The organism is Janthinobacterium kumbetense (genome assembly GCF_023703445.1).
GTDB lineage: Bacteria > Pseudomonadota > Gammaproteobacteria > Burkholderiales > Burkholderiaceae_D > Janthinobacterium > Janthinobacterium kumbetense.
In genome coordinates this window covers 1-57,671 of the sequence record NZ_JAMQGR010000003.1, presented here as the reverse complement: position 1 = coordinate 57,671, position 57,671 = coordinate 1, and the positions used below count along the sequence as shown (strand labels likewise).

General features: G+C 59.8%; 45 protein-coding genes and 1 pseudogene (1 of these 46 running past the window's edge). 19 read left to right on the top strand and 27 right to left on the bottom strand.

Annotation, left to right across the window (positions count from 1 at the left end):
* On the top strand, positions 1-381 hold the final stretch of the coding sequence (locus tag NCG91_RS11215; RefSeq protein WP_251349753.1) for an allantoate amidohydrolase. Its footprint begins 1,374 nt before the window's first position; the window shows 381 of its 1,755 coding nt (coding positions 1,375-1,755); its start codon lies off the left edge, out of view; the stop codon is at positions 379-381.
* 2 nt (positions 382-383) lie between these two features.
* Here NCG91_RS11215 and NCG91_RS11210 read toward each other — a convergent pair whose 3' ends face one another.
* The 7 genes from NCG91_RS11210 to aptA all read right to left on the bottom strand — a co-directional run bounded on the left by NCG91_RS11210 (position 384) and on the right by aptA (position 10,317).
* Complete coding sequence (locus NCG91_RS11210; RefSeq protein WP_251349752.1) at positions 384-1,619, bottom strand: Zn-dependent hydrolase; 1,236 nt, start codon at positions 1,617-1,619, stop codon at positions 384-386.
* A 10-nt stretch (positions 1,620-1,629) separates the two neighbouring features.
* Entirely contained in the window at positions 1,630-3,021 is a 1,392-nt protein-coding gene (hydA, locus tag NCG91_RS11205; RefSeq protein ID WP_251349751.1) for a dihydropyrimidinase, read from the bottom strand.
* A gap of 17 nt (positions 3,022-3,038) precedes the next feature.
* A complete protein-coding gene (locus NCG91_RS11200) occupies positions 3,039-4,523 on the bottom strand; it encodes an NCS1 family nucleobase:cation symporter-1 (RefSeq protein ID WP_251349750.1) in 1,485 nt (494 codons plus the stop codon).
* A 274-nt stretch (positions 4,524-4,797) separates the two neighbouring features.
* Entirely contained in the window at positions 4,798-6,075 is a 1,278-nt protein-coding gene (gene preA, locus NCG91_RS11195) for an NAD-dependent dihydropyrimidine dehydrogenase subunit PreA (protein ID WP_251349749.1), read from the bottom strand.
* On the bottom strand, positions 6,075-7,442 hold the full coding sequence (locus tag NCG91_RS11190; protein ID WP_251349748.1) for an NAD(P)-dependent oxidoreductase: 1,368 nt from the start codon (positions 7,440-7,442) through the stop codon (positions 6,075-6,077). Before NCG91_RS11190 ends, preA begins: the two co-directional genes overlap by 1 nt.
* 47 nt (positions 7,443-7,489) lie before the next feature.
* A complete protein-coding gene (locus tag NCG91_RS11185) occupies positions 7,490-8,992 on the bottom strand; it encodes a CoA-acylating methylmalonate-semialdehyde dehydrogenase (protein WP_251349747.1) in 1,503 nt (500 codons plus the stop codon).
* 8 nt (positions 8,993-9,000) lie between these two features.
* Positions 9,001-10,317, bottom strand: coding sequence for an omega-aminotransferase AptA (gene aptA, locus NCG91_RS11180; protein ID WP_251349746.1), 1,317 nt, complete (start codon positions 10,315-10,317; stop codon positions 9,001-9,003).
* 199 nt (positions 10,318-10,516) lie between these two features.
* Between aptA and NCG91_RS11175 the strand changes: the two genes are divergently transcribed.
* The 6 genes from NCG91_RS11175 to NCG91_RS11150 all read left to right on the top strand — a co-directional run bounded on the left by NCG91_RS11175 (position 10,517) and on the right by NCG91_RS11150 (position 15,438).
* Positions 10,517-11,974 carry an aminotransferase-like domain-containing protein gene (locus NCG91_RS11175; protein WP_251349745.1) on the top strand — a complete coding sequence of 486 codons (1,458 nt, stop codon included), beginning with the start codon at positions 10,517-10,519 and terminating at the stop codon, positions 11,972-11,974.
* A gap of 10 nt (positions 11,975-11,984) precedes the next feature.
* Positions 11,985-12,662 (top strand): TetR/AcrR family transcriptional regulator, encoded by a 678-nt coding sequence (locus tag NCG91_RS11170; protein ID WP_251349744.1) that lies wholly within the window; start codon positions 11,985-11,987, stop codon positions 12,660-12,662.
* A gap of 91 nt (positions 12,663-12,753) precedes the next feature.
* Positions 12,754-13,269 (top strand): hypothetical protein, encoded by a 516-nt coding sequence (locus tag NCG91_RS11165; RefSeq protein ID WP_251349743.1) that lies wholly within the window; start codon positions 12,754-12,756, stop codon positions 13,267-13,269.
* A 141-nt stretch (positions 13,270-13,410) separates the two neighbouring features.
* On the top strand, positions 13,411-13,680 hold the full coding sequence (locus NCG91_RS11160) for a hypothetical protein (RefSeq protein ID WP_251349742.1): 270 nt from the start codon (positions 13,411-13,413) through the stop codon (positions 13,678-13,680).
* Positions 13,681-13,840: 160 nt separating this feature from the next.
* Positions 13,841-14,263, top strand: coding sequence for a VOC family protein (locus NCG91_RS11155; RefSeq protein ID WP_099665365.1), 423 nt, complete (start codon positions 13,841-13,843; stop codon positions 14,261-14,263).
* An 11-nt stretch (positions 14,264-14,274) separates the two neighbouring features.
* Complete coding sequence (locus tag NCG91_RS11150) at positions 14,275-15,438, top strand: dipeptidase (RefSeq protein ID WP_251349741.1); 1,164 nt, start codon at positions 14,275-14,277, stop codon at positions 15,436-15,438.
* Position 15,439: 1 nt separating this feature from the next.
* Here NCG91_RS11150 and NCG91_RS11145 read toward each other — a convergent pair whose 3' ends face one another.
* The 7 genes from NCG91_RS11145 to xapA all read right to left on the bottom strand — a co-directional run bounded on the left by NCG91_RS11145 (position 15,440) and on the right by xapA (position 24,055).
* Positions 15,440-16,651, bottom strand: a complete 1,212-nt coding sequence (locus NCG91_RS11145) for a nucleoside deaminase (RefSeq protein WP_251349740.1) — start codon at positions 16,649-16,651, stop codon at positions 15,440-15,442.
* 10 nt (positions 16,652-16,661) lie between these two features.
* Positions 16,662-17,069 carry a cytidine deaminase gene (locus NCG91_RS11140; protein WP_101483994.1) on the bottom strand — a complete coding sequence of 136 codons (408 nt, stop codon included), beginning with the start codon at positions 17,067-17,069 and terminating at the stop codon, positions 16,662-16,664.
* A gap of 99 nt (positions 17,070-17,168) precedes the next feature.
* Entirely contained in the window at positions 17,169-18,491 is a 1,323-nt protein-coding gene (deoA, locus tag NCG91_RS11135; RefSeq protein WP_251349739.1) for a thymidine phosphorylase, read from the bottom strand.
* A gap of 74 nt (positions 18,492-18,565) precedes the next feature.
* On the bottom strand, positions 18,566-20,947 hold the full coding sequence (locus tag NCG91_RS11130; protein ID WP_435526481.1) for an aldehyde dehydrogenase family protein: 2,382 nt from the start codon (positions 20,945-20,947) through the stop codon (positions 18,566-18,568).
* Positions 20,948-20,959: 12 nt separating this feature from the next.
* Positions 20,960-21,919, bottom strand: a complete 960-nt coding sequence (deoC, locus tag NCG91_RS11125) for a deoxyribose-phosphate aldolase (protein WP_099665370.1) — start codon at positions 21,917-21,919, stop codon at positions 20,960-20,962.
* Entirely contained in the window at positions 21,916-23,109 is a 1,194-nt protein-coding gene (locus NCG91_RS11120) for a phosphopentomutase (protein ID WP_251349738.1), read from the bottom strand. Before NCG91_RS11120 ends, deoC begins: the two co-directional genes overlap by 4 nt.
* 106 nt (positions 23,110-23,215) lie before the next feature.
* The gene (xapA, locus tag NCG91_RS11115) at positions 23,216-24,055 is read right to left on the bottom strand and encodes a xanthosine phosphorylase (protein WP_099665372.1); all 840 of its coding nucleotides are present in this window, start codon (positions 24,053-24,055) and stop codon (positions 23,216-23,218) included.
* Positions 24,056-24,435: 380 nt separating this feature from the next.
* On the opposite strand from xapA, the gene NCG91_RS11110 reads away from it, so the two are divergent.
* The 7 genes from NCG91_RS11110 (at position 24,436) to NCG91_RS11080 (ending at position 32,552) form a co-directional block, all read left to right on the top strand.
* Complete coding sequence (locus tag NCG91_RS11110; RefSeq protein WP_099665373.1) at positions 24,436-25,593, top strand: carbohydrate kinase; 1,158 nt, start codon at positions 24,436-24,438, stop codon at positions 25,591-25,593.
* A 1-nt stretch (position 25,594) separates the two neighbouring features.
* Positions 25,595-26,524 carry a pseudouridine-5'-phosphate glycosidase gene (locus NCG91_RS11105; protein ID WP_251349737.1) on the top strand — a complete coding sequence of 310 codons (930 nt, stop codon included), beginning with the start codon at positions 25,595-25,597 and terminating at the stop codon, positions 26,522-26,524.
* A gap of 87 nt (positions 26,525-26,611) precedes the next feature.
* On the top strand, positions 26,612-27,514 hold the full coding sequence (locus NCG91_RS11100; RefSeq protein ID WP_077400023.1) for a LysR family transcriptional regulator: 903 nt from the start codon (positions 26,612-26,614) through the stop codon (positions 27,512-27,514).
* Between the two features lie 379 nt (positions 27,515-27,893).
* Positions 27,894-28,889 (top strand): BMP family lipoprotein, encoded by a 996-nt coding sequence (locus NCG91_RS11095; RefSeq protein WP_071325222.1) that lies wholly within the window; start codon positions 27,894-27,896, stop codon positions 28,887-28,889.
* Between the two features lie 81 nt (positions 28,890-28,970).
* Positions 28,971-30,500 carry an ABC transporter ATP-binding protein gene (locus NCG91_RS11090; RefSeq protein ID WP_251349736.1) on the top strand — a complete coding sequence of 510 codons (1,530 nt, stop codon included), beginning with the start codon at positions 28,971-28,973 and terminating at the stop codon, positions 30,498-30,500.
* A complete protein-coding gene (locus NCG91_RS11085) occupies positions 30,497-31,576 on the top strand; it encodes an ABC transporter permease (protein ID WP_035824975.1) in 1,080 nt (359 codons plus the stop codon). The genes NCG91_RS11090 and NCG91_RS11085 overlap by 4 nt, the downstream gene beginning before the upstream one ends.
* 4 nt (positions 31,577-31,580) lie before the next feature.
* A complete protein-coding gene (locus tag NCG91_RS11080; RefSeq protein ID WP_034754516.1) occupies positions 31,581-32,552 on the top strand; it encodes an ABC transporter permease in 972 nt (323 codons plus the stop codon).
* Between the two features lie 107 nt (positions 32,553-32,659).
* On the opposite strand, the gene NCG91_RS11075 is transcribed toward NCG91_RS11080, so the two are convergent.
* Positions 32,660-34,759, bottom strand: a complete 2,100-nt coding sequence (locus tag NCG91_RS11075; protein ID WP_099665378.1) for a peptidase domain-containing ABC transporter — start codon at positions 34,757-34,759, stop codon at positions 32,660-32,662.
* 38 nt (positions 34,760-34,797) lie between these two features.
* A complete protein-coding gene (locus NCG91_RS11070; protein ID WP_251349735.1) occupies positions 34,798-36,177 on the bottom strand; it encodes an HlyD family secretion protein in 1,380 nt (459 codons plus the stop codon).
* Between the two features lie 514 nt (positions 36,178-36,691).
* Between NCG91_RS11070 and NCG91_RS11065 the strand changes: the two genes are divergently transcribed.
* The 3 genes from NCG91_RS11065 to NCG91_RS11055 all read left to right on the top strand — a co-directional run bounded on the left by NCG91_RS11065 (position 36,692) and on the right by NCG91_RS11055 (position 39,317).
* Entirely contained in the window at positions 36,692-36,934 is a 243-nt protein-coding gene (locus NCG91_RS11065) for a hypothetical protein (protein ID WP_143451385.1), read from the top strand.
* 137 nt (positions 36,935-37,071) lie between these two features.
* Positions 37,072-38,790 carry a hypothetical protein gene (locus tag NCG91_RS11060; RefSeq protein ID WP_251349734.1) on the top strand — a complete coding sequence of 573 codons (1,719 nt, stop codon included), beginning with the start codon at positions 37,072-37,074 and terminating at the stop codon, positions 38,788-38,790.
* On the top strand, positions 38,772-39,317 hold the full coding sequence (locus NCG91_RS11055; RefSeq protein WP_251349733.1) for a toxin-activating lysine-acyltransferase: 546 nt from the start codon (positions 38,772-38,774) through the stop codon (positions 39,315-39,317). The genes NCG91_RS11060 and NCG91_RS11055 overlap by 19 nt, the downstream gene beginning before the upstream one ends.
* Before the next feature lie 392 nt (positions 39,318-39,709).
* Here NCG91_RS11055 and NCG91_RS11050 read toward each other — a convergent pair.
* Positions 39,710-40,294: pseudogene (locus NCG91_RS11050) on the bottom strand (NUDIX domain-containing protein); the annotation flags it as partial.
* Positions 40,295-40,379: 85 nt separating this feature from the next.
* On the opposite strand from NCG91_RS11050, the gene NCG91_RS11045 reads away from it, so the two are divergent.
* Positions 40,380-41,144 (top strand): DeoR/GlpR family DNA-binding transcription regulator, encoded by a 765-nt coding sequence (locus NCG91_RS11045; RefSeq protein ID WP_251349732.1) that lies wholly within the window; start codon positions 40,380-40,382, stop codon positions 41,142-41,144.
* A gap of 35 nt (positions 41,145-41,179) precedes the next feature.
* On the opposite strand, the gene NCG91_RS11040 is transcribed toward NCG91_RS11045, so the two are convergent.
* The 10 genes from NCG91_RS11040 to puuE all read right to left on the bottom strand — a co-directional run bounded on the left by NCG91_RS11040 (position 41,180) and on the right by puuE (position 57,128).
* Positions 41,180-42,250 (bottom strand): S1/P1 nuclease, encoded by a 1,071-nt coding sequence (locus tag NCG91_RS11040; protein WP_251349731.1) that lies wholly within the window; start codon positions 42,248-42,250, stop codon positions 41,180-41,182.
* Between the two features lie 2 nt (positions 42,251-42,252).
* Positions 42,253-43,482: a phospholipase D-like domain-containing protein gene (locus tag NCG91_RS11035; protein ID WP_251349730.1), complete on the bottom strand. Its 1,230-nt coding sequence runs from the start codon at positions 43,480-43,482 to the stop codon at positions 42,253-42,255.
* Positions 43,483-43,499: 17 nt separating this feature from the next.
* A complete protein-coding gene (locus NCG91_RS11030) occupies positions 43,500-45,152 on the bottom strand; it encodes a bifunctional metallophosphatase/5'-nucleotidase (RefSeq protein ID WP_251349729.1) in 1,653 nt (550 codons plus the stop codon).
* A gap of 211 nt (positions 45,153-45,363) precedes the next feature.
* Positions 45,364-47,787, bottom strand: a complete 2,424-nt coding sequence (locus NCG91_RS11025; protein WP_099665385.1) for a TonB-dependent receptor — start codon at positions 47,785-47,787, stop codon at positions 45,364-45,366.
* 531 nt (positions 47,788-48,318) lie between these two features.
* Positions 48,319-49,806: an adenosine deaminase family protein gene (locus tag NCG91_RS11020; RefSeq protein WP_251349728.1), complete on the bottom strand. Its 1,488-nt coding sequence runs from the start codon at positions 49,804-49,806 to the stop codon at positions 48,319-48,321.
* 43 nt (positions 49,807-49,849) lie between these two features.
* Positions 49,850-51,166 (bottom strand): guanine deaminase, encoded by a 1,317-nt coding sequence (gene guaD / locus NCG91_RS11015; RefSeq protein ID WP_251349727.1) that lies wholly within the window; start codon positions 51,164-51,166, stop codon positions 49,850-49,852.
* A 9-nt stretch (positions 51,167-51,175) separates the two neighbouring features.
* Entirely contained in the window at positions 51,176-52,243 is a 1,068-nt protein-coding gene (gene xdhC / locus NCG91_RS11010) for a xanthine dehydrogenase accessory protein XdhC (RefSeq protein ID WP_251349726.1), read from the bottom strand.
* Between the two features lie 9 nt (positions 52,244-52,252).
* Positions 52,253-54,598, bottom strand: a complete 2,346-nt coding sequence (xdhB, locus tag NCG91_RS11005) for a xanthine dehydrogenase molybdopterin binding subunit (RefSeq protein ID WP_251349725.1) — start codon at positions 54,596-54,598, stop codon at positions 52,253-52,255.
* Positions 54,599-54,608: 10 nt separating this feature from the next.
* A complete protein-coding gene (gene xdhA / locus NCG91_RS11000; protein WP_251349724.1) occupies positions 54,609-56,075 on the bottom strand; it encodes a xanthine dehydrogenase small subunit in 1,467 nt (488 codons plus the stop codon).
* Between the two features lie 99 nt (positions 56,076-56,174).
* On the bottom strand, positions 56,175-57,128 hold the full coding sequence (gene puuE / locus NCG91_RS10995; protein WP_251349723.1) for an allantoinase PuuE: 954 nt from the start codon (positions 57,126-57,128) through the stop codon (positions 56,175-56,177).
* Positions 57,129-57,249: 121 nt separating this feature from the next.
* On the opposite strand from puuE, the gene uraH reads away from it, so the two are divergent.
* On the top strand, positions 57,250-57,603 hold the full coding sequence (uraH, locus tag NCG91_RS10990; protein WP_070303439.1) for a hydroxyisourate hydrolase: 354 nt from the start codon (positions 57,250-57,252) through the stop codon (positions 57,601-57,603).
* The last annotated feature ends 68 nt before the right edge of the window (positions 57,604-57,671 follow it).

Here is a 57,671-nt window from a genome sequence, read left to right as displayed (position 1 = left end):
ATCCGCGCGGCCGACGACGCGGTACGCCAGGCGGCCGTCGACGATATTCTCGATGGCATCGCCGCCATCTGCGCGCGGCGCCAGATCGACTACCAGCTGGAACTGCTGCTGTCGGCGCGTGCCGCGCCGTGCGCGCCGTGGCTGATGGCGCAGCTGGCGCAAGCCGTGGAATCGGTTGGCGTCGAACCATACGCGCTGCTGTCGGGCGCCGGCCACGACGCCATGGCCATGGCTGCCATCACCGACGTGGCCATGCTATTTACCCGTTGCGGCAATGGCGGCATCAGCCACAACCCGCTGGAAACCATGACGGCCGACGACGCCGACATCGCGGCGCGCGCGCTGCTGGCGTTTTTGCGCAGCTTCCAGCCCAAGCCGTAAGACTACACGGCCACGGCCCGCTCCAGCATCGCGTGCAGCAGGACATTGCAGCCCGCTTCCAGGTGCTCGGGCTTGGCGTCTTCGATTTCATTGTGGCTGATGCCATCCTTGCACGGCACAAAGATCATGCCGGCCGGCGCCAGCCGGGCCGCGTAAATGGCATCGTGGCCGGCGCCGGACACCACGTCCATCACCGAGTAGCCCAGCTTTTCAGTGGCGTTGCGCACGGCGCCCACGCAGTCGGGGTGAAATGGGCATGGCGGGTAATAGGAAACCCGCTCAAGAGAGATATCCAGTCCCGTACCGGTGCGCGTGGCGTCGATAAAGGCCGTGATTTCGCCATGCATGGTGTTGAGCAGTTCGTCGTTCACGTTACGCAGGTCGATGCTGAATTTGACTTCGCCGGGGATCACGTTGCGGCTGTTCGGGAAGACCTGCACCATGCCCACCGTGCCGCGCCCATACGGCGGGTAGCGGTTGGCAATGGCGACGACTTCCTGCATGATGGTGGTGGCTACCTGCAGCGCATCCTTGCGCAAGCCCATGGGCGTGGGGCCCGCATGCGCTTCCATGCCAGTCACCACGCAGTCGTACCACGACAGGCCCATCACGGCAGGCACCACACCTATCACCTTATCGGCGTCTTCCAGCACCGGCCCCTGCTCTATGTGCGTTTCAAAGTAGGCGCCGATCGGGTGGTCGCCCGGCACCTGGTCGCCACGATAACCGATGCGCGCCAGTTCCTCGCCCACGGTTTTGCCTTCCGTATCCTTGGCCGCATACGCGGTTTCGAGCGAAAAGGCGCCGCAAAATACGCCCGAGCCCATCATCACGGGCACGAAGCGCGAGCCTTCCTCGTTGGTCCAGAAGGCCACTTCGATAGGGGCCTGCGTCTTGATTTTCAGATCGTTCAGGGTGCGCACCACTTCCAGGCCCGCCAGCACGCCGTAATTGCCATCGAACTTGCCGCCCGTGGGCTGGGTGTCGATATGGCTGCCCGTCATTACGGGCGGCAAGGTATTGTCCGTGCCGTCGCGGCGCATGAAGACATTGCCGATCTGGTCGATGGTGATGCTCATGCCCGCTTCGCGGCCCCATCCCACCACCAGGTCGCGCCCCTGCTTGTCCAGGTCCGTCAGGGCCAGGCGCTTGACGCCACCCTTCGCTGTCGCGCCGATTTGCGCCAGTTCCATCAGGGCAGCCCACAGCCGTTCGCCATTGATACGCAATGCATCCATCGTCAACTCCTTATGCGGTGGTGGCGGAAAACGCGGGCCGCTCAACATAGCGCCCTGCCCCTTCCGCCGCCATCAGTTCACCCTGGTGGAAGACCACCTTGCCGGCGGCAATCGTGGTGCTGGGGATGCCGCGCACGGCGCGCCCTTCGAAGACATTGAAGCCTCCCTTGGCGAACTGCGTGGCGGCGGAAATGGTGCGCGTGCCCTGCGGGTCCCACAGCACGATGTCGGCGTCGCTGCCAACGGCGATGACGCCCTTGCGCGGATACATATTGAAGATCTGCGCCGCATTGGTCGACGACACCTTGACGAACTCGGACGGCGTCAGCATGCCGGAATTGACGCCCGCATCCCAGACCACGGCCATGCGTTCCTCGACGCCGCCGCAACCGTTCGGGATGCGCGTGAAGTCGTCCTTGCCCGCCGCCTTCTGCTCGGCGCAAAAGGTGCAGTGGTCCGTGGCGGTCGTGTGCAGGTTACCGCTTTGCAGGCCGTGCCACAGGGCCGCCTGATGGTGTTTGCCGCGGAACGGCGGGCTCATGACGTGGCCCGCGACGAAATCGAAATCGTCGCCCTGGTAGACGCTGTCGTCGATCACCAGGTGGCCCGCCAACGCTTCGCCATACACGCGCTGACCATTCGCGCGCGCCCGCGTGATGGCATCCAGGGACTCGGCGCACGAGACATGCACGATGTACACGGGGGTATTCAAGACATTGGCGATGGCGATGGCGCGGTTGGCCGCTTCCGCCTCCACGGCAGGCGGGCGCGACAGCGGGTGCGCCTGCGGCCCGGTAATCCCCTTCTTGAGCAGGGCTTGCTGCAATTGAAAAACCAGTTCGCCGTTTTCCGCATGCACGGTGGGCAGTGCTCCCAGTTCAAGCGAACGTGTAAAACTTTTCACCAGGGTTTCATCGTCCGCCATGATGGCGTTTTTATACGCCATGAAATGCTTGAAGCTGTTCACTCCATGTTCGCGCACCAGCACTCCCATCTCTTCATGTACCTGCTCGCTCCACCAGGTGATCGCCACGTGGAAGGTGTAGTCGCCGGCCGCCTTGGCCGACCACTCGCGCCACTGGTGATACGCCTCGATCAGTGACTGCTTCGGTGCGGGGATGACGAAATCCATGATGGTGGTGGTGCCGCCCGCCAGGCCCGCCGCCGTGCCCGTGAAAAAATCGTCGGACGTCACGGTGCCCATGAAGGGCAGATTCATGTGCGTGTGGGTGTCTATTCCACCCGGCATCACATACAGGCCGCCCGCATCGATCACCGTGGCGCCGGATGGCACGGCGAGGTTCTCGCCGACGGCGGCTATCGTGCCGCCCTCGATCAGCACGTCGGCGCGGAAGGCGCGGTCGGCGTTGACGACGGTACCGCCACGTATCAGTGTAGTCATCTTGTCTCCTTGAGTGATTACGACTGCGGCGCCTGCTGCACTTTCTCCGCCGCCTTGCCCTTCATCATGGCGCCGTAAACGACGGCGGCGATGGCCACGCCCACGAACCAGGCGTAGGTGTAGATGGTTTTAAAACCTTCGGCTACGCCGGGAAACGCCGTGGGGAAGGCAGCGTTCAAAAAGCCCGGGATGTTCGGCAGCACGGCAATGACAAAGGCGATCAGCGCTGCCATGTTCCAGCCATTGCCATACGAGTAGACACCGTCGTCGCGGTACAGCTGTTTGACGTCGAGCTGCGTCTTGCGTACAAAGTAGTAGTCGACGATGAGGATGCCGGCGATGGGGCCCAGCAGGGCCGAATAGCCGATCAGCCACGTGAAGATATAGCCCTGCGTCGATTCGAGCACCTTCCACGGCATCATGACGATGGCGATGAAGGCCGTGATGTAGCCGCCCATCTTGTACGAAATCTGTTTCGGTGCCAGCGAAGAAAAATCGTAGGCGGGGCCAACCAGGTTGGCCGCCAGGTTGACGCTGACCGTGTCGATCAGCAGGATGATCAGGGCGATCAGCACGGCGGCGCCCGTCATGCGGCTGGCCAGGTCGACGGGATCCCAGATGGCCTTGCCGTACATGACGACGGAGCCTGCCGTGACGATCACGGCCAGCATGGCCAGCAATCCCATCGGCACGGGCAGGCCGATCGACTGGCCGATCACCTGGTCGCGCTGCGTCTTGGCGAAGCGCGTGAAGTCGGGAATGTTCAAGGCCAGGGTGGCCCAGAAGCCCACCATGGCCGTCAACGATGGCCAGAAGACGCTCCAGAACTGGCCCGCCTTTTTGCCGCCGGGAATGAATTGCGATGGCTGATCCAGCAAGCTGGCTACGCCGCCGGCCTTGCTGTGCACCCAGTACAGCAGCACGAAGCAGATGAGGATTTTCAAGGGCGCCGTGTAGGTTTCCAGCTTGCGGATCGACTCCATGCCATGCAGGATGTAATAGAACTGGATGGCCCAGAAAGCCAGGAAGCACAGCAACTGGCTGCCATTGATGCCCAGGCCCGCGATCTTCTCGCCGCCCAGTTCATGACCCACCAGCACGCCCATCAGGGTGTAGATCATCTGCCCGCCGAACCAGGTCTGGATGCCATACCAGCCGCAGGCGACGATGGCGCGCATCAAGGCCGGCAGACGCGCGCCCATGGTGCCGAACGAGGCGCGCGCCAGCACCGCATACGGGATGCCGTACTTGGTGCCCGCGTGGCCGATCAGCAGCATGGGCAGGAGCACGATAGCGTTGGCGAGAAATACCGTGAGCACGGCCTGATAACCGGACATGCCGCTGTCGATCAGGCTGGCCGACAGGGTGTAGGCGGGAATGCACATCACCATGCCCACCCACAGCGCGGCGAAGTGATACCAGCGCCAAGTGCGCTGCGCCGCCGTGGTGGGCGCCAGGTCTTCATTCCAGAGTTGCGTGTTGCCTGAATAGTCGTGGTTCACAGGTATGCTCCATCGGTTAGACCGCTGGCGCGCGAAGACGCCAGGGATACGGCAAAGTGGAAACGGCTGCAACCTAGCTTACTGCAAAGATGGGCAACTGTTTACAAAATAAATGTACGCAAAAACTGTGCCTTGGATTTCCCTGGCCAGACGTCAGCCTCGCAACGACTAACAGAAGCGTAGCGAGCGGCAGCGAATTGTGGCCGAGAAGCGCAACCGTGCTGGAGCACGGTGAGCATCACAGGCCGCAAGGCGCAACGCGCAGTAGCTTATGTTAGGCCGTCACCAACGCCCGTGGATTCCTGGGGTCTTGCGTCCAGTTCATGTATGGCTTGCCCGTGACCTGCGGCACCATCGTGATGCAGCCCTGCACCGGGCAGGTGATTTCGCACAGGTTGCAGCCCACGCATTCCTCCTTGATCACCTCATACGTGCGCGTGCCGGCAGCGTCGATCAGCTGCGCAATCGACTGGTGCGAGGTGTCTTCGCAAGCCACGTAGCACTTGCCGCATTTGATGCAGTCGTCCTGATTGATCTGCGCGATGACCTGGTAATTCATGTCCAGGTATTTCCAGTCCGTCGTATTGGCCACGGCCTTGCCGGAAAAGTCGCTGATGCGCTCATATCCCTTCTCGTCCATCCAGCGCGACAAGCCATCCTTCATCTCTTCGACGATGCGGAAACCATGCAGCATGGCTGCAGTGCACACCTGCACGCAGCCGGCGCCCAGGGCAATGAATTCGGCCGCGTCGCGCCAGTTGCCGATGCCGCCGATGCCGGAAATGGGCAAGCCCCGCGTCTGCGGATCGCGGGCGATTTCCGCCACCATGTTCAGCGCGATGGGTTTCACGGCCGCTCCGCAATAGCCGCCGTGCGTGCTAGCGCCTCCCACGATGGGCAAGGCCACCATGCGGTCCAGGTCCAGCGAGGTAATCGAGTTGATGGTGTTTATCAGCGAGACGGCGTCCGCACCGCCCGCCTTGGCCGCGCGCGCCGGCATGCGCACGTCCGTGATGTTGGGTGTGAGCTTGACGATGACGGGGAGTTTGCTGTGCTTCTTGCACCAGGCGGTGACCATCTGCACGTACTCGGGCACCTGGCCCACGGCCGCACCCATGCCCCGCTCCGGCATGCCGTGCGGGCAGCCGAAATTGAGCTCGATGCCGTCCGCACCTGTCGCCTCCACCTTGGGCAGGATGTCGGCCCAGTAGTGCTCTTCGCACGGCAGCATCAGGGAGACGATCATGGCGCGGTCGGGCCAGTCCTTTTTCACCTGCGTGATTTCGCGCAGGTTGATCTCCAGCGAGCGGTCGGTAATGAGTTCGATGTTATTGAAGCCGACCACTTCGCGGTTCTTGCCGTACAGAGCGGAATAGCGCGACGAGACGTTGACGGCGGCAGGGTCTTCACCGAGCGTTTTCCACACGACGCCACCCCATCCCGCTTCGAAGGCGCGCACCACGTTGTAGGCCTTGTCGGTGGGCGGCGCGGATGCCAGCCAGAAGGGATTCGGCGCCTTGATGCCGCAAAATTCGATGCTGAGATCAGCCATTATGCAGCCTCCACTTTATTGAATAAATCGGAATGGATGGCCAGTGCGGCCAGCTTGCCATGCTGGACGGCTTGCACCGTCAAGTCCTGTCCCGGCGCCACACAGTCGCCGCCCGCGTAGATCCCCGGCAGCACCGTGCGAAAACCTGCGTCGACGGCGATCTTGTCGCCTTCGCGTTGCAACAGCGCCGCCATCGGGTCATGCAGCACGTCGGTGTCGAGGCTCTGGCCGATGGCCTTGAAGATGGCGTCGGCCGCCACGTCGAACGTTTCGCCCGTACCAGTCAAACGCGTGCCCTGCATGCGGGTTTTCTCGAAGCGCATGCCGGCCACATGGCCGCCAGCGTCAAGCAGCACCTGCTGCGGCTGGGCCCACGTCAGCATGCGCACCTGGTTGGCCTTGGCGATTTCCTGTTCATGATGCGTGGCCGTCATGGCATCGAAGCCGCGGCGGTAGACGAGGGTGACTTCCTCTGCGCCCAACCTTTGAATCTGCACGGCCATGTCGATGGCCGTATTGCCGGCGCCAATCACAATCGCGCGTTTCGGCACGGGCAACGCAGCCAGATCGTCCGCCTGACGCAGCGCGCTGATGTAATCGACGGCGGCCAGCAAGCCAGGAGCGTCCTCGCCCGTCAAGCCTAGCTTGCGGCTGGCGCCCAGGCCCAGGCCCAGGAAGACGGCGTCGTATTGCGCGTGCAAGTCGCGCAGCTGCATGTTCTCGCCCAGCACCTGGCGACATCGGATTTCGATGCCGCCGATGTCCAGCAGAAAGTCGATTTCCTTTTGCGCGAAATCGTCCGTCAGCTTGTACTTGGCGATGCCGTATTCATTCAAGCCGCCCGCCTTGCCTTCCTTTTCAAAGATCACCACGTCGTGTCCCAGCATGGCCAGGCGGTGCGCGCACGACAGGCCGCCAGGGCCCGCACCGACGATGGCAATTGTCTTGCCCGTGCTTGCCGCCCGTTTGAACGGGTGCGCCGCGAACTGCATATGATCGACGGCGTAGCGCTGCAAGAGGCCGATCTTGACGGGCTGGCCTTCCGCGTCGTGGTTGCGCACGCAGACGTCTTCGCAGAGGATTTCCGTCGGGCAGACGCGGGCGCAGCTGCCGCCCAGGATGTTCTGTTTCAGGATGCCGGCGGCGGCGCCGTTGATGTTCTTGTCGTGGATGTTGCGGATGAAGCTGGCCACGTCGATTTCCGACGGACAGATGCGGCTGCACGGCGCGTCATAGCAGTACAGGCAGCGGGCGCTTTCGATGGCCGCCTGGCGCGCGCTCAAGGGAGGCGCCAGGTCCGTGAAATGGCCCGCCAGTTCCTCGTTGGGCAGGGCGGGATGCGGCAAATAGCTCAGGGACTCGATCATCGCGTTTTCCTTCTTTGATCCTGCGGTGGATTTTCAGTGTGAAACCGTCACTTCATCTGGGGAAAAGCAAATTCCACACCAGCGCTTGCCGTATTCGGCCAGCGCTGCATCACGGCCTTGTGACGCGTGTAGAAACGCACGCCTTCGGGACCATAGGCGTGGTGGTCGCCGAACATGCTGCGCTTCCAGCCGCCAAAGCTGTTGAAGGCCATCGGCACGGGCAAGGGGATATTGACGCCCACCATGCCGACCTGGATCTGTCGCACGAATTCGCGCGCCACGCCGCCGTCGCGCGTGTAGATGGCCACGCCGTTGCCATACTCGTTGGCGTTGATCAGCTCCACCGCATGCACCACGTCTGGGCAGCGGAGCACGCACAGCACGGGGCCAAAAATCTCTTCCTTGTAGATGCTCATGTCGCGCGTGACGTGGTCAAATAAAGTGCCGCCCACAAAAAAGCCGTTCTCGCGGCCCGGCACCACATGGTTGCGCCCATCGACGACCAGGGTCGCGCCCTGCTCCACGCCCGAGGCGATCAGTTTTTCGATGCGCTGCTTGGCGGCCAGCGACACGACGGGTCCCATTTCCGCCCCCTCTGCCATGCCGTCGCGCACTTTCAGTGCGGCCGTGCGCGTTGCCAGTGCATCGATCAATTTGTCGCCCGCGTCGCCCACGGCCACGACGACGGAAATGGCCATGCAACGCTCGCCCGCCGAACCGTAGGCGGCGCCGATCAAGGCGTCGACCGTCATGTCCATGTCCGCATCGGGCATCACCACCATGTGGTTTTTCGCGCCGCCCAGCGCTTGCACGCGCTTGCCGCTGGCACTGCCGCGCGCATAGATGTATTCGGCGATCGGCGTGGAACCGACAAAGCTGATCGCCTGCACGACAGGATGATCGAGCAAGGCGTCGACCGTCACCTTGTCGCCCTGTACCACGTTGAAGACGCCGTCGGGCAAGCCCGCCTCCTTCAGCAGTTTGGCGTGCAGCAGGGATGCCGACGGATCGCGCTCCGACGGTTTCAGGACGAAGGTATTGCCGCAGGCGATGGCGACGGGGAACATCCACATCGGCACCATCACGGGAAAATTGAATGGCGTGATGCCAGCCACCACGCCCAGCGCCTGACGCATGGACCATGCATCGATGCCGCGCGAAATCTGGTCCGTGAATTCGCCTTTCAGCAGTTGCGGAATACCGACGGCAAATTCCACCATCTCGATGCCGCGCGCCACCTCGCCCTGCGCATCCGCGAAAGTCTTGCCATGTTCGCGCGTGAGCATGGCGGCAAAGTCGTCCGTGTGCTGCTGGCACAACTGCAGGTAGCGGAACAGCACGCGCGCACGCGTCAAGGGCGGCGTTGCAGACCAGGAAGGAAAGGCGGCGGCGGCCGCCTGCACGGCCGCATCCACGTCTTCCACGGTGCCCAGCGCTACCCGGGCCACGGGTACGCCCAGGGCCGGGTTGTACACGTCGCCATAGCGGCCACTATTCGTGTCGACTTTGGCGCCGTTGATGAAGTGGGTGATGGTGTCGAGATCGTTCATGGTGTTCCTTAGTCGAGATTTTTGAGTACCTTGGCCAGCTTGCCAAACAGCTCGTCGACATGCTGTTTTTCCAGCACCAGCGGCGGCGACAGGGCGATGATGTCGCCCGTCGTGCGTATCAGGACGCCGTCGGCGAAGGCCTGCTTGAAGGCGTTGAAGGCGCGCGCACCGGGTTTACCGGCGATGGGATCGAGCTCGATGCCGGCGATGAGGCCAATGCTGCGCAGGTCGATCACGTGCGGCAAGCCTTTCAAGGAATGCACGGCGTCGCTCCAATATGCCTGCAGCGCTTTCGCGTGGCCCAGGATGTCCTGCTCCTCGAACACTTGCAGGGTCGCCAGCGAGGCGGCGCAGGCGAGCGGGTGGCCGGAATACGTGTAACCGTGGAACAGTTCGATGCCGGCCGGCGCATCCATGAAGGCGTCGTGGATATACTTTTTGCTGAAGACGGCGCCCATCGGCACCATGCCGTTGGTCAGGCCCTTGGCCGTCGTCATCAGGTCCGGTTCGACGTCGAAATAGTCGGCTGCGAACGGCGTCGTCATGCGGCCAAAACCCGTGATGACTTCATCGAAAATCAAGAGGATGCCGTGCTTGGTGCACAGCTCACGCAAGCGTTTCAGATAGCCTTTCGGCGGAATCAGCACGCCCGTGGAGCCGGCCACCGGTTCGACGATGACGGCGGCAATCGTCGAGGCGTCGTGCAGAGCGACGATGCGTTCCAGTTCATCGGCCAGGTGGGTGCCGTATTCGGGTTCTCCCACCGTGTAGGCGTTCTTGTCCAGGTTATGCGTGTGCGGCAAATGGTCCACGCCGGGCAACAGCGGGCCAAAGGTCTTGCGGTTGCCGCCGATGCCGCCCACGGAAATGCCGCCGAATCCCACGCCGTGGTAACCGCGTTCGCGGCCGATCAAGCGGGTGCGTGCGCCCTCGCCGCGCGCCCGGTGATAGGCCAGCGCGATCTTCAAGGCAGTGTCGACGGCTTCGGAACCGGAGTTGGTGTAGAAGACATGGCCAAATTTATGCCCCGTGTAGTCCATCAGTTTTTCCGCCAGGTCGAAGGCGGCCGGATGGCCCATCTGGAAGGTGGGCGCGAAGTCGAGCTGGCCCACCATGTCGCGGATGGCGCCGACGATTTTTGGCTGCGCATGGCCGCAGGGCACGCACCACAGGCCGGCCGTGCCATCGAGGATGCTATTGCCATCGACGTCCTTGTAGTACATGCCTTCGGCCGACACGAGCAAGCGCGGATTGGCCTTGAAATCACGGTTGTTCGTAAACGGCATCCAGAATGCCGACATCGATTCCGGCCTTGTTTCGTTCATGACCTTCTCCTTGGGATGGGTTGGCGCGGGGCCAGGATCGTTTTTGACGAAGCGTAAAATAATTTACCAGTTGGCAAAAAGCTGATGTAATAATAGACAGGCCATCCCCAATGGCACAGATACACAAACGGCAAAGTATCCCAACCGTACAGGTCGGAAAATCAGTACAGTTTTGTGCAAGGCAGCATAAGGAGCCACCGTGAAGCACAGCGACAGCGCAGACGATGCCCCCGAACAGACCAGCGGCTGGCCCGTGCTGGACATCGACCGCCAGAAAAAGGGCGGCCTCGTCGAGCAAATCGTCATCGCCATCAGCGTCATGGTAGGCAGTCGCACCCTGCGCATCGGCACGCGCATGCCGTCCGTGCGCCAGTTCGCCCGCTGCAATGGCGTGTCGACGTTTACCGTCGTCGAATCGTATGACCGCCTGGTCAACCTGGGCTTGCTGTCGTCGCGCCGCGGCTCCGGCTATTTCGTCGCGCGCCACGATATCGCCGCCTCGCCGCAGACGGCCGTACACGCGAGTCCCACCGCCATTGACGCCCTCACGCCGGACCTGTATTCGGGCGTGTCCGACGCCCTGCCCGTGGGCGCGGGCTGGCTGCCGCCCGAAATGTATGGCGAAGCGACCGTGCTCGACGCCGTGCGCCAGGCCATGCGCATTCCCGCCAGCCGGCTGCGCGGCTATGGCCATCCGCTGGGCTTTCCTTCGCTGCGCCAGCACCTGGCGACAAGCCTGTCGGAAGAGCTGTTCCAGGTGGAGCCGGACCAGGTTTTGCTGACGCATGGCGCCACGCACGCTTTTGACCTGGTCCTGCGCAGCCTGACCAAGCCGGGTGACACGGTGCTGGTGGAAGACCCAGGCTACAGCAATCTGCAGTCGCTGATCCGCCACCACGGCTGCATCCCCGTGGGCATTGCGCGCGGCGAGGCGGGCCTGGACCTCGATGCGCTGGCCAGCGAGGCTGCGCGCACGCAGCCCAAGCTGATGTTCGTCAACACGGTGCTGCAAAATCCGCTCGGCACCTCGCTCAGCCAGGCGCAGGCGCACCGCTTGCTGGCACTGGCCGAGCAATTCGATTTCTGGCTGGTGGAAGACGATATCTACCGCGAACTGGCGGCGCGCGGCGACGCGTCGCTGGCGGCGATGGATGGCTTGCGCCGCGTGATCCGCGTGGGCAGCTTTTCCAAGACGCTGTCGCCCGTGCTGCGCGTGGGATCGATTTGCGCCTCGCCATCGCTGGTGGCCGAACTGGTACGCGTAAAAATGCTGGCGGGACTGACGACGTCGGAAATCAACGAGCGCGCCGTCTACCACGCCATCTCCGCGCGACCCTACAAGCGCATGGTGGAACGGCTGGTGGCGCAGCTCGATGCGGCCCGCGAGCGCAGCATCGATTGCCTGGCGCAGGCGGGCATGGCGCCCGTGGCGCGTCCGCGCGGCGGCATGTTCGTCAGCGCCGGCTGGCCCGATGTGCAAACACCGGAGTGGAATGGCAAGATCATCGCCGACATGGCCTTGAAGGCCGGCATCCTGCTGTCGCCAAACGAATTTTTCATGCTGCGCGCGCCCGAAACGGTGTGGTTCCGCTTCAACGTGGCCTACACCGATACCCCCGTGCTGCAAGCCTTCCTGCAATCGATCCGCCCACGCTAAAGAATCCGCCATGGCCAGCGACAAATCCCCTGCCCTTTCCGTGAAAAATGCCGGCGGCCGGCGCCTGCAAAACCGCGACCGCCTGGAAGCGGACATCCTGGAGCAAGCCGTGCGCGTGTTCGCGGAAAGCGGCTATGAGGGCGCGTCGATCGCCACCATCGCCGAGCGGGCCGGCCTGTCGAAGCAAAACCTGATGTATTACTTCCCATCCAAGCAGCTGCTGTACCAGCGCGTGCTCGACGACGTGCTCGACGACTGGCTGGCGCGCATGGAATCGCTGGCCAATGAACACGACGAGCCGCGCGACGTGCTGCGCGCGTACATCGGCGCCAAACTGCGTTTTTCGCGCGAGCAGCCGTGGGCTTCGCGCGTGTATGCGCTGGAAGTGATCAACGGCGCGCCCCTGTACGGCGCGCAGATACGCGACCGGGTCGTGCCCCTGCTGCGCAAGGATATCGCCGTCTTCGAAGCCTGGATCGCCGCCGGCAGGATCGCGCCCGTCAACGCCACGCACCTGATGTTCGCCATCTGGGCCATGACGCAATCGTATGCGGATTTTTCAGCGCAGATGGCCCTGGTGCTGGAGCGCAAGCAGCTCACGCGCAAGGATTACGAGGATGCCGAAATCCTGCTTACGCACATGGTGCAGGCGGCCATCGCCCTGCCCAGGACTGTGCCCGGCATGTGATGAAATTTCCAATGAACAATCTGACAGTGATAGCATGGCGCGCTGAAGCGTTTGCAATGGCGGCGCAATATCGACAGGACAAGGAACAGGCATGAAACAATGGTCATCGGCGCGCACGGCGTCATTGCTGGGCAAAGCTGCCTGCGCGGCGCTGCTGGCAGCGGCATCCACGGCACAGGCGCAGACAGTCGGCATGATAGACAACCAGCCGCTGAGCGAAACCTGGCTCAACGCGGGCTTTTATTCGTATCATTTCCAGCGCGACAAGAACCTGAACGACAGCAATCCGGGCCTGGGCGCCGAATACCGCTTTTCCACCGTCGCCTCGGTCACGGCCGGCCGCTTCTACAATAGCGACCGCGCCTATTCGAACTATCTGGGCGTGTACTACCAGCCCATCAAGGTGGGCCCGCTGCGCGTCGGCGCCGTCGTTGGCGGCTTCAGCGGCTATCCGAAGATGCGCGATGGCGGCTGGTTCCCGGCCCTGGTGCCTACCATCAGCTATGAATACCAGCGCGTGGGCGTCAATATCGCCATCGTGCCATCCTACAAGGATCGCCTGTATGGCGCCCTCAGTTTCCAGCTGAAACTCAAGGTGTTTGAATAACCGTTTGTCCTGATTTGTCGCCGTTCGGTCCGCCATTCCTGCCATTCGTCGCATACGCGATGCCTGGCAGCGGGGTTTTGCCTATAGTGGATTCATCGCCAGCTTGCATACGCAGCGGCACCCACACGACAGGAGAATGGCATGAAAGACCTCAATTCGGCACCGGGCAGCACTTCCTTCAGCGCTTTCTGGAACGAGCTGTGCGCTTACACGCGCCAGGGCATGGCAGCCCTGCGCGCCATGTCCTGGCCCAGGCTGCTGGCATGCTGCCTGGGCCTGGCGTTCGTGATCACCATCTTGCCGCTGGCCATCATGCTGTTTGCCCTCGTCATGCTGCTGAGATGGGCAAGCAACAGCGATGACATGGACGCGGACACGAAGGCAGCGAACTCTTCGCAGTCGCCGCAATAAAAATTTTCGTAGTAGCAAGAGTGCAATGATTATTCTATGGCACTATGGATGGGCGCGGCACTGACGGGCATCAAACCCCTCCCGATGGATGGTATTGAGACGGAACGCTACGCAAGATTAACAATCGAAGCTACTCCCCCACAGCCATAGGAGTTTTCTGATGACCTCGACTGCAAAAGCCACAACCGGCACGACCATTCCATGCCTGCGCTACCGCGACGCGCCCGCCGCCATCGAATGGCTGTGCAAGGCGCTCGGCTTTGAAAAACAATTGATTGTGCCTGACGGAAACGGCGGCGTCGCCCATGCGCAACTGAGCTTTGGCAATGGCATGGTCATGGTGGCGCCGGCCATCGACAGCGACTATGGTCGCCTGATGAAACTGCCCGGCGACGTCGGTGGCGCGAACACGCAAAACTGCTATCTGGTCGTCAGCGATGCCGATGCCGTCTACCGCAGCGCGCGCGAAGCGGGCGCCGAAATCGTGCTCGACATCAAGGATGAAGATTACGGCGGACGGGGCTTTACCTGCCGCGACCCGGAAGGCCATATCTGGAGCCTGGGCACCTACGATCCATGGTAAGACGGAGAACAATGATTATCAGTACCCTCGCCGCCGCCAGCCTTGCGCTGATCGGCGGTTTCCTGTCCGCTCCCGTCCTCGTCGACGAGCACCTCAACCGTGTCCATCCTCCATCCGGCAAGGCGCCATCGGCAGCCACTGTGGCCCTGCACCAGAGCCTGTGGATCGCCGACCTGCACGCGGACAGCCTGCTGTGGCAACGCAACCTGAACCGCGACAGCCAGCGCGGCCATGTCGACTTCCCCCGCCTGCAGCGGGCCAACGTGGCGCTGCAAGCCTTTTCCGTCGTCACCAAGACGCCGCGCAAGATGAATATCGAGCGCAATGGCAGCGACACGGACAACATCACGGCCCTAGTGGTGGCGCAAGGCTTGCCGCCTGCCACCTGGAACAGCCTGCTGGCGCGCGCCACCTACCAGGCCGACGAGCTGCGCCAGCAAGCGGCCAAGAGCCAGGGCAAGGTCAGGGTCATCGGCAGCCGCGCCCAGCTGCGCAGCTTCATCGCCGCGCGCGAGCAAGATCCCTCCCTGCTGGCCGGCTGGCTGACGCTGGAAGGCGCGCATGCGCTCGAAGGCAAGCTGGACAACCTCGATACCCTGTACCGGGCCGGCTACCGCATGGCCGCGTCCACGCACTTCTTCGATACGGAACTGTCCGGCTCCCAGCACGGCTTGAAGAAAGGCGGCTTGACGCCGCTGGGCAAGCAATGGCTGCGCGCCATGGAGCAACGCAAGATGATCGTCGACCTGGCGCACGCCTCGCCGGCCACCATCGACGACGTATTGACGATGGCGAAACGCCCCGTAATGGTGTCGCACACGGGCGTGCGCGGCACTTGCGCCAACGGGCGCAACCTGAGCGACGCACAACTGAAACGCATCGCCGCCCAGGGTGGCCTGGTGGGCATCGGTTTCTGGAATACGGCCGTCTGCGGCAAGGACGTGGCGTCCATCGCGCGCGCCATCAAGTACACGGTAAAACTGATCGGTGCCGAACACGTGGCCTATGGTTCGGACTTCGACGGCGCCGTCACCACGGCCATCGATGCGACGGGCTTGCCGCACCTGACGCAGGCCCTGCTCGACGCAGGCTTGTCGGAAGCGCAGATCCACCGCGTGGCGGGCGAAAACGTGCGCGACTTTTTACTGAAAAACCTGCCGGACGATGATGCCTAGGCTAGCCTAGCGCCTGGACCAGGGCCTGGTCCAGCACCTGGCGCGGCCGGATGCGTATCAGCTTGCGGTACAGCGGCGGCATCGACTCGCACAGCGCCAGCAGCGCGTCTTCCGCCATGGCGGGTCGCACGTACTGGAATTGCGCCGGATTATTCTCCGGCAGTGCCCCCTCCATGGTGGAGCCGTAGGCGCCCAGGGTCATGAAACTGGCGGCGCTGTCGTCCGGGCCGATGGCCAGTACGAAGGTGCCGTGCTTGGGGTGGCCCAGGTAGCTTTTGAATTCTTCCTGAAGCGCCGGCGCCGCATTCGCCATCAATTCAAAGCGCAGCTGCGCGTACTGGCGCGTGCATTCCATGAACGGCGTGCGGATGGCCGATTGCGCCACGTTTCCCGGCATGCACAGCAGCAGGTTGCCAAAGGAATCGAGCAAGGCGGCCGCGTCGCCCTGGCCGCCATCGCGCACATCCTGCTCCATGGCCGCCTGCAGGAATGGCGCCAGGCCCGCATCGGGCGCGTGCGGGTCGCAACGGTAAGTGAGGGCATCGGGATAGCGGCGGCGCAGGGCGCGCACCACGGCATGCTCGGATGGCAAGGTGGCGGGATCGCGCAAGTACACGTCGTCGCCGGCGTTCAGCAGTTGCATCACCTGCGCCGATGTCGACTCGAACACGAGCGAGCACAATGCCTGCGTCGCCTCGTGGATGCTCTTGCCGATGAAAAAAGATTTGGGCGTGGCGCCGGAAGGCAGGCGCGCATACTCGGTGGCGCCGCGCACGGCCGGATAGCAAAAGCTGCGGCCGGCCTGCACCTGCAACGGCGCCGGCAAGGCCGTAAACGTGGCGCTACCATCGTAATTGATGCCCGCCTTGACATCGGGCGCGGCCACCACCACGTTGAAACCGGCCGCCAGAATCGCCCCCGTGCACATGCAGCAGGGGTCGAGCGAGGTGACGATGGTCAGTTCCCCTGGCGGCGGCAAGGGCGTGCCCTTGGCCCGCTCGGCGAAATACCAGTCCACCAGCTGGCGTTCGCCATGCGCCGTGGGGTCGAACACCAGGCCCTGGCGCACGACGTTGTTGTGCATCGATTGCAGCACGTTGCCGGCGCCATCGAGCAGCACGCCGCCCACGCCGAAGGTGCCCTGCGTCTTGGCGGCCATGGCTTCGGCCGCGGCAATCGCCACGGCGGCCTGGATGTCGATCGTCTTGTTCAAGCGGATCCTGTTACTTCATGTCCAGGTCGGAATTGCCGAAGCCATGCGGCAGCAGCCAGCCCGCCGTCACTTCCATGACATCGTTTTTCAGGTTCGTCAGGATCACCGGCAGGTCGGCGCCACCCATCTCGAACATCACCTGGCGGCAGGCGCCACATGGCGAAATCGGTTCCGCCGTGTCGCCCGTGACGGCCAGCTTGGCGAAGTCACCCGGTTTGCAGCCATGCGCGATGGCGCTGAAAAACGCCGTGCGCTCGGCGCAGTTGCACAGGCCATAGGCGGCGTTTTCCACGTTACAGCCACGGAAGACGCGGCCATCCTTGCACAGCAGCGCCGCGCCCACCTTGAAACGCGAGTAGGGTGCGTAGGCCAGTTCACGGCCCGCATTGGCTTCGGCGATCAGTTCTTGGTTGTTCATTTTTTCTGCAATACCCTTGAATTCATAAGACCGGGGTCAGACCACCGCCGGCACATAGCTCAGCGCTATCGCAAGCGGGGGTCTGCCCCCGGTTTTCAACTACGGACGTATGGTACGGTAAATCACCGGATTGGCCGCCAGCGCCACCGCGCCGATGGCATACGCGTCCTGGATTTCCTTGACGGCTTGCTGCGCCGCCGCTTCCGTGCGCGCGTGCACCATGGCCAGCGGCTGGCCGACAGCAACCTGCTCGCCCAGGCCGACCAGGTCCGTCAGGCCGACGGCGAAATCGATGCTGTCGGTCGGACGGCGGCGGCCGCCGCCCAAGGCGACCACGGCCAGGCCGATGGCGCGGCAATCACGCACGTTGGCGTAACCGGACGACAGCGCAGGCGCCGGCACGATGAACGGCGCCTGTTCCAGGTGCTTGTCCGGATGTTCGACCAGGTCGGCCGGGCCGCCCAGTGCGGACACCATGCGCGCAAAGCGCTCGGCCGCTTCGCCCGAATCGAGGGCCGCCATCAATTTCACGCGCGCCTCTTCTTCGGTGGCGGCCAGGCCGCCCAGCACCAGCATCTCGGCGCACAGCGCCAGGGTGACTTCATGCAGGCGCGCGGGACGCGAACGGCCCGTCAGGTAATCCATGGCGCCGCGCACTTCCAGCGCATTGCCGGCGTACGGCGCCAGCGACTCGTTCATGTCCGTCAAAATCGCCGACGTCTGCATGCCCGCGCCATTGCCGACGGCGACGATGCTTTCGGCCAGTTCCACCGATTTGTCGTAGGTCGGCATGAAGGCGCCCGTGCCCACTTTGACATCCATCACCAGCGCGTCCAGCCCGGCCGACAGTTTCTTCGACAGGATGGAGCCGGTAATCATGGCCACCGATTCCACCGTGGCGGTGACGTCGCGGATGCTGTAGAAACGCTTGTCGGCCGGCGCCAGCTGCGCCGTCTGGCCGATGATGGCCACGCCCACTTCCTTGACCACCTTGCGGAACAATTCATTGTCCGGCACCGTGCAATAGCCTGGAATGGCGTCGAACTTGTCCAGCGTGCCGCCCGTGTGCCCCAGGCCGCGGCCCGAGATCATCGGCACGTAGCCGCCGCACGCGGCGACCATGGGGCCCAGCAGCAGGGAGACGACATCGCCCACGCCGCCCGTCGAATGCTTGTCGACGATGGGGCCCGGCAAGTTCAGCGAACGCCAGTCCAGCACCTGGCCGGAATCGCGCATGGCCAGGGTGAACGCCACGCGCTCGTCCATGTTCATGTCATTGAAATAGACGGCCATGCCCAGCGCCGCGATCTGGCCTTCGCTGACGCTGCCGTCAGTGATGCCGCGCACGAAAAACTGGATTTCCTCGGCGCTCAGCACGCCCTTGTCGCGTTTCTTGCGAATGATTTCCTGGGTTAACAACATGGAATAACTCCAATCATGAGATCTGGGGTCAGTCCCTGCGGATCTGACCCCAGCTTTGTAACGCTAGTGACCTATCAGACGCCGTAAGGAATCCACACGTTTTTCACTTGCGACGCATGCGCCAGCACGGCGCGGCCGCCGCTTTGCGCGGCGCTGTACCAGTCGCGGCCCTTCGCGCCGCCGACCCAGGTGCGCTTCAGGGTGCCGGCCGACAGGCGCTCGACTTCCGCGCAACCGTCGGCGGAACCGTCATGGCGCCAGACGGCGTCGATATCGGCGTGCGTGGCCAGGGTGCGGGCCAGTTCATCGGCGTTGCCGCTGATGATGTTGACGACGCCGCCAGGTAGGTCGGACGTGTCGAACACCTGGTACAGGTCCAGCGCGGAGAGCGGATGCGCTTCCGACGGCACCACCACCACGCGGTTGCCCAGCGCGATGGCCGGCGCCACCAGCGAAATGAAGCCCAGCAAAGGCGCTTCATTCGGGCAGACGATGCCGATCACGCCGACCGCTTCATTGAGCGCCACGGTGATTCCCTTGGTTGGCGGCTGGTGCGCCAGGCCGTCATACTTGTCGGCCCAGGCGGCGTAGTAGAACAGGCGTTCGATCGATGCCTGCACTTCCTTCTCAGGATTTTTACTGCCCGTCATGGCAGCGATGCGGGCGGCGAATTCGTCGGCGCGCGCAGCGAGGTTTTCGGCGATGTAGTACAGCACTTGCGCGCGGTTGTGCGCCGTGGCGCTGGTCCAGCCGGACGCTTTATGAGCAGCTTCGACGGCATTGCGGATGTCCTTGCGGCTGCCCACGCCCACTTCGGCCAGCAGGGCGCCATTCGCGCCGAATACGGGCACGCTGTAGGCGCTGTCAGGGCGTGCCTGCTTGCCGCCGATGTACATCTTGGCCGTGCGGTCGATGGCGAACGGATCGGCTGCCGCCGGCTTTGCCGCCGCCTTGGCCTTGGCTTCCACCACCGGCAAGGCCGGACGCGCATCTTCGGCCAGGGCCGTCATGTATTCCAGCATGCCTTCGCGGCCGCCCTCACGGCCGAAGCCCGATTCGCGGTAGCCGCCGAAGCCGCACGCAGCGTCGAACTGGTTGGCGCTGTTGATCCACACCACGCCGGCCTTGATGGCAGGCGCGATGTCCAGCGCCAGGCTGATCGACTCGGTCCACACGCTGGCGGCCAGGCCATACACCGTGTTGTTCGCCAGTTGCACCGCTTCAGGCGGCGTGCGGAAGCTCATCGCCACCAGCACGGGGCCGAAGATTTCAGCCTGTGCCACGGCGGCGGAAGTGGACGCGCCCGTGATCAGGGTCGGCGGGAACCACGAACCGTCCGCCGGCAATTCGCACGCGGGCTGCCATACGTCGCAGCCTTCGGCACGGGCCGAATCGACCAGCGCAGCGATGCGCTGGCGCTGCACGGGGTCGACCAGCGCGCCCACGTCCATCGATTTGTCCAGGGGCGAGCCGAGACGCAGGTTTTCCATGCGGGCGCGTACCTTGTTCAGGAAACGCTCCTGGATCGATTCCTGCACCAGCAGGCGCGAGCCGGCGCAGCACACTTGTCCCTGGTTGAACCAGATCGAGTCGACCAGGCCTTCCACGGCGCCGTCCAGGTCCGCGTCTTCGAAGACGATGAACGGCGACTTGCCGCCCAATTCGAGGGACAGCTTCTTGCCGCTGCCGGCCGTCGCCTCGCGAATCAAACGGCCCACTTCCGTGGAACCCGTAAACGCGATCTTGTCGACGCCAGGATGGTTGACGATGGCCGAGCCCACGCGACCATCGCCCGTGACGATGTTGACCACGCCGGCCGGCACGCCCGCCTGCACGCACAGTTCGGCGAACAGCATGGCGGTCAGCGAGGTGAATTCGGCCGGTTTGAAGACCACCGTGTTACCCGCGGCCAGGGCCGGGGCGATTTTCCACGACAGCATCAGCAGGGGGAAATTCCACGGCACGATCTGGCCCACCACGCCCACGGCGCGGTAGTCGGCGAATTCTTCCGACTGCAGCTGCGCCCAGCCGGCGTGATGGTAGAAATGGCGCGCGGCCAGCGGCAGGTCGATATCGCGCGTTTCGCGGATGGTCTTGCCGTTGTCCAGGGTTTCCAGCACGGCGAACAGGCGCGAATGCTTTTGCAGCAGGCGGGCCAGCGCGTACATGACTTTGGCGCGGCCGTGACCACCCATGCCTTGCCATACGGGCAGCGCGCGGCGCGCCGCTTCCACGGCGCGTTCCACGTCAGCATCCGTGGCTTGCGTCAGCTCGGCCAGTTGCGTGCCGTCGGCTGGGTTGGTCGAGGCGAACAGCTCGGCCGGCTCGCTCCAGGCATTGTCGATGAACAGACCGAATTTGCGCTGGTGGCCAGCTAGCCACGCCTGCGCTTCTTTTTGACTTTCGGGAGCAGGGCCGTAGTCCATAGTATTGAGAATCTCGTTAATTGTTGGCATGACGATTGTTCTTTAAGGTTGTGCGTGACGATGATTGGCCGAGTAGCTGCCGGTGACGTAGTGCTCGAGCTGGCGCTCGATGTCGGTCAGCAGGCTGGAAGCGCCGATGCGGAACAGGTGCGGCTGCAGCCATTCGTTGCCCAGCTCTTCCTTCATCAGGGTCAGGTATTGCAGCGCGCTCTTGGCCGAGCTGACGCCGCCGGCCGGCTTGAAGCCCACCTGGAAACCCGTCTGCTCGTGGTATTCGCGGATCGTACGCACCATCGTCAGGGCCACGGGGATGGTGGCGTTCACGCCTTCCTTGCCGGTGGAAGTCTTGATGAAATCGGCGCCGGCCATCATGCAGACCCACGATGCCTTGGCCACGTTTTCCATCGTCAGCAAGTCGCCCGTGGCAAGAATCGCCTTCACGTGCGCTTCGCCGCAAGCCTTGCGGTAGGCCAGCATTTCGTCGTACAGCACTTGCCAGTTGCCGTTCAGGACGTGCTGGCGCGTGATGACGATATCGATTTCCGAGGCGCCCGCGGCGACCGACAGTTCGATCTCGCGCAGCTTCGTTTCCATGCTCGTCAAGCCGGCGGGGAAACCCGTCGACACGGCGGCGATGGGCAAGCGGCCCTGGATGACTTTCACGGCCGGCTGGATCATCTCGTGGTACACGCACACGGCGCCGGTACTCAGTTCCGTCAGGCCCAGTGCCTCCATCAGGTCAGCGCGCAGCGGGCGCATGGCCTTCATGCACAGGCGTTCCACGCGGCCCGGCGTATCGTCGCCGCCCAGGGTGGTCAGGTCGATCATCTGGATGGCTTTCACCAGCCAGGCGGCCTGGTATTCCTTTTTCACCGTACGGCGGTTCGCCAGGCTGGCCGCGCGGCGGTCCGTCGCGGCGCGGTTGACGCGGATCTGGTTGATCCAGCCCAGATCGAGGCCAACGGCCTCGTTACGCTTGAATTCGGGGTGCATGAGTGTCATAACAAGCTGGTTCCATTAGCAAGTGGTGGTACGCCAAGGTGCTTGGCGAGGGTTTGGCCAATATCGGAGAACGTCTCGGAAATGCCCAGTGCGCGCGGGGCGACGCCGGGGCCGAAGAAGATCATCGGAATGTGTTCGCGGGTGTGGTCGGAGCCGTGCCAGGTAGGGTCGCAGCCATGGTCGGCGGTGATCACGACCAGGTCGCCTTCCTTCAGCTTGGCCATGAATTCCGGCAGGCGCGCATCCATTTCGCGCAGCGCGTCGGCATAGCCTTCAGTGTTGCGGCGGTGGCCGAAAGCCTGGTCGAAATCGACGAAGTTCACAAAAGTGAGCGACTTGTCCTGCACTTCATCGGCCGTCTTCAGCAGCGCTTCGAACAGCGCCATGTTGTCGACGCCCTTCACGACGCGCGAGATGCCCTGAGTGGCGAAAATATCGCTGATCTTGCCCAGGCCGACGACCTCGCCGCCCGCATCCTTGACGTGGTCGAGCAGGGTCTTGCTTGGCGGCGCGACGGCGTAGTCGTGGCGGTTGGAAGTGCGCGTGTAGTTGCCATTGCTGCCAGTGAACGGGCGGGCGATGACGCGGCCGATGTTGTACGGCTCGACCAGCTTGAAGGCCATTTCGCACACCTGGTACAGGCGTTCGAGGCCGAACGATTCTTCGTGCGCGGCGATCTGCATCACCGAGTCGCCCGAGGTATAGATAATCAGCTTGCCGGTGGCGACGTGCTCATCGCCATGCTTGTTGATGATGTCCGTGCCCGAGGCATGGCAGTCGCCGAGGAAGCCCGGCACTCCGGACATGGCTTTCAGCTTGTCGGTCAGGTCGGCCGGGAACGATGGCGTCGTGCGGGGGAAGTAGCCCCAGTCGAATTCGACGGGCACGCCGGCGATTTCCCAGTGGCCGCTCTGCGTGTCCTTGCCGGTGGAGCGCTCGCGCGCCGCGCCGTAGGCGCCGGTGAAACCGTCGCGCTGGTCGAAGCCCGTGGCCCATTCGCCGCTGGCCAGGTGCGCCGCGGCGCCCAGGCCCAGGCGTTCCATGTTCGGGAGTTTCAAGGTCTTGCCGCTTTTGGCGACAGTGCTGGCAATATGGCCAAAGGTATTGGCACCTGCGTCGCCATACTTGGCGGCGTCTGGCGTCGCGCCAAGGCCGAAGGAATCAAGCAGGAGGATAAATGCGCGTGACATGATAAGGCTCGCTTTGTGGATGATGCGGACAGTGTAGGCCGGATTTTCCCGGCCTGCCGCGCGGCAGCGCCGGTGGCCGGAGCGCCGCTACTGCATAAAAAAGTGCTTAGGCTTGCGGTTTTTCAGCGACTTTGGAGAGGAAAGCCAGGATCAGCTTGACCAGGTCTTTCGCGCCGATGGCCGCGTATTTCAGGGTCTGTTCGTGCGACAGGGCGAATGGCGACATGCCTTCGGCCAGGTTGGTGATGACGGACACGCCCACCACTTTCAGGTCGCAATGACGGGCCGACACCACTTCCGGCACCACCGACATGCCGACCGTGTCGGCGCCCAGGCGGGCCATCATGCGGATTTCCGCGGCCGTCTCGAAGTTCGGGCCAGGGTAGGCGACGAACACGCCTTCGTGCAGGGTGATGCCGTTCGTGGCGGCTGTGTCCTTGACCAGGTTGCGCAGGTCCGCATCGTAGGCGTTGGCCATGCTGAAGAAGCGCGGGCCGAAGCGGTCGTCGTTCGGGCCGACCATCGGCGTGCCTGGCAACAGGTTGATGTGGTCGCTGATGGCGACCAGGCTGCCGGCGTCCACTTCTGGGCGCAGGGAACCGGCGGCGTTGGTGACGAACAGCATTTCGCAGCCCAGCAGTTTCAGGGTGCGGATGGCGCTCGTCATGACGCCCATGCCATAGCCTTCATAGAAGTGGCCACGGCCCTTCATGCAGACGACGGCGACGCCCGACAGGGTGCCGACCACCAGTTCGCCGGCGTGGCCGTGCACGGTGCTGATCGGGAAGCCTGGCAATTCGTCAAAGCTGATGCTGACGGCGTCCGTCATCTGCTCGGCCAACACACCCAGGCCGGAGCCGAGGATCATCGCCACGCGCGGCTTGAAATTTGCAGGAGCGCGGGCACGGATGATTTCGGCGGCGTGGAAAGGGCTGTTGTTCGACATGGTTATCCTCTGATTGACTAATGATGATGGGTTGCTGCCTGCGCGGCCGTGCCCGGTGAAGGACTGCGGCCCAGGTATCGGCTAAGTATGGTGTTACAGGTATATCGAAATGCGTATTGCCACTATTTGCCGCCACTATGCATCAAACGGAATATGTATGGCAAATACCATTTTTCTTGCCCATTTATACAATTCAAATATAAATGGCCGACATTATAGTCCAGGCAAGCCCTGACCTGCCATGCCCCGAAAATGCATGCATACAAGCTCCATACGACCGCTTTTCGCGCACGCCTGACACGGGCTTGACATGGGCTTGACACATCAAAGACAAATGTTTACAGTAAAAGACAAATGTTTAAACCTTTAGCGAAAACCTTGTGACCGACACCAATAAAAAAGACCAGCTGTACACGCTGATCCGCAACAACCCCTTCATCTCGCAGCAAGACCTGGCGAGCGAACTGGGCTTGTCGCGCTCGGCCGTCGCCGGCCACATCGCCGGGTTGATCCGCGAGCGACGCCTGCTGGGACGCGCCTACGTGCTGCCCGACAGCCGTCCCGTGCTGTGCATAGGCGCCGCCAACCTCGACCGCAAGATGCGCACGCTGGCGACCTTGCAGATGGGCACCTCGAATCCCGTGCGCTCGGAAGAAGTGTTTGGCGGCGTCGGCCGCAACATCGCGGAAAACCTGGCCCGCCTGTCCATTCCCGTCGCCCTGCTGACGGCGCTGGGCGACGATGCGGCCGGCCACGCGCTGCAAACGCACGCGGAAGACGCGGGCATCGACATGCGCGGCAGCTTGCATTTGAGCAACACCAGCAGCGGCACCTATACGGCCGTGCTCGACGAACATGGCGAAATGCTGCTGGCGATGGCCAATATGCAACTCTACGAACAGCTGACGCCCGCCTTTTTGCACAGCCGCCAGCCGCAGCGCGCGGCCGCCGCCCTCACCGTCTGCGACCTGAACCTTGGCCACGACAGCGTGCAGGCGCTGCTGGCCGACGCGCGCCAGGACGCCGCCCATGCGACGCCGCTGGTCATCGTCGCCGTCTCGCAGCCGAAGATGGCGCACCTGCCGCAAGACCTGACGGGCTTGCATTTGCTGATACTCAACCGTGGCGAACTGGAAACGCGCGTGGCGCGGGCCTTGCCCACGGCATTCGAGGTGCGCGCCGCCTGCCGCGAAGTGCAGCGCCAGGGCGCGCGCCAGGTGATCGTCACCTGCGGCGGCGAAGGCGTGTACTTCACGGATGGTGACAGCCTGGACGCGCCTGTCGTGCATCTGGCCGCGCGCGAAGTGGACGCCGTCGACGTGACGGGCGCCGGCGACGCGTTTTCCGCCGCCGTCTGCTGGTCGCTCTACCACGACAGCAGCGATTTGAAACTGGCATGCCGGCGCGGCCTGAAACTGGCCGCCATGACCCTGGAATCGGCGGCCACCGTCTCCCCCCAGATTTCCGCCGGCGCGCTCGACAACATTGACGACGCCGACCTGGCGCCGCCCCCACCTACCCTCTTTCAACAGGACTGACATGACCCAATTACAGAATTTCCTCTTGTTCTCGCAAGAAGTGCTCGACGCGCGCGCCGCCGGCAAGGCCATCGTGGCGCTGGAATCGACCATCATTTCGCACGGCATGCCGTATCCGCAAAACGTGGAAATGGCGCGCGAAGTGGAGCAGATCATCCGTGACGGCGGCGCCGTGCCGGCCACCATCGCCATCATCGGCGGCAAGATCTGCGTGGGCTTGTCGCCCGAGCAACTGGAATTGCTGGGCACTTCGCCCGACGCCATGAAAGTCAGCCGCCGCGACCTGCCGTTCGTCCTGTCGCAGGGTAAATTGGGCGCCACCACCGTGGCCGCCACCATGATCTGCGCGGAACTGGCGGGTATTTCCGTGTTCGTCACGGGCGGCATCGGCGGCGTGCACCGCGGCGCCGAAACGAGCTTCGACATTTCCGCCGACTTGCAGGAACTGGCGCACACGTCCGTCGCCGTCGTCTGCGCAGGCGTGAAATCCATCCTCGACATCGGCCTGACCCTGGAATACCTGGAAACCCATGGCGTGCCCGTCATCAGCGTGGGCCAGGAAGGCTTCCCCGCCTTCTTCACGCGCGAAAGCGGTTTCAAGGCCGATTTCCGCCTCGATACGGCCGCCGAACAGGCTGCCTTCATCGGCACCAAGTGGCAACTGGGCTTGAAAGGCGGCGTGATCGTCAGCAACCCCGTGCCGGCCGCGCAAGCGATGCCCAAGGAAGAGATCGATGCCATCACCACGCAGGCGCTGCAGGAAGCCGATGCGGGCGGCGTGAAAGGCAAGCAAGTCACGCCATTCCTCTTGTCGCGCATCAAGCAGCTGACGGATGGCCGCAGCCTGGCGACGAATATCGCCCTGGTCAAGCACAATGCCCAGGTCGGCACGGCGCTGGCCATTGCCATGCAGGCAGTCGTGGCACGATAATAGGACTGCTGTAAAGAAAGCGCGCATGCCGGCAACCAGGCCTGCGCGCCGTTCCATCGCCTAGCACCACGCAACGCCAAGGAAAGCATGTCCATCGATCTGAAACAGTTAAAGTATTTTCTTGCCGTTGCCGAGGAGAAAAGCTTCAGCCGCGCCGCCGAGCGCCTGCATATCTCGCAGCCGCCCCTGAGCCAGCAGATCATGAAACTGGAAAGCGAACTGGGCGTACGCCTGTTTGCGCGCACCACGCGCACGTTCGAGCTGACCGTGGCGGGCAAGGCGCTGATGAACGAGGCTGCCGACCTGCTGGCCAAGATGCGCATGACCATCGACACCATCCGCCAGATCGACCGCGGCGAAGTGGGCCGCTTGCGCGTGGGCATCGTTGGCTCGGCCATGTGGGGCCCCATCCCCAGCCTGCTGGAAGAATTCCAGACCAAATTTCCCCGCGTCAGCTGGACCATCCATGAATTTGGTCCCACGGTGCAATACGAAGCCTTGCGCGCCAAGCAAATCGACGTGGGCTTCTGGCGCGAACCCAAGCTCAACGATGACGACTTGCGTCACGACAATTTACGCCAGGAACTGTGTTTCCGCGAAAACGTCTGCGTGGCCGTCAATGAACACCACCCGCTGGCAAAAAACACGTCCATCGAACTGATCGACATCGCCCACGAACCGATGCTGACCCTGAACCTCGACAAATCCGCGTTTCCCCGCTACCTAGTGCAATGCTGCATCAATGCCGGCTTCGAACCCGTGATCTTTCAGGAAGCGAGCGAACCGCAAACCCTGCTGGCCATGGTGGGCGCGGGCCTGGGCGTGACCCTGGTGCCGGAAACGACAAGCCGCATCGGCTGGCCCGGCGTGGTGTTTCTGCCGATCAAGACCAATCCGCCGTCGGCCAACCTGTATATCAGCTACACCACGCTGGACGACGCGCCCGTCGTACGGGCCTTCTTGAATATCCTGAATCCCCCCGCCGCCTGAAGCCGCAATTTATATGGCTTTCATATAAATAACTAAACAAAAACGTATTTGTCATACATATCTGGCATGATGCATAGTGATTCGGACGCCCATCGCGGCGCCGGTCCCGTGCTTGCCCTGCCCGTCAACTGACGGCGCATCCCAGCCCGCTCCGGCAGCCCCCTTCGATGTTGTACGTATAAAAGACACGGGGTCGACTGTTGCATGAGCATCACATTGTCGACATAAAAGCACACGAGGTCAGCAATGATCTTGTGCAATACAGTGCAATGTTGATAAGGAATTATCACCTCGTGCATCAAAAACAGGCTAAATCGGCCCCAAATTATATGTTTCACCTATAAAAAATATACAATATCGATCTTCCAGGAGCCAATTCATGAAACTTACACAATTTAGTTTGACGATCGCAGCCGTATTTCTGACTGCTCAAGCGTCCGCGGCTACCCCAAAACTGGGTGTCGTGTATGACGCGGGCGGCAAGTTCGACAAGTCGTTCAACCAATCCGCTTTCGAAGGCGCCTCGCGCTTCAAAAAAGACACGGGCATTTCCTTCATCGAAGTGCAAGCCTCCAGCGATACGCAAGCCGAGCAAGTCATGCGCGGCCTGGCCCGCAAGAAACTCGACATGATCGCCGCCATCGGCTTTGCGCAAACGCAAGCCGTGCAAAAGGTCGCCAAGGAATTCCCGAACGTGAAATTCGTGCTGATCGACGGCCAGGCCGCCGGCAGCAACGTCAATTCCGTCGTCTTCAAGGAAGAAGAAGGCTCCTACCTGGTGGGCGTGGCTGCGGCCATGGCCAGCAAGAGCAAGAAGGTCGGCTTCATCGGCGGCATCGATATTCCCCTGATCCGCAACTTCGCCTGCGGCTACGCGCAAGGCGTCAAGGCCGTCAATACGAAGGCGGAAATCACGCAAAACATGGTCGGCACCACGTCCGGCGCCTGGAATGACCCGGCCAAGGGCGGCGAACTGGCCCGCTCGCAATTCGAGCGCGGTGTCGATGTCGTCTTCGCCGTCGCTGGCGGCAGCGGCATGGGTACCCTGCAAATGGCCAAGGAAAAAGGCAAGCTGGCCATCGGCGTCGATTCGAACCAGAACCACCTGTATCCAGGCAGCATCCTGACCTCGATGGTCAAGCGCGTCGACAACACCGTCTACGACAGCTTCATGCAAGTCAAGAACGGCACCTGGAAGGGCGGCGTCAGCTATAAAGGCTTGAAAGAAGGCGGCGTGGATTGGGCGCTCGACGCGAACAACCGCAAGCTGATTACGCCGGAAATCGAAAAGCGCGTGTTGGGTGCGCGTAAGGACATTATCGATGGCAAGATCAAAGTGATCGATTACCGCGTCGGCAGCAGCTGCCCGGTTTAATTTTTCTCCGTATCTTTTAGCGCGCCGCCGGGGCCAGTCTCCGCGCGGCGCGTTTCCATGAAACTATCCAGTTATGAACCTATGCAGCCAGCAGTAGAATTTCGCAGCATTTCCAAGCAATTTGGACATGTGAAGGCGAACGCCGACGTCAGCTTCTCCATCGCCAAGGGCAGTATCCATGGCCTGGTGGGAGAGAATGGCGCCGGCAAATCGACCTTGATGAGCATCCTGTACGGGTATTACCGTGCCGACGGCGGAGAAATCTTGCTCGACGGAAAAGTACAGCCGATCCGCAACAGCCAGGAAGCGATCAACCTCGGCATCGGCATGGTGCACCAGCACTTCATGCTGGTCGAGAACTTCACCGTCCTCGACAATATCATGCTGGGCACGGAAGGCGGTTTTCGCCTGGCCAGCCACCGGACGGAAGCGGAAGCGAAGTTGCGCGAGATTTGCGCCCGCTACCGCCTCGACGTCGACCCGCTGGCAAAGATCGAAGACCTCTCCGTCGGCGCGCAGCAGCGCGTGGAAATCCTCAAGCAGATTTACCGCAGCGCCAATATCCTGATCCTCGACGAGCCGACAGCCGTGCTGACGGCCCAGGAAACGGCTTCGCTGTTTGAAATCTTGCGCCTGTTCAAGGAACAAGGCAAGACCATCATCTTGATCACGCACAAGCTGCAAGAGATCCTGGAAATCACCGACAACGTCACCGTCATGCGCGGCGGCACGGTGGTGGGCGCCGTGGCGACCGCCGGCACCTCGAAAGAGGAACTGGCCAACATGATGGTCGGCCGCCCCATCCAGAGCCACTTGCCGCGCGCGCCCTACAATCCGGGCGCCACGGTGCTGGAAGTTGACGGTTTGCAACTGGCTGACGACCAGCAAGTCAAATTGCTGGCCGACATAGGTTTTAATCTGCGCGCCGGCGAAATCGTCGCCATCGCGGGCGTGTCGGGCAATGGCCAGAGCGAACTGCTGGAAATCCTGTCCGGCATGCGTTTGCCGACGTCGGGCAAGCTGCGCTTCCTGGACAAGGACTTGCCGTTTGCCAAGCGTCACGATGCCGACGGCTTGCCGCTGGCCTTCCGCGAGCTTGGCATCGCCCACATTCCGGAAGACCGCTTGCGCGATGGCGTGGTGAAAAATTTTTCCGTCATGCAAAACACCATCCTCGGTTACCAGGATCGCCTGAAAAACCGCTGGGGCCTGTTCAACTTCAAGGCCATCGGCGCCCGCTGCGCGCAATTGCTGAAAACTTTCGACGTGCGCCCGGCCAATCCGGACTTGCGCATCGGCTTGTTGTCGGGCGGTAACCAGCAAAAGGTGGTGATCGCACGCGAAGTGCTGGCCAAGCCGAAACTGATGCTGGTGGGCCAGCCCACGCGCGGCGTCGACATCGGCACCATCGAAAGCATCCATACGCAATTGCTGGCCCTGCGCGACGCGGGCGTGGCGATCCTGCTGGTGTCCGTCGAACTGGAAGAAGTGCGGGCGCTGGCCGACCGCATTCTCGTCATGTGCGGCGGACGCATCACCGGCGAACTGAAAATTGAAGAATTCGATACCACCCGCATCGGTCTGTTGATGGGGGGAATGCATAAATCATGAATAACGACTTGCCACGCTGGGCGACAGCCTTTGTCATGCCCATGTTAAACCTGCTGTCGGCCTTGCTGGTCGCAGCCCTGGTGATTTATATGCTGGGCGAAGACCCGGCCGAATCGCTGTCGATCCTCGTCCACAGCGCCATCCTCAATCCGGAAGGCTTGAGCTATACCCTGTTCTACGCCAGCACCTTCATCTTCACGGGCCTGTCGGTCTCCGTGGCGATGCAGGCTGGCCTGTTCAATATCGGTTCCGAAGGCCAGATGTATATCGGCGGCCTGGGCCTCACTGTCGCCATGCTGGCCTTCGACCAGACCCTGCCCGCCTGGCTGCTGATTCCGGCCGCCATGATCGGCGCGGCCCTGTTCGGCGCGCTGTGGGGTTTCCTGCCCGGCTACCTGCAGGCGAAGCGCGGCAGCCATATCGTCGTCACCACCATCATGTTCAACTTCATCGCCGCCAGCCTGATGAACTTCGTGATCGTGAAATACCTGATCCCGCCAGGCGAGCAGAACACGGCCAGCCGCGTGTTTGCGGAAAGCGGCGAAATGCCGCGCCTGTCCACCTGGTTCCCGTCGCTGGGCGACACCCCGCTGAACATCAGCTTTATTTTGGCGATCGCCGCGCTGGTGATTTACGGCGTGATGGTCTGGCGCTCGTCGTGGGGCTTCAAACTGCGCGCCACGGGTCTCAACAAGCACGCGGCCCACTATGCGGGCGTGTCGATCAGCAAGATGATCATCATCGTCATGCTGATCTCCGGCGCGCTGGCGGGCTTGGGTTCCGTCAATTCCATCATGGGTTCGACGCATTATCTGTCGCTCAATTTCGTCGGCGGCGCCGGCTTCATCGGCATCGCCATCGCCCTGATGGGCCGCCAGCATCCGGTCGGTATCTTCCTGTCGGCCGTGCTGTTCGGCGCGCTGATACAGGGTGGTTTCGATTTGTCGCTGGAAAAACCGAATATCCCGACGGAAACTTTCATTTTCATCCAGGGCTTGATCATCCTGTTCTGCGGCGCCATGGAAAACTTCTACGCACCGGCCATTTCCGCCCTGCTCAAGCGCACCAAAGGCTAACACCATGACACTCGACGACTTTCAATTCGCCAGCATCCTGGTATCGACCGTGCGCAATGCGCCCGTCCTGATCTTTGCCGCCATGGCCGGCCTGTTTGCCGAACGCAGCGGCATGATCGACATCGGCCTGGAAGGCAAGATCCTGGCCAGCGCCTTCGCGTCCGCCGCCGTGGCCTACACGACGCAAAACCCGTATTACGGCATGGCTGCCGGCATGCTCGTCTGCGTCGCCCTAGCCCTGTTGCAAGCCTATGTCAGCATCACGCAAAAGGGCAATCAGCTGGTAGCCGGCATGGCGATCAATATCGCCATGAGCGGACTGACGTTTGTTCTGGCGCAATTCTTCTTCCAGCAAGGCGGCCGCACGCCCGACCTCGGTTCGGCGCGGCTGTTCGACGTGGTCTTGCCGGGTACGCAATACGTGGAACATATCCCCTTCATCGGCTGGGTGTACGCCCACCTGATCGGCGGCCATTCCATCCTCGTCTACGTGGCATTCCTGCTGATTCCGCTCGTGCACTGGCTGCTGTACCACACGCGTTTCGGCCTGCGCCTGCGTGCCTGCGGCGAAAATCCGCACGCGGCCGACTCGGCCGGCGTCAGCGTGGAAGCGACGCGCTACCTCGCCATGCTGGTGGCTGGCATCCTGTGCTCGTTCTCGGGCGCATACCTTGCCATCGTGCAAAGCGGCTTCTTCCTGCGCGACATGTCGGCCGGCGCCGGCTACCTGGCCCTGACGGCCATGGTGTTCGGCAACTGGCGCCCCGTCTACACCTTCCTCGGCTGCCTGATGTTCGGCTTCTTTGCCGCCATCCAGATCCAGATTGAAGGCGTGGACTTGCCCGTCGTGGGCCGCATCCCCGGCTCGCTGATCCAGATGGTGCCGTACGTGGTCACCGTGATCGTGCTGGCGGGCTTGATGGCGAAATCCATCGCGCCGAAGGCCATCGGTATCCCGTTCGTCAAATCGCGTTAATCGCCCACAACACCGGAAAGCGATCACGCTTTCCGGTGCATTTTCCATCCTGCCTCGTTCTGAGAGCTCAGGAACACAAGTGTCGTTCCATACCTGGCGTGCGGTCCTTAAACCTGGGCACCATCCTTCTCGAATAATGATTCATGAACTTGCCCTGCAACCAGGTGGACGACACGGCTCGCCATTTTGATGGTTTCCGGTCGGTGCGCCACCATGATACGTGTCAGGTTCATCTTGTTTATCGCCAGATTGACCTTGTATTCATTTGCAATGTCGAGATGACTGGTAGCTTCGTCGAGCGCCAATATTTTGGGTTGCTTATACAATGCTCTGGCCAGCAAAATACGCTGTTTCTGCCCTCCTGACAAACTGCTGCCCATATCACCGACCAGTGTTTGATATCCCATGGGCATTCTCGCTATTTCTTCATGTATGGCAGCAAGTTTCGCGCACTCTTCGACCGCAGCATACGACATGCTCGTATCAAAAAAACTGATGTTCTCCATGATGGATCCGGCAAGCAACACATCGTCTTGCATCACGGTGCCCACCAGTGTTCGATAGGCCCTCAGCCCGATCTTCTGAATTGGAATATTGTCGATCAGCACTTCACCAGATGACGGCAACAGCAGACCAGTGATGATTTTGCACATGGTTGTCTTCCCGCAGCCACTTGCTCCAACCAAGGCGACACTTTGGCCGGCCGGTATGTGCAAGTTAACGTCCTTCAAGACCCATGGTTCACCTTCTGCGTAGCGGAAACTCACATTTTTCAATGTAATGGCGGGTTGAATGCCCGTTGTATCCAGCTCGAAATCCATTTCAGGCTCCACCGGTTCGAGCACAATATCGGCCAGACGCTCTGCATGCATACCTAGCATTCTGAAGTTGACAAAGACATCGATCAAGCTGAAGACACGACTGGAAAATGTGCTGGAATAACTGACGAAGGCCATGAGCATACCCACCGTCATGCTCCCCCCCATGACGGCCATTGCGCCCAAATAAAGCAGACTCAACCCTTGTACTCCAGAAATCAAACCATTGCCAACCTTGAATACAATGCCAAGTTTTTGGGTCTTGATATCTCTATTGATAACATCAAGTTTTAAATTACGCCAATATGCGCCACGTTCGGATTCACGTCCGAATAGCTTCAACGGAGTGATTGCACGTATGGTTTCCAGAAAGTGCGTATTTTCTTTTGAAGAAAGTAGAATCCGCTCCAAAGAAGCTTCGCGCAGGGGTTGATAAAATACCCACCGCAACAGTGCGTAACATAATGCGGCGATGACAACGATCGCTGTCAAACGTGGGCTATACATGATCATGATGATCAGGGCAAACGAGGCCATCAACCCATCGATAACACTTTCAACAAAAATATTGGTCAACGTAGATTGAATCGCACTCATGCTCGAAAAACGCGACACTACATCACCGACATGCCTTTTTTCAAAATAGGAAATGGGCAGCCGTGTCAGGTGGGCGAACACTCTATTCCCCCATTGAAAACCAATGTCTATGCTCCAACGCATCAGAAACCAGCTGCGGGCCAGTCCAATCGCAGTCTGCGTCAACAGTAGTAAGGAAAAGCCAAGAACCAGAATTTGCAAAAGATCTTTATCACCAGCAACTATCACTTCGTCAATCACAAATTGGTTGAAAAGTGGCATTACAATCGCAAATAATTCAAGTGTAATTGCGAGTAAGAAAATTTGTATCAAAGCCCGACGCAAACCGGAAATTCTTCCAGTCAATGCACGAATGGATATCTTTTTCTCTTCCTGCTTTACTTCAAACGCATCGTTTGGCGTCAATTCCAGGGCTACGCCAGTGAAATTCTTCGATACCTCATCTATCGAAACAACTCTTTCCCCAATTGCAGGATCAATGATTTTTATAAGCAATTTACCGAAAAATTTTCGTTTGACACTTTTCAAAACGACAAAATGATTCAAATTCCAATGCAAAATGGCGGGACATTTCAGTTCTGCAAGCTGATCCAACTCCAAGCGCAGGGGACGCGCAGCCATGTGCATCGCTCCCGCATATCGTACGAGTTGCGCTAAGGTTGTCCCCTTCAGGCTTATCGAAAACTTTCGGCGCAACTCAGGCAAGCCGACGTGATAGCCAAAATAATTACAAATCATGGCCAGACTAGCAATGCCACATTCGCTTTTTTCAGTTTGGAGTATAGTTTTCATCAAGTCTATATTTTCGTTTGGCTGCTTCTTTATGATGATTAACCATTCAAACGTGTCAACAATGGTTCAGCGATCCACTCCCATATCTGCCGTTTGTCCTGAATAATGTCCGCTTCCAGCGCCATACCTGGTCGCAAGGACTGCCTCTTCCCATTAACCAGGATATAGGAACGTGCCAGCCTTACCTTAATGCGGTAAAGAGCTTCATTGCTGTTAGAACCTGGCAAGCTCCTTTCCGAGTTACTTAAAATTGTGCTGGCCAGGTTCACTGGTAATTCAGTTGGAGCAAACGGCGTGTTGCTGACACCTGTAATGACGCCAGTCTGAAGGCCAAATTTTTGATAAGGGTACGCTTGCAGACGCATTAATACATCCTGTCCGACGGCAACAAAACCAGTTGTCCGGCTCGGAGCATACAAGTGGACTTCAAGTCCGTCAGCATCTGTCTGTGGTTCGGTGGCATCGGGTACGAGTGTCGCAAGTGCCTGCCCACCACTCACGGTCTGTCCTGCCTGATAGGTAATCGTGGTAATTGTCCCGCTGCTGGGGGCGGTGATGAAATTTAATTTTCGATTCTCATTCTCTGCCGCCTCCTGACTAATACTGGCAACAGCACGATCCAATTGCACTAGTTGACCGGTGAGCTCTCCCGCCAGATTCGTACGCTCTGCATCCAAAGCGTAATTCCTGGCTGCCTGCTGAGCCTTTGTTCGCTGCAGACTGCTCAATCGACTTGAGTAATCAATCAACTCTACCTGCTTCTGCTGAACTTGCGCGTCGGAGACATAGCCACTACGCTGCAACGTTTCGTACTTCGCAACGCTTGACTTCGCCAACTCTTCACGTCGTCCCGCCAGCTCCAATTCCACGTTCAATTGACTAATTTCACTGGCTAAAATTCGCTGCCGTTCGTCAATTTGCTGGCCTTTTTCCTTTATTCTCGTAATAAGAACGCGTCGTTCCGCATCCAGCGTCTGCCGTCGGACCGCCAACTGTTGCGCGATCAACCCTGTGATTTCCCCATCACCCGCCTGCCGGGCTGTTGACAATTCAAACAGAGGATCGCCGATCTGTACATGCTGCCCTTCCTTCACAAAATTTTTTGTCAGAACACCTGCAGCAAGTGCGGCAATTCCAAGGCTGCCACCCTGAGGAACAATAATACCAACGACGCGATTTTTTTTTGTAAAGCTACCAAAAGAAATAAACAGAATCAGCAACAGGCCTACGATAAAAGCAATCCCCGCCACCAGCCAGCGTGAAACGGGCTGCGCCAGACTGATGGCTCCGGCCCACTGGCTGCTTCTCGATAGGTGAACTTCCGGTCGGAACAATGGAAGCGGTTGCGATTCCTCATTTTTTGCGGGTGGCACTGTGGCGTCTATCTTCGTTTCCAGAGGCATGTCATGTATGTTCATTGATACCTATACCTTGAAGTCCATTCCCGGACATAAAGCGAATTTCTGATGAGGTTAAACATGCATAAAGCCTGACGGTATTATTTCTGTTCACTCATACTGCGCAGTAAGACATGTATGTGTCTGAGATACATGACCATATTGTTATGTGATCATCAAGCTATCTCACATGGTTAATTCGACAATAAAAATTGTCGACTTTTAGTAGCTTATCCACGGCTGTTTTGGCACAGTTTTCCTCACACTATCAACGGATCAACGGAAAATAATTGTAGCCGATTTTTTCCACTTCAATTGAATTCTATTGATTTTTCTAAAAAATCAACTTACATTAGATCAGCGTCAGATGAAACAACGCCATGATGCAACGTGAAAATAATTCATATTTTTAACGTGCACCATGATTCTATCCAAATATTTCGTTTTGATATGTTTCTTAACGAATACCCTCCATATTGGAGAAAACTTTCCAGTTCATCCTGGAATGTCAATTCATCTTTGAAAGGCAGTATTCATGCGTATTTTAAATATTCAAGAATTAGAAGCCGTTGCCGGTGCCGGCTCTAGCGACGAAGGCTGGTGGGATTTGACGGAAGATGAACGCCAACGCATCCTGGCCGATGAAGCAGCAGCAGAAGCTGCACAAAATCGCCTGCCCGATTATCAAGCCGGTGCAGGTGGCGGTGCTGGAGACACTGGCGGCGGCGGCTACTCTGATGGCAGCTATTACAGGGATTTGTGGGATATGCAGTTTTAAATTATCATCATCAATCTGAGAAGTAAATATTTATAGATGCAGGAATGGAAGGAAGGGATAAATACCCTCCTTCCGTTTTACAAAACAAGCAATAAAATTAACATTATTTGATATGTAATTTTAAATTCAATATTTTCATGATAAATAATTTTTTAGAAAATATTCTACCAAAATCTTCTTTTGTTGAATTTTCCGCACAAAAACTCACCTCGGCGAAAATAGTCTGGAGCAATCCCTACGGAATATCACCACCTGACCTTGATGAACATGCTTTTTATATTCCTATTGATGGTGATCATCCCTCTGCCTCGTCTGCGAAAGACATCAAGCTATTTCTTGGCGAAAGATATGGCGGCGTAGGTGTAACTTCAAATGGGGGGGGAGCCCGATGTGGCTTGAGAAACAGCATTCAAATTAAAGGAATAGGCAAAAATCCCTTGGCGGGAAGTGCCACGTCTTTCTGGCATTCCTATGGTGGCGAATCTCTGGCCGGCGGGATCAGGGAAGCCATCTGGAGCGAGATAAGCCACAGCGCGCTACCTCACGGCGCCGTCAGGATACACGGCCTCATTGATACCGGCACCCGGGTTCCAGCCTTTTCGTCAGCGGAAGGGACTTCAGAAACAACCCGTCGAGGACTTACTATCCGTGAGGCGGCACTGAGACCCGGCCATTTTGTCCGATCACTTTACTTTTCGCGCCATGATGAGGCGAGACATGGCATGGTGTCGGATGCAGAAAGAACCCGGGCCGCAGTAGTGGCCTTGGCGCAAGCAAGTGACGCAGCCCCTTTCCTGAGCAATTCAAACCACCAGCTGAATAGCTTGCTAATCGCCATGGTTGAACGTTTTGCCGATCAACATGCGGCAGCAACGGCAAAACGCCTGTCACATGGCTTGCAATCTCCGTCCAACATGTGCATGGATGGACGTTGGATTGATTTTGGCACTGCATCAAGCGTTTCAGATTATGGGAAGATCATAGTCGCCAAACATGGGGTTCCTTTTGGCGAAGATAGTCAAATTAAAAATACCATAAATGAAATAGTTCTTTCCATCCAAAGGTATTTGCCTAACGAGAAGAAGAGATTCTTGGTTCCCCCAAACGATATTCTCTCCATTTTCTCAAAAAAGCTTTCTGATAGCATTCAGCTGGAATTTTTAAAACTAACTGGCATACCCGCATGGGATTTACTATCCATTGACAATCATCTAACAAAATCTGCTTTTTCTTGTTTTAAAAAAATAATACTCAAGGGAAATTCCGAACCGTTCAAGCTGTATCCTGCTTGCGCCGGGCAAGATGCTCTCATGCCAGAGAAAATGGGCAGTTACAGCCTGAACTCTTTAATTCGATTGATCAGCCTATGCAAAAATAAACAACAAGCTGAAATTTCTCTTTTCCCAGAATTAAATGACATCCGCCTGCTACATGAATTCATAGATTCATATTGGAATCTGCGTGATGCCTGTCTATTCAAGAAAAACCCTGCCGAAAGGAATTCCGCTCACCTTTTTATCAAGATTAATTCACTCAGGATAAATCAGGGAACCCCTGATTTATACAGGCATACACTCGACAGAACAATCGATATGCATGTTGCATCTGGCCTGGATAGCAAAGATTTCATCAATAACATCATCAATAAAAACAAAATCTCTCTATCCGACCCAATAGACGGAAATATAGACTTAAGTGCATGGATTGGCGAGGGTTCAATCTTCTCGGAGACTATGGCTCCCTTACTCGTGAAAAATGTCGATCAAGAAAATAAATTAATCAATTATTTTCAAAATCGCACATCCAATGACGATGAAAAAAATTTGATGAAAAAATTATGCGAAACAGTTTTTTGAGAGTGTATGACAGACCTGCACAGAAGATACAAGAAACAGCTGAAATTCTGGGCCACATCATTATCATCATGAAGAACAACCCTGCCTATGCTAATAGGGAAATTTCTTATTTATCAAACAACTTACTCAATGCAATATTGCAGAAAAATATAAAAATTTACTTCAATATTGAAGGATTTCCCGTTGGGTATATTGCATGGGCATACCTGGACAGTTCAACAGAACTACGCATCATGAAAACAAACAATGCCAATATCAGCGCGGAAGAGTGGAATTGTGGAAATTCATTATGGATCATGGATTTTCTGGCGCCGTCTGGAAATTTAATGTATATATTAAATGATTTACGCGATGATGTTTTCCTTGCCGAGAAAAAAATTCGTTACTTCAGAATAAGGAACGAAGAACGAATTTACAAAGAAATAACCCGAAATAGAAAAAATTACTTTTTCCTCGCACCGTCGCGTGGAATCGGATCCTGTACTTGCGGGAAGTCCGACTGCCCTGCATTCAAAAATCTTATTTAGCTAGAACTGTGCATTTCCAAAAGTTTTTCCAATGAGAAATATACGGGTATGTCCAAATGGCAGGCCATGCTGACCATCTGTTCCGCCCCCTGTGATGGCCCACCGATGCGCAGCACGGCATCGCAATGGCTCAATAAACGCGTCGCATGCGCGTGGAATAATTCCTCATACACGGCATCGCCCACCCGGGTAGAACCGGCCAGCGCCAGCATGGGCAAGGCCAGCCATTCACCGAGCACGGGCATGTGTCCCTTGGCATACAGCGGCAGGCAGACGGCTTGCATGGCGTCCACATTGCGCTGCATCAAGACGGGGTCGTCGCCCGTGCCGGACCGATACGGGCCAGCTACTAAAATCTGCAAGCCCCGTCGCATCTCTTGCGCTGGCGGCATCAAGTGCAACTGCGCATGCTGCAGCAGCATGATGGTCTTGCCGTCGCAGATGCGGCCATCGGCCACCATCTGCAGCGCTTGCGCCAGGGACAGTTCCAGCACTTCGATATCCTCGCCCTCGTGCGCCAGGCCACCGCCATCGCCGATGCGGCTGGCCGGATCGTATTCGGCCACAAAGAAATGCAGGCGCTCCGTCACGGAACCGGGGCTCATGAAAGCCTCGAACACTTTATGCACGGCGCCCACCGCATAGCCCGTTTCTTCTTCCACTTCGGCGCGGATGCGCTGTTCCGCGCTGGCCTCTTCCAGCAAGCCGGCCGCCGATTCGATGAGGAAGCCATCGTGGCCTTCGCGGTAGGTGGGAAAGCGGAACTGGCGGATCAAAATCACCGTGCGTTTGACTTTGTTGTAGAGCAAGATGGTGGCGCCATCGCCCCGGTCATAGGTTTCCCGCGTCTGCGTCTGCCACTGCCCATCACGGCGCAGATAGTCGAACGTGGTTTTCTGCAATAAATACCAGTCGTGCGACAGGGTCTGCACGCCGTGGATGCGAACCCGTTCCTGCTTGCTATTTTCTTCGCGCATAGTGTCTCCTTGTGCTTGTATATGCTTGCCTTTGCCGACTTTATCATGCAAACTCGTGCAATATCAAGAAAATACAAGAAAATACATGCTGACACATCAACGCAAACAATACCTGCTGGACTTGCTCCAACGCGAAGGGCAGATCGTCGCCAAGGCCGTCAGCGATAGCCTGGGCTTGTCGGAAGACACGATACGCCGCGACCTGCGCGAACTGGCGAAAGAGGGTTTATTGGAGCGCGTACACGGCGGCGCCCTGCCCTTGCTGCCCCGTTCGCCCGCGCTGGCGCCGTTCGCGGGGCGCGAACAGATTGCGCTGGAAGCCAAGCCCGCCATCGGCCGCGCGGCGGGCGCCATGATACAAACGGGGCAGGTGGTATTTCTCGATGGCGGCACGACGGCAGTGCAACTGGCGCGCCAGCTGCCGCGCGAATTGCACGCCACCATCGTCACGCACAGTCCATCGATTGCCGTCGAGCTGGTCAACCACCCATCGATCGAGGTGCTGATGCTGGGCGGGCGCCTGTACAAGCACTCGATCGTGGGCGTCGGCGCGGCCACCGTGGAAGCCATCGGCCGCATCCGCGCCGACCTGTATTTCATGGGTGTGTCCAGCCTGCATCCACAAGCGGGCATCACTACGGGGGATCATGACGAAGCGTGCGTGAAACGCGCGCTGAGCGAAGCGTCCAGCCGCACCATCGTGCTGGCTTCACCGGAAAAGTTCAATACGGCCTCGCCGTTTCAAATCGTCCCCTTGAGCCAGGTCAACGACATCATCGTGCACCGCGACGTGGAAGACGCCCTGGTCGCGCCCTACCGCGAGATGGGAATCAGCATCACCCTGGCATGAAAAAAGCGGCCCGCAGGCCGCTTTCGCATGACACTTTACTGCGGCCAGATCGCCTGCAGCACGGCGGCCAGATGATAGCCCGCCTCGATCAGCTGCTGCTTCGCCAGCGCCGAACTGGGCACGGGATAATTGTCCGGCACGTTCAAGTTCCACACGTTGTAGACATCGCCCTTGCGGCTGGTCTGCTGCGTGGCCGGGCCGGCCACCACGTCCGTGAAGGCAATCTTTGACGCCGCCAGCGAGGCATCGGCCCATTGATACGGCCAGGTGGCGGGATCGCCAGTATTGCCGCTGACCACGGGCGCGCTGGCGATCACGGTGCGCGCGAACTGCTGCGGCGTGCGCGTGCTCAGGCGGCGCATGGCGTAATCGACGACGGTCGTGTCCCAATATGAATGCAGGGGCTTGGTGGGCGACTTCGGATACGCGCTGGAGGGCTTGGCCGCGCCATCCTCAACCGGCAGCGGCGCGGGAATCACGGCATCGGACAGCGCCGTCATCTTCGCATCGTCGAGCAGTAAGTCATTGCCGCCGCGCGCATTAAAAATGGTGACATCGTCAATCTGCGCCTGCGTGGCGGGCACGAAAAACTGGCCATCCTTGCCGACAAACGCATTGCCCACATGCAATGGCTGGTGGATATCGCCGACCAGGTGTGTGATCAAAATCAAAGCTTCGCGCTGGCTGAAGCCGTGCGGATTGCTGGCCGCATCATCCTTGCCTTGCAACACCAGGATCGCCTGCTTGAGCGTCTGCACGATATCGTCGTCGGCCGTGCCCACGCCATGGTCGTGGTAATGCGCGTTTTGAAAAGGCACGTTCGTGTAATGGTATTCGCCATGCTTGGGATTCGCCGCGACATAGGTCAACATTTCGGGCGATTGCGGACCGCAATACGTGCCCTTCACGCAATCGGGCCAGTTGGCGATCTTTTCCAGGCTTTCGCCGGGCAACAGCAATTTCTCCAGCCACGCCTGCGCCGCGCTACCCTTGAGCAACTGATCGGCGATGGCGCCCACGGCGCGGTGGCCGTCGTTGCCCCAGGCCAGCACATTGCCGGAGGAGAAAACCGCGCCCAGCGCCAGCACCGTCAACAGTTTTTTCATGTTCACTCCTTGCCTTGCGGCGCAGCCTTGGCCGGCTTCGGATATTGCTTGTTGATATCGATGGGCTGCGCATACGCCGAGCTCCACGTCTGCTCATGCAGCGCGGCAATACGCTGCGCCATGGCGTCGTTGCGCAGCACCACTTCCAGGTTGCGCGACAGGTCGAAATAGCCGCCCGCCCAGTTGCTCGTGCCGACCCAGGCCAGCTTGCCGTCGATGCTCATGGTCTTGCTGTGGATCACGCGCGCGAACGGGATGAAACCCGTCGACGCCGTGGGTATCGTCACGATGCGGATTTCCACGTTCGGCACCAGGGCCAGGCTTTTCAGGTAAGCGATGGCAGGCGCCTCCGTGTTCCAGGCGGAAACCATCAGCTTGATTTTCACGCCGCGCTGGGCGGCCGCGCGCACGGCGTTGTCGATCACGGCGTAATACGGCCGCGTGCGGTTCGGGCCGTAGGACAGGGGCGCGTAGTCGAGCAGCTGGATGCGCACTTCGCTTTTCGCTTCCGCCAGCAAGGCGGGCAAGCCCGTTTCCGAGTCACCCACGCCGGCTGGGTTGTAGGCATTCGGGCTGGCCAGCAGGAAGGCGTTTTGCGCGTAATTGGCCGGCACGATCTTGCTGTTGAGCACCGTGGCGCGGCTGCCTTGCGACGTCAATGCCTGGGCTTGCCAATCCTGCTCAAAAATCGCTTGCACCTGGCTCACCATGGCCGGCTCCGTGATCTTCAAGCCCGTCTCATGGATGTGCTCGAACGAGCGCCAGTCGAAATTCTGGCTGCCGATGTATGCCACCTGGCCATCGACGGCCAGGTATTTCGCGTGCACGATGCCATTGCCCGTGATTTTATTGAAGTCGATGAGGCGCATATCAAGGTTGGGTATCGCCTTGATCCGGTCGATGGTGGCCGCTTCCGACAGGCCCACGCCCTTCTGGTCCAGCAGGAAACGGATTTTCACGCCGCGCTGGCCCGCGGCCGTCAGGCTCGCCAGCACTTTTTCAAAGGCCGTGCCCGGCTTGCTGACGGCATAGAACTGGGCGATGACGATTTCTTTCTTGGCTGAATCAAACAGCTCGCTCCACACGGTGACGGGCTCGCGCAGGTCGGGATTCGTCAAGCTCGTTTCCACGGGCGAGGTGTGTACCAGCTCAAAGCCGGGAATCGTGAAATCGGCGTGGGCCGTGCCCGCGAACAGACTGGAGAGAACGACAGAAACAAATAAGCGACGCATGGTTATTCCTTGTAATGTTATTTGACACGCACGATGCGGCCGGCCGCCGTGGCGCTGCCAGCCGGCTTGCCGGCGCGCGCGCGGTCGATCAGGTAATTGCTGAAGGCGTCGATGTCGCGCACGCCCGTGTCCAGGCGGCGCGTGCCGGCCGCCAGCACGGTGAAGCGGTCGCCGCCACCAGCCAGGAAACTGTTGGCGGCGACTCGGTATTGTTGATTGTCTTCAAGAGGAATGCCATTCAGCATGATGCTGCCAGGCAGCACGCGCCGGCCTTGCGGCTGCGTGCTATCCCAACGGTAGCTAAAACCTTGGGACACTTGCAGCAGATTGCCCTCGCCGGCCTCTTCGCCCGGCCATTGCTGCTCGAGCAAGGTACGGATTTGCGCGCCGGAAAGACTCACGACAATCAGGGTATTGCCAAACGGCACCACGGCCTGGTTCTGGCCCACGTTCGTCATCAGGTCGGCGCCCGCTTCCAGGTCCTTGCGGATGCCGCCATTGTTCATCAGGCCAATTTGCGCGCCGGCTGCGCGCGCGCCGAACAAGGTGCTGTCGGCCACCAGGTCGCCCAGCGCGGAAGCGCCGCCGCCCTTGGTGCTGCGGCCCACGGTGGGCACGGCGATGGCGGCCACGGGACGCGACAATTCTTGCGCGCTGCGCTGCTTGACCGATTCCAGGTAGGCAGCCACGGCCGGGTCCGGCTCATACATGCCTGGCAGCATGACCACGTTTTGCGCGCTGACATCGATCACCGCATTCTTGACGGGATCGACCTTGAGCTTGATGCGCGTCAACATGTGTCCGCCCATCTGCGCTTGCGTCACCAGGCGGCCATCGACACGGCACAGATAGCCCTGGTGCGAATGGCCGCTGATAACCAGCTGAATCGCCGGGTCGAGACGTTTCACGACATCCACCACTTCGCCCTTCAGCTGGCTGCAATCTGGCTGGTCGACGGCTTCCTTGGTCTCGCCGCCCTGGTGCAGCAGCACGACGAACACGCCCACGCCCTGCGCGCGCAGTTGCGGCAAGGTGGCGTTGATGGCATCCGCTTCATCACCGAATTGCAAACCGGAAATGCCGGCGGCCGTCACCACGGACGGCGTATCTTTCAGCACGGCGCCGATCAAGCCCACCTTGACGCCATGCGCCTCTTCGATGCGGTAGGCGGGCAGCAAGGACTTGCCCGTCTGCGTGTCGATGACATTGGCCGCCATATAGGTATAGCTGGCGCCCTTGAAATCGGGGGTGAACTTGCACGCCTTGTCGGCGCGCGACGAGTCGCAACCGCCGCGCTGCTGGCGCAGCAATTCCGCCTTGCCCTGGTCAAATTCATGGTTGCCGACGGAACTGGCCTTCATGCCCAGCATGTTCATGGCGACGATGCTCGGTTCGTCGGCCCACAGCGCCGACATGGCGGGGCTGGCGCCGACCAGGTCGCCATTGCCGACAAAAATCAGCTGCGCGTCTTCGCGCCGCCACGCCGTCAATGCGCCGGACAAGGTATCGATGCCACCGGCCTGCACCGTCTTGCGCTCGGCATCGGCGACGCTCGTGTAGCTAAATTTGCTGCGGTCGAGATTGCCGTGAAAATCGTTCAGGGCGACCAGGTTGATATCGACGGGCGCCGCAGGATGCGTGGCGCAACCGGTCATCAACAGGGCAAGCATGAGCAGACGTGGCAACCTCGATGAAGGCCGGTGGAGGGAAAGGGATGGGATCATGCGGAGACTCCTGGACGGGGCGGCGCCAATGGCAAAGACGGTGAAAGATCCTTACCCATAAAAAAAACAGGCCCGAAGGCCTGTACTCTTGCTATCTCAGCCTGGTTGATACAACTCGACGCCGCCCTAACGGGCAGCGCGGAGTTGACAGCCATGCTTAGAAGTCGACGCGCAAGGTGACCGACGCGAAGCGCGGTGCACCCATGTAGTAGGTTGGTGCGCGACCTGCGAACGTACCGGCAGCCGTAACGATATCATTGGCGCCAATACCCGTACCGGAACTTGGGTTGCGGTACTCGCGGTTCAACAAATTCGATACGTTCAGGGTCAGCTTAGGATTCTTGAACATGCCGAAAGTTGGCAACTGATATGCCGCATCCAGGTCAACCAGGGTGTACGCTGGCACTTCCTCGTCGTTCACCAGCGTAGCGTATTGCGAGGCGGTGTAACGGGCTTTTACGCGAACATACCAGGCGTTGGTTTCATAAGAGGCGCTCAAGCCGGCTTTCAGCTTAGGCGACAGGGAGAAATTCTTGCCAGCGGTTGGTGCATAACCAACAATGGTTTTGCCATTGACGGTTTTGGCGACCACGGCCAGATCATCTTCCATCTTGGTCTTCAGGTAGCCGAGCGAACCATAAACCGACCAGCCGTTGATCGGCGTGTTGCCGACTTCCAGCTCAATACCTTTGTTACGCACTTTGCCTACGTTGGTCGTCAGGCTGGTCAGTGTGTTTGGATCGATTGCGGTTGCCTGGCGATCTTTGAAGTCCGTGTAGAAAGCGGTCAGCGAGGTCGAAATATCCTTGGTTTGATGACGGTAGCCAACGTCCAGGCTCCACGACACTTCAGGCTTGACGTCCTTGACGATGGTGGCAACACCATTCGTCACAGTCACGTACGGCGGATTGTTCGGTGCCAGCACGAAGTTGTTCGGCGCACGCATGTTCTTCGCCAGGCTGGCAAAGATCTGGTCGTCGTTGGTAACACGGTAACGCGCGCCCAATTGTGGCAACACGTCCGAGTACGTCTTCGACACGTTGTACGTGGTTTGCGAATTGCTGCCTTCGCTGGCGTTATTGGTGAAATCACGCTTGATGTATGGAGCGCGCACACCGATGTTAAGGTTCAGTTTGTTGTCCATCAAAGTGATGGTATCTTGCAGGAACGCTTGGTAAGCCGTGCTGATCGTCTCCCAATCGCGGTTTTGATACAAGGTGCCGTCCGGACGGGTAATCAGGTTGTTGCGCAGCCAGATATCCGGTGCGGAGCCATCTGCATTGACCAGTTGGCCAGGTGCCGTTTGACGGTGATTCGCACGCTCGTACCAGATGCCACCCAGAATCTGGTGATCGCCCACGTTATACGTGATCGAAGTCGTGACGCCAGGACGATGAGTACGGGTCAGACTGCCGCGATAGATCGATACGGTGTCGAGGCTGTCGCCGTCGCCGTTCACATCCTTGCTGGCGGCGATCTTGCCGGTGACAGGATTGAGGAAGCCGCCGGCTTCTTTCAGCGTATTTTGCTGCACGCCGCCGGTGCCGAAACCATACCAGTAGTAAGGCACGACTTTCAGATCCAGATCTTCGGCCAGACGGAATTTACCGATCGCCGACGCGATGACGTTCTCGAATGGGTTCAAGGCCAGCTTGTAGTAAGCGGCTGGCTGGCCGGTGCCTGCCTGTGGACCGGAAGCGCTTGCCTTGCCTGGGCTGAGTGCAGCCTGGCCAGCATAAGTGGAGCTGTAATCAGCGTCGTAACCTTCGGTGGCCAGCTCTTTCAGCGTAAGCGAGCGGAAGTTGTTATTAATCGCGCGGTTATAACCGATAGAAGCGTGAATGTAATTGAAACGGTTCCAGTCGTAATTGAAGCCAACGTCAACGTGCGTACGATCGGCTTTGCCCTTGCCTTTCCATTTATCCGCTTGCGCATTCGACACCGACATGAATGCCTTCGCTTTGTCATTGGCAAAACGGCCGGTATCGACACGCACATACGACTTTGCCAGATTCAACTGGCCCAGGGTTTGCATGACGCGTACACGGAATTTATCTTCTGGATCGCAGGTAGTAATACCAAAGTTACCGCCAGTTGCACCCACTTGTGGAGAATCAACGTCGGTCGAGCCTTGGGTCACAAATTGCGAGCAGGTGTTTTCCTGGTCTACATATTCTTGTGGAAATACAGCGAAGTTACCGGAGTCATTCACTGGCACGCCATTCACCGTCGCGCCGATCTGATCGCTGTTGAAACCGCGCATGGCCAAGCCGCCACCAAACAGACCAGTCGCATCGTAGCCGTAGGTGTTCACCGATGGCAACAGAGTCAGGGCATCGTATGCATTGCCGGTTGGACGCTGTTTTGCCAACTCCTCGGCCGTCACGGTACTGCGTGCCTTTGGCGCATCTTCCTGCACCATCAAGCCCATACCAACTTTTTTCCCGGTAACGGTCACCGTCGATGGCGATACCGTGCCTTCAGCACTTTGCGCATGCGCAGTGGAGATGCCGAAGCAAGCCAGCTGGCATGCCACTGCGATCATACTTAGTCGCAATTTTGGTTGTTGAATGAACTGCATTTGAACCCCCTAGAGTGTGTTGTAACTTACAAGATTTTGACTTGCTTATATTGTGGTGAAACACGGAAACTATCCAACTAGACACGGCAGTATAAAGATCGAATATTTCAAATCCGTTACACGGATATGACCGCAATGTGACAGGAGCCGCTAGACATCCTGAATTGTCACAAAAGCGATATCAAAAATGACTTATTCAATTCTTCGCCGTCCAACTATGCATTAAGGTCTGTAGGCTGACAAATACGTTTTTTTTTAATGATTTATATATAAAAAATATAAATCACCGCTGGAAGCCGCATTTTTTGTATCAACCGAGCAAGCTCACCTCATCGGGGCGAAATTATAGATGAGCGGCAAGACTTGGAAATTGTTTCAGAAAATAATTGCAAGAAAGCACTACCAGCGCGTCATTTTGTGTCGTAAAGGCACAACAAAAAGGCTAAAAAGAGGGTTTTGTAACTATGAAGAAGCGGAGGTTACGCGACCGCTAGTTGCGGTCGCGTGGCAGGCAGGAGAGGTGAAATACTTTTATGGTTTTACAACAGTTGCTTTACGATCACTATTTGCGATCAAGGCTTCGAAACGGGTGAAACGGGCATCGAGTGCTTTCAGCAAACGTTGCTTGTCCGCTTCCGCCAGGAACGAGTACCGCAGGCTGTTATACGACAGCTTTTTGACTTCCGCATAATCGGTCTTGTACTGGCTGGCAAACAGCACGTATTCATTCGACAGGGTATTGCGGGAGACGCCCGCGTCATCGGTGGAGATGACGAAGGGCACGCCATATTTGCGGTACAGGGTGATCGGATGGGCCTGGCCCTTGATGCCGAGAATGTAATCGTTGCTGGTCAGGTTCACTTCCACGGGAATGCCCCGTTCGCGCATCTTTTGCATGGTCGCCAGCGCATTGTTTTCGTACGCGATATCCATGCCGTGACCGATACGGTCGGCGCCTGCCACGTCGACGGCTTCGGCGATATGGAACGTCATGCCTTCCGGCGGCACCATGCCCAGCGCCAGCTCGCCGGCGTGCAGTGCGATCTTGACGTTTGGATACTTTGCCTTGAGGAACTTGAACATTTCCATGTGCAGGCTGTAATCGCGCATCGACACGTTCACGCTTTCCTGGCCCACGATGTTCACGCCCACCAGCAGCGGATTCAGGCTCGCTGCCTTGAACGCGGCCACCATGGACGAGAACACTTGCGATGGCGACAGGAAACGCAGCACATATGCCTGGTAGCGCATGGTGAAGTTCGCATCGTCGATACCGGCGCTGCTGGCGTTGACGTTGTCGTTGTAGGCAGTGATGCTTTTCTGGAAGCTGGCATCCTGCTCCAGGCTGCCTGTCCAGTTGGCCAGCACGGCTTGCAATGCTGCCGGCTGCAAGCCCGGCGCCAGCACCTGCTGGTCGAACTGCGCGTTCTGCACGAATGGCGACAGTTCAAAAATCGTCTCGATGTAGCTGAGGTTTTCCGCGATGGCGCGCTGCTTCAGGGTTTTCAGGCCATCGGCCGTGTTCGTGGATGCCACGGGGCCGAAATAGCCAAAGGTATCGAAGAAGGTACGGTCCGGCGGCGTCTGGATGGCGCCGTGATTATAGAAATCCTTGGTCGACCAGCGCTGCAGCAATTCCGCATACAGGCCCGCATCGGCAAACACTTCCGTGGACGACAGGCATCCACGCTGCGCGGCCGGCTTGGCGCGCTCGGCCGCCACGACGTCCTTGTTGCTTTCGATGCGGTAGGTCGTCTTGTTGACGCAATAGTTTTCCTTGTCGACCCAGTCGAGGAATTGCTCGGCGTAAATGGCGCCCGAGTAATGGTGATGCAAGTCACCGCCCTTGGGCATCATGGAAAAGAACAGGCTCAACTCGGCCGTCTTCGGCTGCGCACCGGCAACCAGCGCGGCAAAATGGCGCGCGGTAGCCGCTTCATTGGAAGACGGGGCGGCCTGCGCCGTGCCGGTCAAGGCCAGCGCGGCGCCAAGCGCCAGGCCAGTGAGTTTCTTGTGCATTCGCGTTCTCGCTCAGGATAATTCGTGTTGAACAACGGGTAGGTCAGCCCTGCCCCCGCACATGCACGCATCGGCCGCCTGAATAGGTGGCGGCCACGGCACGGTCGTCGCCCAGCAGCGCAAAGACAAACAGCAATTCCTCCAGGCTTTGACAGCCGGCCGTGCGGCGCTCGAGCAGCGGCGTCGATTGCTTGTCGAGCACAATAAAATCCGCTTCCGTGCCTGCCGCGAAATTGCCCAGGGTGCCTTCCAGTTGCATGGCCCGTGCAGCGCCCAGGGTCGCCAGATAAAACATGCGCAAGGCGGGCAGATAGCTGCCTTTCAAGCGTGCTACTTTATAGGCTTCGTTCATTGTTTGCAACATCGAGAACGAGGTGCCTCCGCCCACGTCAGTTGCCAGCGACAACAGCACCCGCGCCGCATCGGCCCGCTCGAAATCGAACAGGCCGCTGCCCAAAAACAGGTTTGATGTAGGACAAATAGCGGCCGCCGACGACGTCTCCGCCATGCGCGCGCGGTCGCGCTCGTCGAGCCAGATGCAGTGCCCGAACATGGCGCGCGGACGCAGCATGCCGTACTGGTCATACACATCGAGGTAGCTGCGCGCCTGCGGATGCAGTTCGCGCACCCAGCGGCATTCATCCGCGTTTTCCGACACGTGCGTCTGCAAATACGTATCCGGATAGGCGCGCGCCAGCTCGCCCGCCAGGTGCATCTGCTCATTGGTGGACGTCGGCACGAAACGGGGCGTGATCGCGTACAGCGAACGGCCGTGCTTGTGCCAGCGCTGGATCAGCTCTTCGCTTTCGCGCGCGCCCGACTCGGCCGTGTCGCGCAGGAACTCGGGGCAATTGCGGTCCATCATGACCTTGCCCGCCACCATGCGCAAGCCGCGCGCCTCGCTGGCGCCAAAGAAGGCATCGACCGATTGCGGATGCACGCTGCCATACACCATGGCCGTCGTGGTGCCGCAGCGCAGCAGTTCATCGAGGAAAAACTCGGCCACATCGCGCGCATGTTGAGGATTCTCAAACGCGCGCTCGGTGGGGAAAGTATACGTTTCCAGCCACGGCAGCAAACCGGGAGCGGGCGAGGCGATCATTTCCGTCTGCGGGAAGTGCAGATGGGTATCGATGAAACCCGGCACGATCAGCTTGCCGCGGTAATCGACGGTCTCGGTGCCGGGCGGCAAAGTCGCTTGCAACTGCGCATAATCGCCGGCGGCCACGACCTTGCCATCGGCCACGATCAGCAAGCCATCCGCATGCCAGGCGTGCGCCTCCTCGCTGAAGGCGGGATCGGCGTGGAAGTGCAGCAAGCTGGCACGGTAAGCTTGCAATGTAGCAGGAACAATCGGCATGACTTCTTTCTATAACGGGTGAAAGGCGGCGCGTTTCTCGCGTCGCGGTGGCGCGCTGGCAGAGGCCAGCCGCAGCGGTGCGGCCAGGGCGGCCGCGGCCGCTTCCTCCCACACCATGAGTAGTTGACAGGCAACGGACGCGGCGATCACGGCCGGCGCCTTGTTGCGAATACCGGGCATGCCGATCGGACATACCATGGCGGCAATGCGCGCGTCGGGCACGCCGCGCGCCTGCAGGCGGTGCTCGAACTGCTTGCGTTTCGTGTGCGAACCGATCAAGCCGAACCAGCCCGCATCCTCGCGCTCCATGATGGCTTGCGTCAAGCGCTGATCGAGCGCATGGCTATGCGTCATGACGAGAAAACTGCCGCCCGGCGGCGCCATGGCGACAAATTCCTCGGGCATATCGGTGGCGGCGATGCGCACATTATCCGGTAGTTGCGCAGGAAACATGTCTTCGCGTTCATCGACCCAGGTGATATTGCAGGGCAAGTGGGCCAGCGCGCGCACGATGGCGGCACCCACATGGCCGGCGCCAAACAGGGTCAAATGGGCGCGCGGCGCCAGGCAGGGATCGACCAGCCAGCGCCGACCGTTCCCATCCTGGGCGACATGGGTACTGCGTTCGCGCGAAAACGTGTCGGGCGCCTGTGCGCCTGTGCCGGCGATCAGGCGACCGGCAGCATCGAACAGCGCCGACGCGGTTTCACCGTCGAGCGCCGTCAAACGCCAGCTGTCTTGCTGGCGGCGTTCGCGCAAGGCGGCCAGCAATTCGTTCAGGCTGGCATCGACATATTCGAATGCCAGATGGACGACGCCGCCGCAGCATTGTCCCAGGCTGGGGCCCAGCGCAAAACGCTCGAGCCGCGCATGGGTCTCGCCCGTGGCCAGCATGGTCTTGGCGATTTCCACGGCGCGCAATTCCAGGTGGCCGCCACCGATGGTGTCCACTTGGCCATCGAGGGTCACGCGCATCTTCGCGCCCGCCTCGCGCGGTCCGGAACCTTCCACCAGGGCAACCGTCACCAGCACGGATGCCTGCGTGTCGTTCTCCATCGCTGTCAGCCAGTCGCTCATGCTGTACTCCTAGGCGCCGGCATGCGCCGCTTGCACGGCCATGACCGCCTTGAGGATTTCCTCGCTGGTGGCGGGGGCGTTGAGCGGTGGCTGCACGGCGTGATGGCCCACGCTGGAAATGGCGTCGCGGATGGCGAAGAACACGGAAAACGGCAACAGCAGCGGCGGCTCGCCCACGGCCTTGGAACGGTGGATGCTGTCTTCCACATTGCGATTCTGAAACAGTTTCACACGGAAATCTTCCGGACAATCGGAAATGCCAGGAATTTTGTACGTCGATGGCGCGTGCGTCATCAGCTTACCCGCCGCATTCCACCACAGCTGCTCCGTCGTCAGCCAACCCATGCCCTGGATAAATGCCCCCTCCACTTGACCCAGATCAATCGCGGGATTCAATGACTGACCCGCATCGTACAAGGCGTCCGCACGCAGCAATTTCCATTCGCCTGTCAGGGTGTCGACCACCACTTCCGCCACAGCCGCACCATACGCGTAATACGAAAACGGATGGCCCGTCATCGTCTTCGCATCCCACGACAAGCCGGGCGTGGCATAGAAACCGTCCGACCACAGTTGTACGCGGGCCAGGTAAGCCTTCTGCACCAGTTCGGCAAACGCGACGACATGGCCATGCACGTGAATATGGTTATCGAAGAAGCGCACAGCAGCAACGTCGCCGCCGTACAGTTTGACCGCGTAATCGGCCAGGCGTTCACGGATCTGGCGCGCCGCATCCTGCGCCGCCTTGCCGTTCAGGTCGGCGCCGGTGGACGCCGCCGTGGCCGACGTGTTCGCCACCTTGCTGGTATCGGTGGCCGTGGCCCGCACGCGGTCCAGGTCCAGGCCCAACTCGTGCGCCACCACCTGCATGACCTTGGTATTGATGCCCTGGCCCATTTCCGTGCCGCCATGGTTGACCAGCACGGAGCCATCCACGTACACGTGCACGAGGGCGCCGGCCTGGTTCAGATGCGTGACGTTGAAGGCGATGCCGAATTTCAATGGCGTGAAGGCCAGGCCCTTCTTCAGGACCGGGCTGGCCTCGTTGTAGGCATCGATGGCGCGGCGGCGCGCGCGGTAATCGCTGCTCTCTTCCAGTTCGGCAACGAGTTCATGGATCACGTTGTCGACGATCTTCTGGCCATATGGCGTGATGTTGCGTCCCTCGGCATCGTTGCGGCCATAGAAATTGAGCAGGCGGATATCGAGCGCATCGCGTTGCAAGTGGCGGGCGATTTCATCGATGACGTACTCGATGGCAATGGCGCCCTGCGGCCCGCCAAAGCCCCGGAATGCCGTGTTCGACTGGGTATTCGTCTTGCCGCAGGTGGCGCGGATGTCCACGTCGGACAGGTAATATGTGTTGTCTAAGTGACAGACGGCGCGCGTGGCGACGGGGCCGGACAAGTCGGCCGAATAGCCGGCGCGCGTGGTCATGTCGACCTTGGCGGCAAGGATGCGGCCTTCGTCGTCGTAGCCCACTTCGTACTCATAGTAAAAACAGTGGCGCTTGCCCGTCACCAGCATGTCGTCGTCGCGGTCGGCGCGCAATTTCACGGGACGCTTCAGTTTGGCCGCCGCAATCGATGACGCCGCTGCCCACAGGGCCGACTGCGATTCCTTGCCACCGAAACCGCCACCCATGCGCCGGCACTCGACCGTGATGTTGTGCGAATGCACGCCCAGCGCATGCGCCACCACGTGCTGCATCTCGCTCGGATGCTGGGTCGAACACAGCACCAGCATGCCTTGCGCTTCCTTCGGGATGGCGTAGGAAATCTGTCCTTCCAGATAAAACTGTTCCTGGCCGCCCACATACAGCTGGCCCTTGACCACATGCGGCGCGCCTTCGAACGCGGCCTGGTAGTTGCCGCGCGTCAGCTGCATCGGCGGCAGCACATACGATTGCGCGGCCTTGGCCGCTTGCGGCGTCATGATCGCGGGCAATTCCTCATATGACACTTGCGCCAGACGGGCGGCGCGGCGCGCATGGTCATGCGTATCGGCCACGACGATGAAGATGGGCTGCCCCACGTATTGCACCAGATCAAAAGCCAGGATGGGATCATCGTGGATAATGGGACCGCAATCATTCGTGCCGGGAATGTCCTGCGCCGTATAGACGGCGACGACACCGCCAGCGGCGCGCACGGCCGACAAATCCATGGCCGTAATGCGCGCGTGCGGCTTTTGCGACAGCCCCAGCGCCGCATGCAAGGTACCCTGCAGTTCGGCGATGTCGTCCGTGTACGTGGCTTGTCCCAGCACATGCAATTGCGCCGATTCATGCGGGCTGGGCTTGCCCACGGCGGCCCAGGCGGCCGCTTGCAGTTCGGGCGTGGCAGGATGGTTCATGCTGGTCCTTTCAGGCGCGGCAAGCGTAGGCGTTGACGGCCGTGCGCAACAAGGGCGCAGCGGGACGTGTTTCCAGCCAGAAGCGGCGCAGCAGGTTTTGCGCCGTCGTCATGCGGTAGGTAGTCGACGCGCGCATGTCGGACAGGGGCGCGTAATCGTCGGCCAGCAAGCGCATGGCGATGACCAGGTTGTCTTCCGTCCACGCCTGTCCACGCAAAAATGCTTCCGTTTGCGCGGCGCGCTGCGGCGTGGCCGCCATGCCGCCAAAGGCGATGCGCGCATCGACGATGCATTCGCCATCGAGCTGGAACGCGAAGGCGGCGCACACGGCCGAAATATCCTGGTCGAAGCGCTTGGCCAGTTTATACGTACGAAATTGCACGTCGGCACGTGGCAAGGGCACGCGCACGGCTTCGACGAATTCGCCTGGCTGCAAATCTTTCTTTTGGTACCCCAGATAGAAGTTTTCCAGCGGCATGATGCGCTGGCCGGCAGGGCCGCGCAGCACGATGTCGCTGCCCAGCGCAATCAGCCACGGCATCGAGTCGCCGATGGGAGAACCATTGGCCACATTGCCGCCCAGGGTACCGGCGTTACGAATCGGCAAGGAAGCAAAGCGCTGCCACAGTTCCGACAATTCCTCCGGGTAATGCTGGCACAGCGCCCCGTAAGCATCGTTCAGGCTGGCGCCGGCGCCGATGTGCAGCTTGCCGTCAACGAGGGCAATCGTCTTCAGCGCGGTCACGTTGCCCAGATAAATGATGTCGCCCAGGTCGCGCAATTGCTTGGTCACCCACAAGCCCACGTCCGTGGAACCGGCCAGCAGGCAGGCTTGCGGCTTTTCCGCGCGCAACGCCACCAGTTCATTGATGCTGCGCGGCGCGTGGAAGTGCTGGCCGCCATGTTCATACGTATGCAGGCTGCCGCGCTGCAGCGCCTGCAATTGCCCCCTCAAGGCATCGCGATCGAACGTGACGTGCGGTAATTCCCCCATGCGCCTGGCGGCATCGATGATGGGCCGGTAACCGGTGCAGCGGCATAGATTGCCCGACAGGGTGTCGTCGATTTCGCAGCGCGTGGGCGTCTCGCCGTCTTTTTTCAGATACATGCCCCACAAGGACATGACAAAACCGGGCGTGCAAAAACCGCACTGGGATCCGTGGCACTCGACCATCGCCTGCTGCACCGGGTGCAGGGCGCCGTCGGGCTGCTGCAAGTCTTCCACGGAAAACAGGGCCTTGCCATCGAGGGTGGGCGTGAGCTGGATGCAGGCGTTGACGGCCTTCATCTCGACCTGGCCATCGACCAAGCTGCCGATGACGACGGTGCAGGCGCCGCAATCGCCTTCGGCGCAGCCTTCCTTGGTGCCCGTGCAATGCAAATCCTCGCGCAGGTGCTGCAACACAGTCTGCGTAGGGGCGGCGTTGCGTACTTCCTGTACGGCACCACGGTAATAAAAGCGGATCGGTTCTGACATGCTGGCCTCGGTATAGTCCCAGTATAGGAGATTAACACCGGCATATGGGACAACTATATGCAAAGACTGATTTTACTTATCATCCAATATCAATACCCATCAAGCAGCATAGGGATGCGTCGCATGCCAGTGCTCAGCGATATCGATGCGGCGCGTGATCCACACCTGCTCATGGCCCTGTACATAGTCGAGGAAGCGCGCCAGCGCCGCGGCCCGTCCCGGACGTCCCACCAGGCGGCAATGCAAGCCCACCGACAACATCTTCGGCTGATTCAAGCCGTTCGGATCGCCTTCCGCATACAGCACATCGAAGGCATCCTTCAGATAATCGAAAAATTGCGTGCCCGAATTAAAGCCTTGCATGGCGGCAAAGCGCATGTCGTTCGTGTCCAGGGTGTAAGGCACGATCAGCTGCGGCTGCACGGCCGGCATGCCGGCGGCATCCGTGTACGCCACTTTCTCCCAGAATGGCAGATCGTCGCCGTAATAATCGGCGTCGTAGCGGAAACCACCATGCTCGACCACCAGTTTGCGCGTATTGGGCGAATCGCGCCCCGTGTACCAGCCTTGCGGGGCGGAACCCGTCAATTCGCGAATGATCTGCACGGCTTCGCGCATGTGTTCGCGCTCCGTCGCTTCATCCATGTTTTGGTAGGAAATCCAGCGCAAGCCATGACAGGCGATTTCATGCCCCAGTTGCTGGAACGCGGCCACCGCCTCCGGATTGCGTTTCAAGGCCATCGATACACCAAATACGGTCAGCGGCAGGCGCCGGTCCTCGAACATGCGCAGCAAGCGCCACAGTCCGGCACGCGAGCCGTATTCGTAGATCGACTCCATGCTCAGGTGGCGCGCGGGAAAAGCGGCCGCACCGATCATTTCCGATAAAAAGGTTTCCGAGGCAGGATCGCCATGCAGCACGCTGTTCTCCGCCCCTTCCTCGTAATTGAGGACGAATTGCAGGGCGATGCGGGCCTTGCCCGGCCATTGCGGATGCGGGGGCGTGCGGCCATAGCCGATCAAGTCGCGTGGATAATCTTCGTAATTGTTCATGCGGAGGCGCGCCTATAGGAGGACAATGTTGGCTATATGCCCAATCATATAGCCAGGCGCAGTCACCGGTATATGATTTGCACGATAAGCACATTCACTCACCCTATATACAGGATAGCAAATGGGAAAACTCAGCACGCATGTACTCGATATCGCCCACGGCAGGCCGGGAGCCGGCGTCAAGGTGGCCCTGTTTTCAGTTGCGCCGGAAGGAAAAGTGCTATTGAAGATGGATATGACCAATAGCGATGGCCGCTGCAGCACGCCATTACTGGAAGGCGAGAGCATGAAAGCGGGTCAATATGAACTGGTGTTCAACGCAGGCGACTATTTCGCCGCCCAGGGAGTGGAACTGCCTTCGCCCCGTTTCATCGATCTGGTCACCCTGGCCTTCGGCATTGCGCATACGGACGAGAACTACCACGTGCCGCTGGTAGTGTCGCCGTGGTCGTATTCGACCTATCGCGGAAGTTAAGCGACGTTACATGACAAAGGCAGCGCGCAGCGCTGCTTTTTTTACGCCTGTCTGCTGACAAAACCGCT

Bases quoted from the DNA above. Each gene is read 5' to 3' on its own strand.
- NCG91_RS11045 (WP_251349732.1), top strand. From the start codon at position 40,380: ATGCTGACACATCAACGCAAACAATACCTGCTGGACTTGCTCCAACGC.
- NCG91_RS11070 (WP_251349735.1), bottom strand. From the start codon at position 36,177: ATGAACATACATGACATGCCTCTGGAAACGAAGATAGACGCCACAGTG.
- NCG91_RS11185 (WP_251349747.1), bottom strand. From the start codon at position 8,992: ATGAACGATCTCGACACCATCACCCACTTCATCAACGGCGCCAAAGTC.
- NCG91_RS11105 (WP_251349737.1), top strand. From the start codon at position 25,595: ATGACCCAATTACAGAATTTCCTCTTGTTCTCGCAAGAAGTGCTCGAC.
- puuE (WP_251349723.1), bottom strand. From the start codon at position 57,128: ATGAACAATTACGAAGATTATCCACGCGACTTGATCGGCTATGGCCGC.
- NCG91_RS11150 (WP_251349741.1), top strand. From the start codon at position 14,275: ATGATTATCAGTACCCTCGCCGCCGCCAGCCTTGCGCTGATCGGCGGT.
- NCG91_RS11120 (WP_251349738.1), bottom strand. From the start codon at position 23,109: ATGTCACGCGCATTTATCCTCCTGCTTGATTCCTTCGGCCTTGGCGCG.
- uraH (WP_070303439.1), top strand. From the start codon at position 57,250: ATGGGAAAACTCAGCACGCATGTACTCGATATCGCCCACGGCAGGCCG.
- NCG91_RS11170 (WP_251349744.1), top strand. From the start codon at position 11,985: ATGGCCAGCGACAAATCCCCTGCCCTTTCCGTGAAAAATGCCGGCGGC.
- xdhC (WP_251349726.1), bottom strand. From the start codon at position 52,243: ATGAGCGACTGGCTGACAGCGATGGAGAACGACACGCAGGCATCCGTG.
- xdhA (WP_251349724.1), bottom strand. From the start codon at position 56,075: ATGTCAGAACCGATCCGCTTTTATTACCGTGGTGCCGTACAGGAAGTA.
- xdhB (WP_251349725.1), bottom strand. From the start codon at position 54,598: ATGAACCATCCTGCCACGCCCGAACTGCAAGCGGCCGCCTGGGCCGCC.
- NCG91_RS11040 (WP_251349731.1), bottom strand. From the start codon at position 42,250: ATGAAAAAACTGTTGACGGTGCTGGCGCTGGGCGCGGTTTTCTCCTCC.
- NCG91_RS11035 (WP_251349730.1), bottom strand. From the start codon at position 43,482: ATGCGTCGCTTATTTGTTTCTGTCGTTCTCTCCAGTCTGTTCGCGGGC.
- NCG91_RS11130 (WP_435526481.1), bottom strand. From the start codon at position 20,947: ATGCCAACAATTAACGAGATTCTCAATACTATGGACTACGGCCCTGCT.
- NCG91_RS11155 (WP_099665365.1), top strand. From the start codon at position 13,841: ATGACCTCGACTGCAAAAGCCACAACCGGCACGACCATTCCATGCCTG.
- NCG91_RS11080 (WP_034754516.1), top strand. From the start codon at position 31,581: ATGACACTCGACGACTTTCAATTCGCCAGCATCCTGGTATCGACCGTG.
- NCG91_RS11065 (WP_143451385.1), top strand. From the start codon at position 36,692: ATGCGTATTTTAAATATTCAAGAATTAGAAGCCGTTGCCGGTGCCGGC.
- NCG91_RS11055 (WP_251349733.1), top strand. From the start codon at position 38,772: ATGCGAAACAGTTTTTTGAGAGTGTATGACAGACCTGCACAGAAGATA.
- NCG91_RS11020 (WP_251349728.1), bottom strand. From the start codon at position 49,806: ATGCACAAGAAACTCACTGGCCTGGCGCTTGGCGCCGCGCTGGCCTTG.
- NCG91_RS11210 (WP_251349752.1), bottom strand. From the start codon at position 1,619: ATGGATGCATTGCGTATCAATGGCGAACGGCTGTGGGCTGCCCTGATG.
- NCG91_RS11100 (WP_077400023.1), top strand. From the start codon at position 26,612: ATGTCCATCGATCTGAAACAGTTAAAGTATTTTCTTGCCGTTGCCGAG.
- guaD (WP_251349727.1), bottom strand. From the start codon at position 51,166: ATGCCGATTGTTCCTGCTACATTGCAAGCTTACCGTGCCAGCTTGCTG.
- aptA (WP_251349746.1), bottom strand. From the start codon at position 10,317: ATGAACGAAACAAGGCCGGAATCGATGTCGGCATTCTGGATGCCGTTT.
- hydA (WP_251349751.1), bottom strand. From the start codon at position 3,021: ATGACTACACTGATACGTGGCGGTACCGTCGTCAACGCCGACCGCGCC.
- deoC (WP_099665370.1), bottom strand. From the start codon at position 21,919: ATGACACTCATGCACCCCGAATTCAAGCGTAACGAGGCCGTTGGCCTC.
- NCG91_RS11090 (WP_251349736.1), top strand. From the start codon at position 28,971: ATGCAGCCAGCAGTAGAATTTCGCAGCATTTCCAAGCAATTTGGACAT.
- NCG91_RS11085 (WP_035824975.1), top strand. From the start codon at position 30,497: ATGAATAACGACTTGCCACGCTGGGCGACAGCCTTTGTCATGCCCATG.
- NCG91_RS11060 (WP_251349734.1), top strand. From the start codon at position 37,072: ATGATAAATAATTTTTTAGAAAATATTCTACCAAAATCTTCTTTTGTT.
- deoA (WP_251349739.1), bottom strand. From the start codon at position 18,491: ATGTTGTTAACCCAGGAAATCATTCGCAAGAAACGCGACAAGGGCGTG.
- NCG91_RS11140 (WP_101483994.1), bottom strand. From the start codon at position 17,069: ATGAACAACCAAGAACTGATCGCCGAAGCCAATGCGGGCCGTGAACTG.
- NCG91_RS11160 (WP_251349742.1), top strand. From the start codon at position 13,411: ATGAAAGACCTCAATTCGGCACCGGGCAGCACTTCCTTCAGCGCTTTC.
- NCG91_RS11030 (WP_251349729.1), bottom strand. From the start codon at position 45,152: ATGCTTGCCCTGTTGATGACCGGTTGCGCCACGCATCCTGCGGCGCCC.
- NCG91_RS11190 (WP_251349748.1), bottom strand. From the start codon at position 7,442: ATGATCGAGTCCCTGAGCTATTTGCCGCATCCCGCCCTGCCCAACGAG.
- xapA (WP_099665372.1), bottom strand. From the start codon at position 24,055: ATGTCGAACAACAGCCCTTTCCACGCCGCCGAAATCATCCGTGCCCGC.
- NCG91_RS11095 (WP_071325222.1), top strand. From the start codon at position 27,894: ATGAAACTTACACAATTTAGTTTGACGATCGCAGCCGTATTTCTGACT.
- NCG91_RS11075 (WP_099665378.1), bottom strand. From the start codon at position 34,759: ATGAAAACTATACTCCAAACTGAAAAAAGCGAATGTGGCATTGCTAGT.
- preA (WP_251349749.1), bottom strand. From the start codon at position 6,075: ATGGCTGATCTCAGCATCGAATTTTGCGGCATCAAGGCGCCGAATCCC.
- NCG91_RS11025 (WP_099665385.1), bottom strand. From the start codon at position 47,787: ATGCAGTTCATTCAACAACCAAAATTGCGACTAAGTATGATCGCAGTG.
- NCG91_RS11165 (WP_251349743.1), top strand. From the start codon at position 12,754: ATGAAACAATGGTCATCGGCGCGCACGGCGTCATTGCTGGGCAAAGCT.